The organism is Pelagibacterium sp. (assembly GCF_048264985.1).
Classification (GTDB): Bacteria; Pseudomonadota; Alphaproteobacteria; order Rhizobiales; family Devosiaceae; genus Pelagibacterium.
This window is the reverse complement of record NZ_JBLXCL010000008.1, coordinates 56,773-108,734: the sequence shown is the minus strand read 5'-3', so window position 1 is coordinate 108,734 and position 51,962 is coordinate 56,773. Positions and strand designations below refer to the sequence as shown.

Here is a 51,962-nt window from a genome sequence, read left to right as displayed (position 1 = left end):
ACCCGAACCAAACCCGCCCAAACGTTCGTTGCGCTTGCGTCCATAAAAGCGGGTTCGTGAGAGAGAGTATGGGGGCGATTTGGACCGCGGGGATAAGTTTATCAGCGCGCCTTATTGCCAAACTGGGCCGAGCGCTGTCAGTCTGGCTGTCGAGATTGACCAACAAGCGTTTCAGATGACCGACCGCAGCTACGCCTCCGCCCCCGGCGGACATCCGCCCCAGACCCAGCTCCTTACCGATCGTGCGGTGTTTACCGATGCCTATGCGGTAATCCCGCACGGGGTCATGCGCGATATCGTGACGAGCGCGCTCCCCTTTTGGGACAAGACACGGCTTTGGGTGATTTCGCGCCCGCTTTCCGGTTTTGCCGAAACTTTCTCGCAATACATAATGGAAGTGGCACCGGGCGGAGGCAGCGACAAACCTGAGCCCGATGAACTGGCTCAAGCCGTGCTGTTCGTCACCGCTGGCGAAATCTCGCTCTCGATCGCCGAGACCACTTACACTTTGGCGGCTGGGGGCTATGCCTACATTCCGCCAGCAACCGCATGGACATTGCGCAGCACCGGAACCGAACCGGCCCGCTTCCATTGGGTGCGCAAGACATACGACAAAGTAGAGGGCCTTGATACGCCGCCAGCCTTTGTTTCCTCCGATCAGCAGGTTGATCCTATTGCCATGCCCGGCACAGACGGCAAATGGGCAACGACGCGATTTGTCGATCCCACCGATCTGCGCCATGACATGCATGTGAATATTGTGACCTTGCAGCCTGGCGCGACAATCCCCTTTGCCGAAACTCACGTTATGGAACATGGACTTTACGTGCTTGAAGGCAAGGCAGTTTATCGCCTTAACCAGGACTGGGTAGAGGTTGAAGCCGGCGACTACATGTGGCTGCGCGCTTTCTGCCCGCAGGCCTGTTATGCAGGCGGCCCCGCCCCGTTCCGCTATCTGCTCTACAAGGACGTCAATCGGCACATGAAACTGGGCCGTCCATGATGAAAACGATCATCGCAGCGCCGCTGACCAAGGAGGCGTTCGCTCCGTTCGGGCAAGTTCTGAGCACAGTGGGCGCGCAGCACTATCCCATCAACAACGGCATGACCGAACGCTTCCACGACCTGGCAAATGTGGAAATCGGCGGTGAGAACGGGCGGACACTGATCTCAATTTTCCGCGGGCAACCCTATGAGGTGCCTTTAACCTTGCCCCTAGTCGAACGCCATCCGCTCGGCTCCCAAGCTTTTATGCCACTGCATCAGCGCCCGTTCCTGGTGATCGTCGCACCCGATGAGGATGGCGCACCAGGGACGCCGCTTGCGTTTCTCACCGAACCGGGGGTCGGCATCAATATCGGGCGCAATGTGTGGCACGGTGTTTTGACCACATTGGACGCGGAGGGCGATTTTCTGGTGGTGGACCGGGGCGGCGATGGAGACAATCTGCAAGAGCATGTCTTTGATATGCCTTTTACCGTCGCACTTTCCCAACCGTAACACAGCTCTCCAACGCACAGCTTTGCCCGACCTTTCCGGTATCGAGATGTGACGCAGTGCCTCCAACGCAAAGTCTGCAGGCCGCTGGATGGGCAAGCCAACGATGAGGAGCAGCGCCCCAAACGGCTCAGCCGACCGGCTTACACTTGGCACCTGGACCCGCGCAGCAACCAGCCCCCCAAGTCCGGGAACATCCGAAAATTCCCCGGAAAGCTCTAGATCCCAGCATACCAATCATAACCGTGATCGGCCCAATAGCTGCCCTTGCCGCGGTGCAATGTACTGAAATCATCGACCAGCTCGATACGACGTAGATACTTTGCCATCTTGTATCCAAGCTGGCGCTCGATCCGCACGCGCACTGGCGCACCATTGCGCACCGGCAAAGCTGCATCGTTCATGCCATAGGCGAGGATGGTTTGAGGATGGCGCGCATCGATCAGCGCAACACTTTCATAGTAAGGCGACGCGGACAGCCCGCCTCCATAATTGTCATAGCAATGAAAGACGCAATAGCGCGCATTGGCCGTTGGCACGACCTCATCGAGAATAAGCGAGAGCGGCACCCCGGTCCATTTCGCTATGCAGCTCCAACCCTCGACGCAATCGTGCCGTGTGACCTGTGTCCGAGATGGCATATTGCGCAATTGGTCGAGAGAATAAGACTGCGGGGTTTCGACCAGCCCGTCAACGACGAGCTGGTAGTCGGCAAACTCATTGTCCCGCAGCGCCACGTAATCCGGCTCTTGAGGGTCTGTCGTACCGTTTGGCCGCATCCCCTGGCGAATTTCGCTTTCGGAAAATTCCTTGGCCAGCACCTCATCACCCAAGAGCAGCCTTTGAGCGGCAAGTGTAAGGTCGTTGGCGGACGCGAGCGCATTGCGCACCGGGTGATTGGGCCGCAAAAGGGAGTCAAACTGATCGCAACCGGCCAGCGTCACCCCGGCCACGCCTGCCGCCGACGCCGTTAAGAACTTTCGCCGCTGCATTGAAAAGCGCTTCATTTTTCTACCTCCGTCTCGGCATCGATCCGGTACTTTCCGGTTATCATCGAGCGCATGGTATTGATTGGGCCGGCCGCCAGCACCATCACGATGTGAACGATGAAAAAGCCAATCAGCAACGCCATTGTAATGAAATGGATGGTCCGCGCCGTCTGACGCCCGCCAAACACTTCGATCAGCCATGGCCAAGCCGCGTTCATGCCGGGCGACATGGACAATCCCGTGAGAACGATGAGCGGAAACAGGATCAGCAGCACAACGCCATAGCTGAGTTTTTGCAGCACGTTGTAGTGCCGCGTATGATGAAACTTGAGCCGTGCATGCGCTGCCACGTCCGATGGAAGCGACTTGATATCCTTGCCGGTCGGGATGATGTCACGCCGCAAGTGCCCATTGACGAGGCTGGCGACAAACCAGACAAACATCGTAGCGACCAGTAACCAGCCAAAAAAGAAATGAACCACACGGCCGGTGCCCAGATCCTGATACGAGGGAATAGTTGCCCAGGCCGGAAATCCGCGCACGCGCTCTTGCCCCTCGGGACCGGAATACCCGAACACCCCGGTCGTATCGAACTGATGCCCGAAAATGGTCGTGATGCCTGAGATCGAACCATCGGGATTGCGGATGGCGCCCATCGAAAAGATCGAATTCGAAAATTCGAACCCCGATTGCTGCCCGATGTAAAGACTGGGGTGCGCGTTGAAGATCTGCAGTCCGGTAAACAACAGAAAGAACAGACAGATAACCCATACCCAGTGGGTGAGCCGTGTCCAGATCGACTGGCGCTTAATGACCTGGCTCGATGTCTTTTCCAGGTTTGGCGCTGAGGCCATGTCGCTCTCCCTTTTCGTACACGCTCCGCCCCATGGCACCAGCCGTTCGGGGCGAAGCAATATTAGAACAGTCTTATGGCTTGGGCGCCATAGCGTCGCCTTCCATACCGTCGCCTGCCATGGCGTCTCCAGCCATGGCGTCTCCAGCCATAGCGTCTCCAGCCATGGCATCCGACCCCATCTGACCGCCATTGTGGACAGTGTGACACGCGTGTTCAGCCGTCGCGGCGACTTCAGCAAAGCTGATGGCCTGGGCTTGCTCGATGCAGAGCGCAAGATCGTCATCGGACATCATCGCGTCGCTTGCCATGCTGTCGTCGGCCATCGCGTCGCTCGCCATCGTATCCTGGGCGTACCCCGCAGCGATTGGCAGAGCCAGTGTAAAAACGGCGGCTGCAAATATTGTCTTGTTCAACATTGTTGTTTCTCCAAAAGGGTTGCGACCGCAGCTTATTGATACGGTACGTGCTCACCATTCGAGTTGGGTTCAACTGAGGTTACGTCCTCACGAAATCGTGTATACAACTCGATTAATTCACATGCGCGCTGTAACGTTCGGCCAGCCGGGGACGAATAGGAGCCTGATGCATATGGATTCACTTGAAACGCGGCTCCGCGCGCTGGTTCTTTTGTCGCTCGATGGCGACCGGCCGGCCTATCGGCAGCTTCTCGTTGAATTGACCCATTATCTGCGCATCTATTTTGGCCGTCGGCTTGCGCCGTCCCAAAAAGCTCATGTCGAAGATTTAGTTCAGGAGACACTTTTGGCCGTGCACACTAAACGTCTGACCTATGACGTAGCCCGGCCGTTCACAGCCTGGTTACACGCCATTGCTCAATACAAGCTGATCGACCATTTACGTCGCCATGCCATACGTCCTACAGAGCCACTCGGCGACGATTTCGCCGACGGGACCAACCCGGGAAGTCTGATGGCGGCCCATGACCTTGACAAGGTTTTGGGCACACTGCCCGAACGCACCTCGACACTGATCCGCAAGGTTAAGGTCGAGGGATCTTCGATCGCAGAAGCGGCTTCCACCCAAGGCATGAGCGAAGGGGCAGCCAAGCTTGCCATCCATCGGGGCTTGAAATCCCTTATGGCGCGTTTTTCGGGAGACAAGCGATGAACTCTGATCTGATCGACAATCTTGTCGACGATCTGCGCCCAACCCGGCGCGGCGCATTGCGTTGGTTGCTTGTTGGCGCATTGGCCGTAGGCGTAATACTTGCGGCCATTCTCATGGTGCCTTCGATCGGCCTTCGTCCCGACATCGTCAATGCGCTGGCTAACGCCACATTCTGGATCAAGCTCGGCTACACCGTCGTGCTTGCCCTGCTGGGCCTTATCGCAGCGATAGCGCTTGCGCGCCCGGACACCGGCAAATGGCCCGGACTATGGGCAGTGGGCGGCGTGTTCCTGATCACCTTGGCCGGCGGGCTTTTGCAGTGGGCGAGTGCACCCGAAGCCGCAAAGCCCATCTTGATGTTCGGCGCAACGGCGTTGATCTGTCCCATCCTGATTATCGCTTTCTCGGCGCCGGTTATGGCGATCACCATGGCGGCGATGCGGCGAATGGCTCCGGCCAATCCTACCCTCGCCGGGTTGGCAGCTGGACTTGCGTCCGGTGGCGCCGGCGCTGCAGTCTATTCTCTTCACTGCGGGGAAGTTGGGCTGCTGTTTCTGGCGCTCTGGTATTCTGTGGGCGTGGGTGCGGTTGCCCTTTCGGGCGCGCTGATCGGCCGGGTAGTCCTGCGCTGGTAGGGATACTGTGACAAAGACGTCATAAATTGACCACCCGGTCAAATTTACGCTTTCCCTCCCAGAACAACTGTGTTTGACTTTGCTCCCAAGTGCATATTGGCGCTGCTGTAACACAGCCGTCGCAAATGCATGGAATAGAGGCGTCGCAAGCGTCTCGATGACAAAGGGAACAAGGGAACATGAAACATCTGTTGCTCGGCGCCACCGCGCTGGCGCTGACAGTGGGGCTAACTGGCCCTATCAGCGCGCAGGAAGGCGATTTCACGCTCAACATTCTGCACCTTAACGATTTCCATTCGCGTTTCGGCCCGATCACCAGTTCGGATTCGAACTGCGATGCGGAAACCGACGCCGCCGGTGAGTGCTTCGGTGGCATCGCCCGCGTCAAGACCGTGATCGACAACAAGCGCGCCGAACTCGAAGGCGAAAACGTCGTTCTTCTCGACGCCGGCGACTGGTTTCAGGGTTCGTTGTTCTACACCCAGTACCGCAGTGAGATCGTCGCAGAATTCTCCAACGGCCTCGGCATTGACCTGATGGCCGTGGGCAATCACGAATTCGACGACGGACCGGAAGAGTTGGCCGCGCTGCTCGACGCCATCGAGTACCCGCTGATCTCGGGCAACACCAATGTGGAAAACGAGCCGCTGCTCGAAGGCCGCCTGCCCGGCACCCATGTGCTTGAAATCGGCGGCGAACAGATCGGCTTTATTTCGGCCCTGGCCGAAGACACCGACGAAACCTCCTCACCGGGCGACAACGTCGAGTTCGAGGACGTTATCGACAGCCTCACCGCCCAGGCAGAAGCCCTGACGGCCGAAGGCATCAACAAGATCATCGCTCTGACTCATGTGGGCTTTGCGCAGGATCAGGAAATCGCATCCAACGTTCCTGGCGTTGACATCGTCGTGGGCGGCCACTCGCACACGCTGCTCTCCAACACCGAAGAAGGCGCCGCCGGCGGCTATCCGACGATGATCAATGGTGTAGACGGCAATGAAGTGCCCGTCGTTACCGCCTATTCCTACGGAAAATATGTCGGCGACCTCAAGGTCACCTTCGATGCCGAAGGCAATGTGATCTCGGCCGAGGGCGATCCGATCCTCATCGACGCCTCGATCGAGCCCTACGCGGAATATGTCACGCGCCTGGCAGAACTTGAAGAGCCTCTCCAGGAGCTGATGGCCGAAGTCATCGGCACGACCACGGCCCCAATCGACGGCAGCCGTGAAGTGTGTCGCCTCGAGGAATGCACGATGGGCAACCTCGTCGCCGACGCCATGCTCGATGCAACATCGGCTCAGGGCGTGACCATTGCCATCCAGAACGGCGGCGGTCTGCGTGCCTCGATCGACGAAGGCGAAATCACCATGGGCGAAGTGCTGACCGTGCTGCCCTTCTCCAACACGCTCGCCACCGTGCAGATCTCCGGCGCAGACGTGATCGACGCGCTCGAAAACGGCGTCTCCGACATCGAGAACGGCGCCGGCCGTTTCCCGCAGGTCGCCGGGCTTCAGTATGCCTACACGCTTGCCAACCCCGTTGGCGAACGCATCAGCGACGTGATGGTCGATGACGGCGGGGAATGGGTGCCGATCGACGAGGAAGGCACCTATATCATCGCGACCAACAATTACATGCGTGGCGGTGGAGACGGGTACGGCACCTTTGCCGAAGGCGACAACCCCTACGATTTTGGCCCGCCACTCGAGCAGGTCCTGGCCAATTACATCGCAGTGCAGGGTGGCGAATATACGCCCTACACCGATGGCCGTATCACAATCATCGAGTAGTCCCGGCCACGGCTGAAACTGAAAAGGGCGCGTCAGAGGACGCGCCCTTTTCACGTTTGGCAGCCCGATTGCTCAGCCGATAGCAATTTCCTGGCGCTTATCCTCTGACACAAACCCCAGATCGAGAACCTTTTGCATATCGGCAGCATAACGGAAGCTGGGATCGCCGTTCACGCCGGAATGCACAGCCTCCACGAAGCGGTGGTAGTTCGTGGGCACAGGCTCTACGGGCACGTCGCGCCAGTGAGCAATTTCCGCATCCTCGCCGGCACACATCTGCAGTGACGACCCGTCCATGCCATGCTGGACTTCGAGCCCCCCCTTTTCGCCGTAAGCCCGTAAACGCAACGTGTTGAGATAGCCCGAGGCCCAGCGGGTCGCATGCACGACACCGAGCGCGCCCGAACCGAATTCAAGGCTCATGGTAAAACTGTCATTGGTGTCAAGCACATAGTCCCCGATCCGTCCGCCCGATTCCTTGTCGAAAGCTTTCAGGCGGCAGAACATTGAGGCAATGGGGGCATTGATACCGAATGCCGCGAAATCAAGAATGTGTATGCCGATATCGCCCAGCGTGCCGTTCGAACCGTGCGCAGTCGAAAGCCGCCACAGCCAGGTCGGGTCGGTGCGCCAGTCACCCCAAGCTTTCGAGACCAGCCAGCTTTGCAGATAGCTTGCCTCAACATGCTTTATCTCACCGATGGTACCAGCCTCGACCAATTGCCGGAATTTCTGCAGCTCGGCGACATTGCGGTAGGTGAGGTTGACCATATTGACCAGTCCTGCCGCCTCGGCCGCATCGGCCATGGCTTGGGCATGGCCATATTGCGTGGCCAGGGGCTTTTCACAAAACACGTGTTTGCCCGCGGCGATCACCTTCATCGACGTCTCGAAGTGAAACCGGTCCGGGGTCACATTGGCTACCGAGTCGAACTCGCCCCAATCGAGGGCCTCATCGAGCGAAGCAAATGTGCGCGGAATATCGTAGCTCTGTGCAAAGCGCTGCGCGCGCTCGACATCCAGGTCGACGGCTCCTACGATGTCGACGCCCTCAATGGCGCCAAAATGCGCTGCATGGCTGGAGGCCATATTGCCTGTGCCAAGGATCACAAGACGCATACTGCGCTCCCGGGAATTGTTTAATGGATTGGAGTGGAGATCGAGGCCCTAACGGTACCCCGCCTCGCCAGCCTTGTGCAGTTTGCCACCGCGCTCCTCGATTGGCTCCAAAGCCTTTTCCACCGGAACATTGGGCGCATCGTGAACGTCGGTGTACCGCGCCTGAGGGTTATGAGCCCAATTGACGGCGTTGCGTAAAACCTTACCCACTGTTGCATCGTGATAGGTGGGATAGGTTTCGTGTCCAGGCCGGAAATAAAAGATGTTCCCAGCGCCGCGTCGATAGGTCAGTCCTGATCGGAACACTTCACCCCCCTGGAACCAGGAAATGAAAACCGTTTCAAGCGGCTCGGGAACCGAGAACGGTTCGCCATACATTTCCTCGTTCTCGAGTTCGAAATATTCGTCGAGACCTTCGGCAATCGGATGGCGCGGATTGACCACCCAAAGCCGTTCGCGCTCACCGGCTTCACGCCATTTCAACGCGCAGGGCGTCCCCATAAGGCGCTTGAAGATTTTCGAAAAATGCGCCGAGTGCAACAAGATCAGCCCCATCCCTTCCCAGACACGACGGGCGACGCGTTCGACGATTTCGTCCTCTACATCGCCATGCGCTGCGTGTCCCCACCACAACAGCACGTCGGTGTCGGCAAGCACTTGTTCGGTCAGCCCGTGCTCAGGATCCTGCAACACGACGGTATCGACCTCAATGCCTGCATCCTCTGCCAGCAACTTGGCAATCTGGGCGTGCATCCCTTCCGGATAGAGTTCGGCAACCACATCGCTCTTTTGCTCATGCACATTCTCGCCCCAGACGAGCGCCTTGATCGTCATTGTCCCTTACTCCTGTCGCGGCCCTGCATCGAGCCAAAACGTTTTGGAAATCCATGCGCGCCAGTACCGCGTCTCGGATACTTCTTGCGCCATTTCACTCAAAGTGTGCCGTGCAATTGCGTCCCGACACAACCCCAGTCTCGCTCTCGCTCTATCGTGTTTGCAGCCCGATTTGGAGAGGCTAAATGCAACAGGCGAATAAAAAAAGAGGCGGAAGGTTCCGCCTCTTTCCATTGGGTTCACATCGGCCTTCTATTCGATTGCGTCCGTAACGACAGTCGTGTACGCGCCTTCTGGTTCCGCGGTGATCGCCGGATTGTCCGGGGAAACGGCCGAAAGCAGCGTTGCGACAGTCTGCTCATAAGCATCGACATCGAGCGCCGGTGTGTCCCCCACCAGAGCAGCCGCCTCATCGACCTGATAGATTTGGCTTTCAAGCGTCAGGGCGCCGCTCATATCATTGTTGATGACGATCTCTGCCGCGGCTTCGGGATTTTCCTTGGCATAGGCCCAACCGGCCATCGAGGCTTCGACGAACGCCGCCATTGCATCAACGAACTCGGGGTCTTCAAGACGATCTTCCATGACATAGAGACCGTCTTCAAGCATCCCCACACCTTCGTCTGCGAAGTTGAACAGTGTCAGGCTATCCTCGGGAATGCCTGCATCGAGTACCTGCTTGTACTCGTTGTAGCGCATGACCGAAATGCAGTCCGCCTGGTTCTGGAGCAGCGGGTCTGCAGAGAAGGCCTGCCGCAAAACTTCCACACCCTCGTCACCGCCATCGGTGGCAAGCCCGAGCTGGGCCATCCACGCATAGAACGGATATTCATTGCCGAAGAACCAGACTCCAAGCGTCTTGCCTGGGAAGTCTTCGGTGGTTTGAACTCCACTTCCTTCCGAACAGACCATTTCCAGAGCCGTCGTGGCGAAGGGCTGTGCTATATTGACCAGCGGCACGCCGCGCTCGCGGGCTGCAAGACCAGCGGCCATCCACGTGGTAATGACATCTGCACCGCCACCGGCAATCACTTGCTCGGGAGCAATATCGGGGCCGCCAGGATTGATGGTAACGTCGAGCCCCGCGTCTTCGTAATATCCCATGTCCTTGGCCACCAGGTAGCCGGCGAACTGCCCCTGGTTGACCCATTTGAGCTGGAAGGTGAGCGGATACAAATCCTGAGCGAGCGCCGGACTGGCTGAAGCCAGAAGCACGCCAGCCAGGGTCGCGATTTTAACAGCTTTCATGATGTTCCCCTTGCGTTTGAATGGCTGCCCGGCGTTGTGCCGGACATAAACCCTCCGATAGTTACCCAGCCCCCGCGTTTGCCGCGCAGGGACGGGGATCGATCTCTACTGCCCCCGCTCCCCACGAACCGACGGGTGCCAGAAGGTGACGGCGCGTTCGATAAGCGCGATCACTCCGTAGAACAGCGAGCCGGCGAGCGCGGCAATTGCGATCTCGGCCCAGACCATATCGACTTGAAGCCGTCCGATGGCCGCGGATATTCGGAACCCCATCCCCACGACAGGAGTACCGAAAAATTCTGCGACGATGGCCCCGATCAGGGCCAGCGTCGAATTGATCTTGAGCGCATTGAAGATGAAGGGCCAGGCCATGGGCAAGCGCAATTTTGCGAGGGTCTGCCAATAGCTGGCCGCATAGGTGCGCATGAGATCCTTTTCGATCTGCCCGGTAGCGTTCAGACCCGCGACCGTATTCACCAACATGGGAAAGAACGTCATCACAACAACGACTGCGGCTTTCGACTGCCAATCGAACCCGAACCACATCACCATTATCGGGGCGATGCCGACCAAGGGCAGCGCCGAAACAAAATTGCCAACAGGCAAAAGTCCGCGCTTGAGAAAGGGCGAGCGGTCAATGGCCACAGCAACGATGAACGCCGACCCGCAGCCAATCGCGTAACCGATCAGAACCGATTTCAAGAAGGTCTGCTGAAAGTCCGGCCAGATCGGATTGGGGATCGAGGCAACAAGCCGCTCCCAGATGACCGAGGGCGGCGGCAGCAGCACTGCAGGAACGTTCAAGCCCCGCACTAGCCCTTCCCAAAAGACAAGCAGCACAATGCCAAAAATGACCGGCACCGCAATATTGATGGCACTAACGGCGACCCTGTCGCGCGTGGTGATCCTGACGAGAAACTCATTGATCCCCCAACCGGCAAGCCAGACCACAAGTGCCGTTACGATCCAGCCATTCATGCCGGCGCTCCCATCATTTTCGAAGTGAGCGACTGAATGGCGCCGATGGTAAAGATCAGCGCAGCAGAAAGCGCCGCGGCCATCAGAAGCGCTGCCCAGATCTGGGTTGTCTGACCGTAATAGGATCCAGCCAGGAGGCGCGAACCGAGCCCGCCCGCAGCCCCCGTCGGCAATTCGCCAACGATTGCCCCGACCAGCGAGGCGGCAACGCCGACCTTCATTGAGGTGAAGAGAAACGGTATGGCGGCCGGCCAGCGTAGTTTCCAGAAAACCTGGTTGCCCGACGCATTATAGGTACGCATCAGATCGAGATGGATCGCCTCGGGACTGCGGAAGCCTTTGACCATGCCCACGACAACCGGGAAGAACGAGAGATAAGTTGATATCAGAGCTTTGGGGATCAATCCCGTCAGCCCGACCGAATTGAGCACGACCACAACCATTGGCGCGATAGCCAGAATAGGAATGGTCTGGCTGGCGATGATCCAGGGCATCAGCGAGCGATCCATTGCACGGTTATGGACGATCAGCACCGCCAGCCCGATACCCAGCAGCGTGCCGAAGATGAAGCCCAGCCCGGTCGCCGAAAGCGTGATCCAAGCGTGGAAAATCAGGCTGCGCGGGGTGGAAGGGTTGGCATTGAAGACCGAATTGTAGAACTCCACAGCCACCTGATGCGGTGCTGGCAGCACTGGTCGCTGCTGAGAGTATATGTCGCTGAGAAACTGCAACAATCCCACCGTGGCACCATCACCGCGCGCATACACGCTTTGTTGCCATGGCAGGTTGAGCGCTATGGCACCGCCATACCAGATCACCACTATGGCCAAGACCACAACGGTGACCGGAATGACGCTGTCGCGCGCCCTACTCGTCATAGGAATGCCCCGCTCGCAGCCCTTCGCGCACTCGCGCCGCGATGGCCAGAAACTCAGGCGTCTCGCGGATATCGAGCGGGCGGTCTTTGGGGAGCGTCGATTCGATCACATCGGCAACCCGGCCCGGACGCGGGCTCATCACCACGATCTTGGTCGAAAGATAAACCGCCTCTGGGATCGAGTGGGTGACAAAACAGATGGTCTTGTTGGTCTTGGCCCAAAGCTCGAGAAGCTGTTCATTGAGATGATCGCGCACGATCTCGTCAAGCGCCCCGAACGGCTCGTCCATCAACAACAGGTCGGCATCAAAGGCCAGCGCGCGGGCTATCGAAGCGCGTTGCTGCATGCCGCCAGAAAGCTGCCAGGGAAATTTCTTTTCAAACCCGGAAAGATTGACCATCTCCATAGTGCGCGCAATGCGCTTTTGCTGCTCGGCGGCCGAATAGCCCATAATTTCGAGCGGCAGGCCGACATTGCGTTCGATGGTCCGCCACGGATAGAGCGCCGCGGCCTGGAAAACATAGCCATAGGAACGATCCCTGCGCGCCTGCTCGGGGCTGTGTCCGTTGACGGAGATCGTGCCCGATGTCGGCTGTTCGAGATCGGCTATGACACGAAGAAACGTCGTCTTGCCACATCCCGACGGACCGATGAACGATACGAACTCGCCCTTGGAAATCGTCAAATCGACATCCGAAAGGGCGTGTACCGGCCCATCCGCAGTCTCAAATGTCAGCCCAAGCCCTTTGGCTTCGACTACGCTTGCCCCATTCGCCAAACTCTAAATTCCCCTTGAATTTGCACCCGACTCCAAATTTGCCGTTTGGTATCAGACACCCGATGCCGGTATTCCGCTCCGTTCCACCTTGCGCGGCGCGGTAAGCTCTTTCCATGTCGAAAGTGCTTTGTTCACAGCCTGGAACGGCCCGCGCGGCACAAACTGACCGTGCCCCTCCTTGGGTTGGATCACACCGTCATCGACAGCGACCCGCCCGCGCGTCAGCGTATAGCGCGGAAGGCCCTTGACCTGCTTGCCCTCGAAAACGTTGTAATCGATGGCCGATTGCTGGGATTTGGCGGAAATGGTCTTTTCCTTTTCCGGGTCCCAGACGACGATATCGGCATCGGCGCCGACAAGAATGGCGCCCTTTTTCGGATAGACGTTCAGGATCTTGGCGATGTTGGTCGAAGTGACGGCGACGAACTCGTTCATGGTCAGCCGGCCCGTCGCCACGCCATAGGTCCACAGCATGGGCATGCGGTCTTCGAGCCCACCCGTGCCGTTGGGAATTTTGGTGAAATCACCGACACCCGTGCGCTTCTGCTCTGTGGTAAACGCGCAATGATCGGTGGCGACGACCTGCAGCGAGCCCGATTGCAGCCCGGCCCACAGCGAATCCTGATGAGCCTTGTTGCGAAACGGCGGGCTCATGACGCGGCGGGCGGCGTGGTCCCAGTCCTTGTCGAAATATTCGCTGTCATCGAGGGTGAGATGCTGGATCAGCGGTTCGCCATAGACCCGCTTGCCCTGCTGGCGGGCTCTTCGGATCGCCTCATGGCTTTCCTCGCAGCTCGTGTGGACGACATAAAGCGGCACCCCGGCCATATCGGCAATCATGATCGCCCGGTTGGTGGCTTCGCCTTCGACCTGCGGCGGACGCGAAAAGGCGTGGCCTTCGGGCCCGTTGTTGCCCTCGGCCAGCAGTCGGGCGGACAGATCGGCGACCACATCGCCGTTTTCGGCATGCACCAGCGGCATGGCCCCAAGCTCGGCACAGCGCTGGAACGAGGCATACATCTCGTCGTCCTGCACCATCAGCGCGCCTTTGTACGCCATGAAGTGCTTGAAGGTGTTGATGCCCTTTTCCTTAACGACGGTTTCCATCTCATCAAACACCTGCTCGCTCCACCAGGTGATCGCCATGTGGTAGGAATAATCGCAATGGGCGCGGCCCGACTTGTTGTCCCAGCGCTGCAGCGCTTCGAACAGCGACTGGCCGGGGCTGGGCAGGCAGAAATCGACAACCATCGTCGTCCCGCCCGCCAGCGCAGCGCGGGTGCCGGATTCGAAATCGTCGGACGAATAGGTGCCCATGAAGGGCATTTCCAGATGCACATGCGGATCGATGCCGCCTGGCATCACATAGCATCCGGCAGCATCGAGCACTGTGTCACCGGAAAGGTTCGGCCCGATTTCGACGATGGTTTCGCCTTCGATTTTTATATCGGCGGTGTAGGTCAGATCGGCGGTGACGATGGTGCCGTTCTTGATGACTGTGCTCATGATGATTCCCCTTATCTGATCGGCCAGTCGCGTGCATTTGCCGTGCGCGCGTTGGCTTTATTCTCTGGGCTAGGCCACGATCTCCGCAGTCTCCAGGACCGCATGCAGCAGCACGTCGGCGCCGGCGGTGGCCCATTCCTTTGAAATGTCCTCGGCCTCGTTGTGGCTCAGTCCATCCACGCACGGGCACATGACCATGGCGGTCGGATAGAGCTTGTTGATCCAGCACGCGTCGTGCCCCGCGCCCGAGATAATGTCGCGATGCGAATAACCCAAGCGTTCGGCGGCGTTGCGAACTGCGCTGACGCAGCCCTGGTCGAACGTTACGGGATCGAAATGACCGGCAATTTCGATCTCTATGCCAAGCCCCAGGTCCTCGGCAATTTTTGGCGCCTCGGTTTCGAACCGGGCCTTCATCGCATCAAGGACGTCCTGACGGGGCGTGCGAAAATCAATGGTGAACACCACCTTGCCGGGGATGACGTTGCGCGAATTGGGATAGACGTCGCAATGCCCGATTGCCCCAACCGCCTCGGGCTGGTGGCTCATTGCGATGTCGTGGACAAGTTCAGTCATCCGCGCCATGCCCAGCCCGGCGTTCTTGCGCATCGGCATCGGGGTCGAACCTGTATGGGCGTCCTTACCGGTCAGCGTGACCTGCAACCACCACAGCCCCTGCCCATGGGTGACCACGCCGATATCCTTGCCTTCGGCCTCAAGGATTGGCCCCTGTTCGATGTGAAGTTCGAAGAACGCCTTCATCTTGCGCGCGCCGACCTCTTCGTCTCCGACCCAACCGATGCGCTTGAGTTCGTCTCCAAATTTGAGCCCTTTGGCATCGATCCTGTCATAAGCCCAATCAAGCTCATGCACCCCCGCGAAAACCCCCGAGGCCAGCATGGCCGGGGCAAAGCGAGTGCCCTCCTCATTGGTCCAGTTGGTCACCACGATGGGATGCTTTGTTTTGATGTCCAGATCGTTGAGGGTGCGGATCAATTCGAGCCCGCCCAGCACACCCAGCACGCCATCATATTTTCCGCCGGTTGGCTGGGTATCGAGGTGGCTACCGACATAGACCGGCAGCGCGTCGGGGTCTGTGCCTTCGCGCCGGGCAAACATGGTACCCATAGTGTCGACGCCCATTTCGAGCCCCGCTTCATCGCACCAGCGCTGAAACAGTTCGCGCCCCTCCTTGTCGGCATCGGTCAAGGTCTGGCGATTGTTGCCGCCAGCCACGCCTGGGCCGATCTTGGCCATTTCCATAAGAGAGTCCCAGAGCCTGTCGCCGTTTATCTTGAGGTTGTCACCGAGTGTGGCCATGCTCTTTGCTCCCTTCTTTTGAAATGATCAGAGGGTTGGAAATGTAAATTGCGCGCCCGACTTGATGCCGGCTGGCCAGCGCGTCGTAACGGTCTTGAGCCGCGTGTAAAAATGCACGCCCTCAGGGCCGTAGATCGAATGATCGCCGAACAAGGACCGCTTCCAGCCACCGAACGAATGATAGGCGACGGGAACAGGAATGGGGACGTTGACGCCAACCATCCCCACCTCGATCCGATCTGCGAAATCGCGCGCCGCGTCACCGTCGCGGGTAAAAATCGCAACGCCGTTTCCGTATTCGTGATCGTTGATCATTTTGACAGCATCGCCATATTCGGCCGCACGGACGACGGAGAGGACCGGGCCGAAAATTTCCTCCTTGTAGATGGTCATTTCCGGCGTCACGCGGTCAAACAGCGTGCCGCCGACATAATAGCCGTCCTCATAGCCCTGTAGCTTGAACCCGCGACCATCGACCACCAGTTCGGCGCCTTCGGCGACCCCCTTATCGATATAGCCCACCACCTTGTCGCGATGCATCGCGGTCACCAGCGGGCCCATCTCGGCGTCCTTGTCAGTCGCAGGGCCGATCTTGAGGCTTTCCACGCGCGGTTTAAGCTTTTCGATCAGCGCGTCTGCTGTCTTTTCGCCGACCGGAACGGCAACCGATATCGCCATGCAGCGCTCCCCAGCGGATCCGTACCCGGCCCCCATCAGCGCATCGGCTGCCTGGTCCAGATCCGCATCGGGGAGGATCACCATGTGGTTCTTGGCTCCGCCAAGCGCCTGGACGCGCTTTCCGGCCTTTGTCCCACGTTGATAGACATATTCAGCAATCGGCGTCGAACCCACAAAACTCACCGCCTTGATGTCGGGATGGTCGAGAATGTGGTCGACGGCTTCCTTGTCGCCATGGACGACATTGAGCACGCCCTCGGGCAATCCTGCTTCCATGAACAGGCTCCAGGCCAGCATCGGGGCCGATGGATCACGCTCCGAGGGTTTGAGGATGAAAGTGTTGCCACAGGCAATGGCCGACGGATACATCCACATCGGCACCATGGCTGGGAAGTTGAAAGGGGTAATTCCCGCAACGACGCCGAGCGGCTGACGGTCGGCGTAGGCATCGATCGCCGGCCCGACATTGCGAGTGAACGTGCCTTTCAAAAGTTCAGGAATCCCACAGGCATATTCAACGCATTCGATGCCGCGCTGGACTTCGCCGAGCGCATCGTCATGGGTTTTGCCGTGCTCACGCGAAATTTCCCGCGCCAGGTCGGCCGCGTGCTTGTCCAGCAATTCCTTGAACCTGAACATAACGCGCGCGCGCTTGAGCGGCGGCGTTGCGCCCCAAGCTGGTTGCGCCGCCTTGGCCGACGCCACGGCCTGATCGATCTCTGCAGTGCTCGAAAGCGGCAATTGGGCGATTTGTTCGCCAGTTGCAGGGTTATAGACTGCCGCCTTGCGCGTGGACGACGAAACGACACGCGTGCCGCCAATGGCATTTTCAATAATCTGCATAATCAATCCACCTCCCCGAGGACCGTGCGAATGGTATCGACGATTTGGTCGATGTGCTGTTTTTCAACGATCAACGGAGGCGAAAGCGCAATAATGTCGCCCGTCGTGCGGATCAGGACGCCCGCCTCGAACGCTTTGACAAAAGCCGCGAAGGCCCGTTTGGTCGGTTCTCCGGCGATGGGCTCAAGCTCGACGGCGCCAACCAACCCGATATTGCGCACGTCGATCACGTGGGGCGCATCTTTGAGCGAATGCAGCGCATCTTCCCAATATGACCCCAGCTCAGCGCCTCGGGTCAGAAGGCCTTCCTGCTTGTAGGTTTCCAGCGTCGCCAGACCCGCTGCCGAGGCGATCGGGTTGCCCGAATAGGTGTATCCATGGAAAAATTCGATGAGGTGTTCGGGCCCAGTCATGAATGCGTCATGTATCTTGGCCGAGGTGAACACTGCACCCATGGGAACGACGCCATTGGTCAATCCCTTGGCAGTGACCATGATATCGGGGGTCACCCCGAAATAATCGGCGCCAAACGGGGCTCCGAGGCGCCCGTAACCGGTAATAACCTCATCAAAGATCAACAGAATGCCGTGTTTATCGCATATTTCGCGCAGGCGTTTGAGATAGCCCGGCGGCGGGATCAGAACCCCCGTAGACCCCGCCACCGGTTCGACGATCACCGCAGCGATCGTCGAGGCGTCATGGAGCGCAACGATACGCTCCAACTCGTCGGCCAACTCCAGCCCATGCTGCGGCTCTCCGCGCGAAAAGGCGTTTTTGGCCGGCAGATGTGTATGCGGCAGATGATCAACGCCGGTCAGCAATGTACCGAACATCTTGCGATTGGATACAATGCCACCCACCGAAATCCCGCCGAAGTTTACCCCGTGATACCCTCGCTCACGCCCGACAAGCCGGGTGCGTGACCCTTGACCGATGGCTTTCTGATAGGCCAGAGCAACTTTGAGCGCCGTCTCGACCGATTCAGAGCCCGAATTGGTGAACAGCACGTGGTCGAGCCCGTCTGGCGCCAAATCGACAAGACGATTGGCAAGCTCAAACGCCTTCGGGTGCCCCATCTGGAAGGCCGGCGCATAATCAAGCTCGGCGGCCTGGCGCGCTATGGCCTCGGTAATGAGGGGCCGACAGTGGCCTGCGTTAACACACCACAGGCCCGCGGTGCCATCGAGCACTTGCCGCCCGTCGGCAGTGGTATAATGCATATCCTTGGCGCCCACGAACATACGTGGGCTTTTCTTGAACTGCCTGTTGGCCGTGAATGGCATCCAGAAAGCATTGAGATCATTGGGGATGGACGGAGCGCCCTGCGACATGAATGTTCCCTCTCCGGCACTTCCGGATAAATCCGGTGGCCGGCTGTTGATTTCGGTCAGAATTTTTTTGACCGATTGGAAAAATTCTAGCACTCTCAATGCAAGGTTCAAGGGGTATAATTCGAATGCCCGTTCTGGGTCATGAAAATGATCCCGAGCAGGTCCAGGATTCCACGTTCCGGGGTTCTTCACGGGAGGCGACAGCCGAAATGACCACCGATGCAGAAACGCCGCGCCCCATCACCCGGATCCAGCGGGAAAAACAGGAAGTTATCCTCGAAGCGGCGCTCGATGTATTCTCCAAATTCGGCTTTCGCGGTTCCACGATCGATCAGATCGCCGAAGCTGCGGGCATGAGCAAACCCAATTTGCTCTACTATTTTAAGTCCAAGGAAGACATCCACGCACCACTTCTGGCGCGAATTCTCGACACCTGGCTCGAGCCGTTGCGGGAAATGGACCCCACCGGCGCACCTCTGCCCGAAATCCAGTCCTATATCCGCCGCAAGCTCGAGATGAGCCGCGACTTTCCTCGCGAAAGCCGTCTGTTCGCAAACGAAATGCTGCGAGGCGCGCCCGGCTTTTACGATATCCTGCACACCGACCTCAAAGACCTGGTCGATGAGAAGGTGAAGGTTATCAAGGGCTGGATGGCTGAAGGCAAGATTGCCAACGCCGATCCCTATCACCTGATTTTTGCGATTTGGGCGACGACCCAGCATTATGCCGATTTTGACATCCAGGTGCGCTCGGTGCTCGGGCGCGAACGCGGCGGTGAGGGGCGATTCGAGGATGCCGCCCGGTTCCTCGACCAGTTATTCCTGCACGGACTCACGCCATCTAAAAAGGGTTAGCCATCAAGCTCGGGATGGTGACGGAACGCCCCAACAGTACAAATCACAAGTCATGGACGTAAGACGCGCGAACGTGGCCATGCGTTCACGGGGTGCAAAAAGACCCTGTACGCGGCTTTGGCGCTCCGCATACAGGGTCAAGGGGCAGGCCTCACTCCTGCAGGAGCGTCTCTAGCCCATAAAAACATGACTGTAAAGATCATAATTATATTCCCGCAAAATATTCGCCGCATTGATCTCTTCCTGAGGGAAGCTAGTTGAGCTCGAGACCCAGCATTTCTATGCCGAGACGGGAGCGCATGGCGCGGCGCTTGTCTGTGAGATCGGCGATGGTGTAGGAGCGAAGCACAGCAAAAAAAGCCTCCAGCGCCTCGTGAAGCGCAGCATTGAGTTCGCATCCGCCAACAAGCGGGCAACTGGTCTCCCCGCCTTCGAAACACTCTGCCAAGGCAAAATTCTCTTCCGTCAGGGAAATGACGTCAAGCAGGGTAATGTCGGCAGCTGGGCGTGCGAGACGCACACCACCGTGTCGGCCACGCACAGTTTCGAGAATATTATTTTCAACAAGCGGCTTGATGAGCTTGAACAGGAACAGCTCGGAAATACCATAAGCCTTGGCGATATCGGCGACTCGCGACAGTTCGGGTGCGTTGATGGCGCAATACATTAGCGTACGGACGGCATAGCTCGACTGGCGTGTCAGTCTCATCGGTCAGGCCCTGCGTTGGGCGCGTATGCGCCAGGGAATCTTATATTGAGCGCACAATATCGCCTCACGCGCTGACGTCAAAGATTATAACAATTCTAAACTATGTCAACAAAAGCTGACTAAACATTTCATGTTTAATTGAGCCGCGCTGGCCCTTCCCTTTTCCCACGCCTTGACTAGGATCGCGCCGCAAACGACATGGAGGCTAACTTTGGCGCGCAAGATCATTATCGATACCGACCCCGGTCAGGACGATGCAGTCGCTATTCTTCTGGCTCTGGCCAGCCCTCAGGAAATCGAAACTCTCGGTATCGTGGCCGTGGCCGGCAATGTGGGGTTGGCCCAAAACGCAAAGAACGCACTCAAAGTCGTAGAGCTTTCCGGCCGTACCGACGTGCCGGTCTATGCCGGTTGCGCGCGCCCGATCATGCGCGAACTCGTTACCGCCGAGCACGTCCACGGAGAAACCGGTTTGGACGGCCCCGACCTTCCGGAACCCACGATCACTCTTGAACACCAGCACGGCGTCGACTTCATCATCGAGACGCTGCGCAACGAACCGGAAAAAACAGTTACGCTTTGCGCTCTCGGCCCGTTGACCAATCTCGCCATGGCGCTGATCAAGGCGCCAGACATCGCGGCTCGCATCGAGCAAATCGTCTTGATGGGCGGCGGCTATTTTGAAGGCGGCAACATCACTCCAACAGCCGAGTTCAATATCTTCGTCGACCCCGAAGCAGCACAGACCGTACTCAAATGCGGCGCACCAGTGGTGATGATGCCGCTCGACGTAACCCACCAGATGCTTGGCACGCCTCAGCGTATCGAAGCCTTCAGCGCCATCGGTAACCGGTCGGGCGATGCCGTCGCCGCTATGCTTGGTTTTTCAGAGCGCTTCGATCTCAAAAAGTACAATTGGCCGGGCGCGCCACTCCACGACCCTTGCGTGACTGCCTACATGATTGCTCCGGAAATCTTTGAAGGCCGCCTTTGCAACGTCGAGATCGAATGCGCCAGCCCCTTAACACGCGGCATGACAGTGGCCGACTATTGGCACGTCACCGATCGCCCGCGCAATGCAACGTTTATCCGTTCAGGCGATGCCGACGCGCTGTACGCGCTTCTTGTCGACCGCATAGCGCGCCTTCCGTAAGGAGAATTTGATGTCCCATTTCGTTTCCACCCAATGGCTCGCCGATCATCTCGATGACCCCAAGGTGCAAGTGATCGACGCGTCCTGGCACATGCCCAATGCCGGTCGCGATGCCCACACAGAATATCTCGCGGGCCATATTCCTGGTGCGATATTCTTCGATCTCGACACAAACGCCGACACGTCTTCAGGTCTGCCTCACATGCTGCCTGATCCGGCAGTTTTTTCAGCACTGGCAGGGGCATTGGGCATTTCTTCAGACACTGTGTTGGTGGTCTATGATGAAGCAGGATTGTTTTCGGCGCCCCGCGCATGGTGGACGTTCAAAGTGATGGGCGCGCATGGCGTCAAAATTCTTGAAGGTGGCGGACCCAAATGGCGGGCCGAGAGCCGCCAGCTTGATTCTGGCACATCCAAGGCGCCGCCGGCAAAGTTTGAGGCAAAGTTCGACAGTGATGCCGTTGTTGGCTTCCAGGAGGTTCTTGCTGCCAGCGAGTCGGGCCACCAGATTGTAGATGCCCGTGGCGCTGCCCGCTTCGCCGGCGATACCCCAGAGCCTCGCGCAGGCCTCAAATCGGGACACATTCCATCAAGCCGGAACCTGCCTTTCGACACGCTAATCGCTGACGGCGCGCTCAGGTCCGACACCGAACTGGCAGGCGCTATTGCCGCCGCAGGCATTGATGCCACAAAACCGGTCATCACATCGTGCGGCTCGGGCGTCACAGCCGCCGTCCTTGCGCTCGCTCTTGATACGATCAGTGCTAGCCAAGTCGCGCTCTACGATGGATCATGGACCGAGTGGGGCGGGCGCGACGACGCTCCAATCGAAACAGGCCCCGCGCGATAACGCGAGTGCTTGCTAAGCTGCCGACGACGTCGTCTGTGACACTCGATTGCGTCCCGAGCGCTTCGAAAGGTAAAGGGCGTTGTCGGCCTTACGGATCAGCGAATCCAGGCTTGTCTGGCCTTTTTCCGCCAGCGCGACGCCGGCACTGACGGTACAGCTGACCAGCTGGCCCTCTGCACTATGGGTCATGCGGCCCATAGTCCCCCTGATCCGCTCGGCCAACGCAATTGCCTCGGTGAGCGAGCTTTCGGGCAGCAAGAGAACAAACTCCTCTCCCCCCAGTCGTACTGCGATGTCTTCCTCGCGGCAGTTTTCTTCGATCATTGTTGCAAAGCTGCGCAAGACAGCGTCGCCGAAAGCGTGGCCATGCTCGTCGTTGAGCGACTTGAAGTTGTCGAGGTCCAAAACAATCAGCCCGCACCCTTGCGGCACTTGGCCTGATGGAAACCGCTCAAAGAGTGCTCGCCTGTTGTTCAACCCGGTCAGTGGATCACTCAGAGACGCGTCGCGGTGCCGGCGACTGATACGCTCCTGATGAACAGTCACGAACAATCCGCCGATGCCACTGAGCGCAATAACAGCGACCATGAGGTTAAGCCCTTCGGCCCAGGTGTCGAGCACGCGCTCTTCAAAATAGAGCGGTGCCTCTATGGCGAGCACGATTACGCAAAGCAGGAATGTAACGACCAGCATCCAGTGCAGCACAGCAATTGCGGTAATCGGCCCCGGAGATTCATAACGGACGGTCCAATAGTGATAACCGCAAAAAAACAGAACCAGTCCGCTCATCAGATTGGTCAAAAGATAGCTAAGCCCGTCGTAACCAAGCGCGTTGGTGACAATGATGGGCGCTGCAGTTCCAATGACAAGCAGCGCCACGGTCCGGAAAGCAAACCGTCCCGTACTAAACTGAGTAAATCCACCATAACTTATCGAGAAAGCCGACACGAGCAACACACCCGCAATCATCGCATACACCGACGCACTGGTAACATGAAGCGCAGCAAAGGCGATGACAGCAGCAACGATAACGGCGATGCATAGGGCCCATGTGAGCAGGAATGGCGAGGTGCGCTGCCGCAACCATGAACTCATCAAGGTAAAACACAGAGCCGCTCCAGCAGCGCCGGAAGCCATTAGAAGCGAATTGTAATCGAAACCCATGGTGCCAGCGAATCTGGTTACGTCGCCCGGACACTAGCACCGGCACTGATTTGAATGGAAATCAACTTCCCGAACTGGTGTCCAAACGGTTAGCGCAAATCCCGTGGTTTTTTACCGTTTGGTCGAAAAGCTTCATACAATTGTCGTTTTCGCTTTTGAATCGCGGCACTTTCTGGTTTCTTGGTTCCAGGACGACCCACCATCGGCAAAATGGTGGGATCGCAGCGGGCTCGGCAAACAAACAAGGGGCAAACCCGTACCGCATGACGCAAATTCTTGAGATCAAGGATCTCCACAAATCCTTCGGCAGCCTTGAAGTTCTCAAGGGCATCTCGCTTGGTGCCTCGGGCGGCGACGTGGTCTCGCTCATCGGGTCGTCAGGTTCGGGCAAATCCACGCTGTTGCGCTGCATCAACATGCTGGAGATTCCCAACCAGGGCGATGTAACCATAGACGGCGAGCATGTTTCGCTCTCTGCGGAAGGGTTCGACCGACACCCCACAGATCCCTCCCAACTTCGACGCATCCGTTCCAAGCTCGGCATGGTGTTCCAGTCGTTTAATCTCTGGTCGCATATGACGATCATGGAGAACGTCATGGAAGCCCCGATCCTGGTGCAGAAGCGCGACAAGGACGAAGTGCGCGAACAGGCACTCGCGCTGCTCGACAAGGTGGGAATCTCTGCGAAAGCCGATGCATTTCCCGCGCAGCTGTCGGGCGGACAGCAGCAGCGGGCAGCTATAGCGCGCGCGCTCTGCATCAACCCCAGGATCATGTTGTTCGACGAGCCCACATCGGCACTCGACCCCGAACTCGAGGTCGAAGTGCTGGGCGTCATAAAGATGCTGGCCGATGAGGGCCGCACGATGATCCTTGTTACTCACGACATGAAATTCGCACGAGAAGTCTCTGACAGGGTCGTCTTCCTCCATCTGGGAAAGATCGAGGAACAGGGGACCGTCGATGAGGTATTCGGCGCCACAAAATCCGACCGGTTGCGCCAGTTTCTGAGCGCCGCCGGCCACGCCTGACCGGGGCGGCCAACATCATGCAACAAGGGACCCGGTCGCTTCACCAACCAACATGAGGGAACTCAATAAATGAAAAAGGTGATACTCGCCGCTGTCGCTCTGGCAGCATTTTCGACAGCCGCCAATGCCCAGGAAACTCTGCGCATCGGCACTGAAGGCGCCTACGCGCCCTGGAATTTCGTCAACGACGCCGGTGAACTGGCCGGATTCGAAATTGATCTGGGCAATGCGATCTGCGAACACACCGGAATGACCTGCGAATTCGTGCAGAGCGAATGGGACCCTATCATTCCAAACCTGGTCGCCGGCAACTACGATGTCATCATGGCCGGCATGTCGATCACCGACGAGCGGCTCGCAACCATCAACTTCACTCAGGATTATTTCCCGCCCGATCCTTCCAACTACATCGCAGCAAGCGGGGCCGGACTGGATGTGGAAAGTCCCTCGGGCCTACGCATCGGCGTTCAGGGCAACACGATCCAGGCGGCTTATGCCGAAGAGAACTTTGCTGCTGACAACACGATCGTCTCGTTTGCAACCTTCGATCAATCGATCGCCGATCTGGCAGCAGGCAATGTCGATGTTGTGCTCGCTGACGGCTCCTCGCTTGACCCTGTCGTTGAAAACTCGGGCGGAGCGCTGGAAATGTTCGGCCCTGACGTCATGATTGGCGGCGGTGTCGGCGGCGGCGTTCGCAAAGAAGACACCGAACTGCTCGCAACACTCGATGAAGCCCTCACGGCCCTCAAGGCTGATGGCACTGTCGACGCTATGATCGCAGAGTGGTTCGACGGCGCCGGTCCGTTCTACACCGAATAATCGCAATCTCGTGCCCGGCGCGCGGCCATAGGGGGCACGCGCCGGGCACCGCACGCAAGGGGCACGAGCGTGGACGCTGACGCCTTCTGGCTGTTTGATCTGGTGGGCGAAGATATCGCCTATTGGCTCGGCTATCTTACAAACGGCAAGCACCTCAACTGGTACGCCAGTTTTCGCTTTACGATCCTGGCCGCCGTCTTTGGCGGGTGCCTTGCGCTTGTCTTCGGACTTCTCGGTGCCATGGCAAAAGCCTCGCGCTTTGCCGTCCTGCGGGCCGTTGGCACAATCTATATCAGCATGGTGCGCGGCATTCCCGATGTGCTTTTCTTTCTTTTCTTCCCCCTGGCGTTCGAGCAGGGAGTCGAATGGATATGGGCGATGCAAGTCTGCACTGTCGACTCCATTGCCGCTAGCCAGGCCAATTGGCCACCCTGCCGTGAAGCGAACTGGCTGCTTTCGACCTACGAGTACCTGATCCTGGCGTGCGTATCGCTGGGCATTATTTTTGGCGCGTTTACCGCCAACGTCATCCACGGCGCCATGCGGGCGGTGCCACGCGGCCAGCTCGAAGCAGCCCGGGCCTATGGCATGAGTGAACTGCAGGTTCTAACGCGTATCCAAATCCGCCAGATGTGGGTCTATGCCTTGCCGGGCCTTTCAAATGTCTGGCTGCTGCTCATCAAGGCCACATCGCTGCTTTCGCTGCTCCAGATCGCCGATATTGTCTGGTGGGCAGGACAATTGGGCTCGCCGAACTTCCTGCCCCAGGCGGGCTTGGTCCATGGCGATTGGCGCTGGGCCTATTTTCTTGCGCTCTTTGTCTTTTACATTCTCATCACGCTGCTTTCCGAAAAGGGCTTTTCCAGGCTCACCAATTGGGCGCGGCGTGGCATGCCGGTGGAGAGCTAGGCTATGGGCCTGATCGAAACGCTTCTCGCCGAAATCCCGCTCTATGCCCAACCGGCGCTGTTCAACATCTATTTTGCCGTTGCCTCGCTGCCCATCGGCTTTGTTTTTGCAGTGCTGCTTGCGCTCGGCAAGAACTCGAAGAACCCGATCGTCCAGCGCCTGTGCTCAGCCTATATTTATGCCTTTCGCGGCTCGCCGCTGTTCATCCAATTCTTCATGTTCTACTCCATCATGCTGGCGCTCAACCCGATCTGGTGGCGCCCATGGGGGATTTCTTGGCTGATGATGAACCCGCTGTTTATCGGCCCACTCGCGCTGGTGATGAACACCGCAGCCTACAGTGCCGAAATCATCTATGGTGCCCTGCGCACTGTACCGAAGGGCGAGCTCGAAGCTGCCCGAGCGTTTGGAATGACGCCCTTTCAGGTGTTCAGGACAGTCACATGGCCCAACACCATCCGTATTGCCTGGCCGGCCTATACCAACGAAGTTGTGTTCCTGTTTCACTCGACAGCGTTGGTCTATTTCACCCTGCCGGTCATCAACGCCCAGCGCGACATCCTCAACACAGCCCAGAACCTGTTTGAGCGCGACTTCAACGCTTTTCTGCATTTTTCTGTCGCGGGTCTGTGGTTCCTTTCGATTACCATGGTTATTTTCTTCGTCTTCGGGCGCGTTTATGAACGCATGATGCGCCACATCCCCAAGGAGCGCACCACTGCCCGCCCGCGTTTGCGCTTCGGTCCCAAGTATATTCGGTAGTTCCTCATGGCCTTTGATCGCATCACCCACACCATTGACGCCGACGCACCCGGCACGCAGAGCGCACTGACACTGTTCAAGGTCGGCCCCGTCGACGCCAAAACCAAAATCTACATGCAGGCCGCACTCCATGCCGACGAGCAGCCCGGCATCATGACGCTGCATCACCTGCTGCCACTGCTTCGGGCCGCCGACGAAAAAGGAGAACTCAGCGCACGCTTTACGATCTTCCCCATGGTCAACCCGCTTGGCATGGGCCAGCGCGTTTTCGAGGGCCATATTGGACGCTATGATTTCCGTTCAGGTACAAACTTCAATCGCCGCTGGCCCGATCTTTACGCAGCGATTGCGACAAGAGTGGCTCAGACGCTAACCGATGACGGCGATGAAAATGTTTCCATGATCCGCCAAGCCGTGCGCGAATGGCTCGATGCACAGCGTCCATCGTCTGCGATGCAGAAACTGCGCCATCTGATCATGACAGAAGCTTACGACGCCGACTATGTCCTTGATCTTCATTGCGACAATGAAGCGCTCGTCCATTTGTTCGTCACACCCGATTCTATGGAAGAACTGGGGCCGCTGGCCGACCATATGGGCTCGGTCGCACAACTGACCGCCGAAGATTCGGGCGGCGGGTCGTTCGACGAGGTCTGGCCCTCGCTTTGGACCCGACTGCGTCAGGCGCATCCCGGCAAGCCCATCCCGTTCTCCGCCAGAGCGGCGACGCTCGAATATCGCGGCCAAGCCGATGTCTTTGACGATATAGGACAAGATGATGCGGCGCGGCTCTATGCATTTTTTCAAGCCAAGGGATTTGCTTCAGGCACACCCCCGACGGCAGAAGCGGCGCCAGCCGCCCTACCCTTGAGCGCCACTGAAATGCTGCGCGTTGAGCAGGCAGGACTTCTGGCTTACCGCGTCGAGTTGGGACAGCAGGTTGAGAAGGGCCAGCCGATCGCCGATCTCATTGCGTTGGACGGCCCCGGTGCCTTCATTGAACGCACGCCAATCCTCGCAGGCACCTCGGGTCGGGTCATATCGCGCAATGTCTCCAAATTTGTAGTGCCGGGCAATTCGATTGCCAAGATCGTTGGCACCGAGTCATTGGCGAGCCGACAGGGTTACCTCTTGGAGGACTGATCGCGGACAGGCACGTAAACAAAGCGTGGCATCTCTATTTTGAAGATGATGGCCAACGCCCTGAGTGCAAACCCCACAATCATGGCCGCGATCGTCACCACATCCATCGGCAATCCGGCCTGTATGCCGAAAAAGAACACGCATGCCGTGATCGCCGATACCGTTGCATAAAGCTCCCCGGAGAACAGCAGCGGCACGTCATTGCACAGCACATCGCGCAAAACGCCACCTACACAGCCGGTTATCATGCCCGCAACGATGACGATCAACACCGGCTGCCCCATTTCCATGGCCACCATGCAGCCGGAAATTGTGAACACAACGAGCCCCACGGCATCTAGCATCAAAAAGATGAGCTTGAGGCGTTCCATGATGCGTGCCACTGCAATCGTGAACAGTGCCGCTGCCGTCGTGACCATCAGATAGGCAGGCTGGTCGACCCACAACAAAGGGTAGTGGCCCAAAAGCACGTCGCGCGTCGTACCCCCGCCCAATGCAGTCACGCAGCCCAGAACACAAACACCGAACCAGTCCATGTTTCGTCGGCCGGCTGCAAGTGCTGCAGACATCGCCTCGGCGGCCAGCGCAATAACGAAGATCGTGTGCAGCAGCATGGGGCCCTCCTTTTGCTTCAGTGCCGACCTTGCCTAGAGCATTGAGCCGAAAAGTGCGAAGCAGTTTTGCGATAAATCCGACACGCACGCAGAACTATTGAGCGCCCGCCCCGTTTGCCCTGGATCGTGCGATGGATTGCATTGCCGGTAAAGCGCGATTGCGGAAGCGCTCGCTTTACCGCTATCGTTGCGATGCGAGCGTGGGAACATACCAGGAGTTCTGCCTATGGCGATCAAGGCCGCGATCTATCACCTCACGCACTACAAGTACGACAGGCCCGTTACGCTCGGTCCCCAGATCATCCGGCTCCAACCCGCCCCACACTCGCGCACCAAGGTGCTCACCCATTCGCTAAAGGTCAATCCAACCAATCACTTCGTGAACATTCAGCAAGACCCGTACGGCAATTTCCAGGCGCGGTATGTGTTTCCAGAACCGGTGACCGAACTCAAGATCGAGGTCGATCTTGTTGCCGACATGACGGTTTACAACCCGTTCGATTTCTTTGTTGAACCCGAAGCCGACACCTGGCCGTTCAGCTATCCCGAGGCCATAGCGCCAGATCTGGAGATCTACAGGAAGCCTGACCCGAGCTTTGGGCCATTGTTCAGGGATTTGATTGCTTCGATTGACAGGACACCCAAGAACACTGTCAATTTTGTCGTCGACCTCAACGCTCGGTTGCAGCGCGAGATCGGCTATATCGTGCGGCTGGAACCAGGCGTGCAGACACCCGAGGAAACTCTGGAAAAAGCCAAGGGAAGCTGCCGCGACACCGGCTGGCTTCTCGTTAACACCTTGAGACACCTGGGGTTTGCGGCACGGTTCGTCTCGGGATATCTCATCCAGTTAAAACCAGACCTCAAAGCGCTCGATGGTCCATCGGGGACCGAAAAGGACTTCACCGACCTTCATGCCTGGTGTGAAGTGTATCTGCCGGGCGCCGGATGGGTGGGGCTCGACCCGACATCGGGGCTGCTGACCGGAGAGAGCCATATTCCGCTCGCTGCGACCCCACATTTCGCCAACGCGGCCCCGATTTCTGGCATGGCGAGCTTTGCCAATGTCGAATTCGATTTCGACATGACAGTCACTCGCGTTGCCGAACACCCGCGGATCACCAAACCATTTTCGGACAATTCTTGGGTGGACTTGAGCGTTCGGGGCCGCGAGATTGACGAAAAATTGGCCAAAATGGACGTTCGGTTGACGATGGGCGGCGAACCGACTTTCGTTTCCATCGACGACTTCGAATCCGGCGAGTGGAATGCCGATGCCGTCGGCCCCACCAAGCGCGAAAAAGCCGACATTCTGATCCGGCGTCTGCAGCAGCGTTTCGCACCCGGCGGGTTCCTCCATTACGGACAGGGCAAATGGTATCCAGGCGAAACCTTGCCGCGCTGGACCTTCTCGCTCTATTGGCGCAAGGACGGCGAGTCGGTCTGGAAAAATCCCGAACTGATCGCCCACGAGACGTCCGACAAGACCCCGAGTCCCGACGTGGCCAAGGCCTATCTCACCGAATTTGCGACGGCGCTGGGTCTGGATGGCTCAACCATCCAGCCCGCTTTTGAAGACCCCGCAGACTGGATCTTGAAGGAAGGCAATCTGCCCGAAAATGTCGACCCGACCAATTCCAAACTGAAAGACCCCGAAGAGCGGATGCGCATGACGCGTGTTTTCGAGCGGGGACTGAACGATCCCACCGGCTATGTATTACCGGTCCAGAAATGGAATGCACCAGCGCAGGCTTCACGCTGGTTGACCGAAGTGTGGAAGACGCGGCGCGGCAAGCTGTTTCTGGTGGCCGGAGATTCCCCCGTCGGCTATCGCCTGCCGCTCGGCACCCTGCCCCATATTCCCGAAAGCGATTATCCCCATGTCGTCGCCGAGGACCCCACGATCCCGCGTAAGGATTTACCACCGCGCGACGACTTACCGGTGGCGAGCCTCGTCGCAGACGAAGTCATCGCCCAGACGCAAGTCGAGCAGGAAATTACCGATATCGAAGGCAAGGTGCGCACTGCGCTTTCGGTCGAGCCGCGCGATGGGCGGCTGACGGTTTTCATGCCGCCCACCGAAAAACTCGAAGATTATCTCGAACTGATTGCTGCTGCAGAAACGGCTGCCGAAAAGCTGGGGCTACCGGTCCATATCGAGGGCTATTCGCCGCCATCTGACCCACGCCTCAATGTGATCCGGGTGGCGCCTGACCCTGGTGTCATCGAGGTCAATGTCCACCCGGCGACCAACTGGGACGAGTGCGTTTCGATTACCGAGGCGGTCTATGAGGAAGCGCGACTCTCCCGGCTGGGTGCCGACAAATTCATGATCGACGGCAAGCACACTGGTACCGGTGGCGGCAATCACGTCGTTGTCGGTGGTGCGACGCCCAATGACAGCCCCTTCCTGCGTCGCCCCGATCTGCTGAAATCGCTGATCCTGCATTGGCAGCGCCACCCGTCCCTATCCTATTTGTTTTCCGGCCTTTTCATTGGGCCGACCTCGCAGGCTCCGCGGTTTGATGAAGCCCGGCACGACAGCCTCTACGAGCTTGAAATCGCCATGGCGCAGGTGCCCGCACCTGGAGAAGGGGAAGAGCCTCGGCCCTGGTTGGTCGACCGGCTGTTCCGGAACCTACTTGTCGATGTGACTGGCAATACTCATCGTTCTGAAATCTGCATCGACAAGCTCTATTCCCCTGACGGACCGACCGGGCGCCTGGGCCTTGTCGAATTTCGCGGCTTCGAGATGCCCCCAAACGCCAGAATGAGCCTTGCCCAGCAATTGCTGGTGCGCGCACTGATCGCCCGGTTCTGGGAAGATCCGATCAAAGGCAAGCTTGTGCGCTGGGGCACCCGATTGCACGACAGATTCATGTTGCCCCATTTCGTATGGGCCGATTTCCTAGATGTGCTCGATGACCTGCGCGAACACGGTTACGATTTCAAACCCGAATGGTTCGAAGCCCAGCTTGAATTCCGCTTTCCCTTCTGCGGCGAAGTGACGGTGGCCGACCATACGCTCGAAATCCGTCAGGCACTTGAGCCATGGCATGTGATGGGAGAGACCGGTGCTATCGGTGGCACTGTGCGCTATGTGGATTCCTCGCTCGAACGGCTTCAGGTCAAGCTGACTGGCGCAGAACCTGAACGCTATACAGTGGCGTGCAACCGCCGGCCGCTCCCCTTGACCAAGACCGGTCTGTCCGGTGTTTCGGTTGCCGGAGTGCGCTACAAGGCTTGGCAACCGGCGTCGGGACTTCACCCCAATTTGCCGGTTAACACCCCGCTGGTGTTCGATGTCTACGACAATTGGACAGGGCGCGCTGTGGGTGGTTGCGTCTATCACGTTGCTCACCCGGCGGGTCGGAACTACGAGACCTTTCCTGTGAATGCCAACGAAGCCGAAGCAAGACGGCTTGCACGATTCATACCCAGTGGACATAGTGCCGGTACTTTTGATTTGCCGACCGAAGCGCCCACGCCCGAGTTTCCTCTGACGCTGGACCTGAGGCGACCTCACCAGTGGCTCTAGATGACTGCTTCGAACAAGCGCGCCAAGGCACCCAAAATGCCTGATCTGATCGGCGCTTACCGCCCGATTTCCGGGGTGCCCGACGAAATGGTTGCACCCGACGGCACTGTAAAGCCCGGCTGGCTAAAATTCATGTCGGCGCTGGATGCGCTGGGCAGCGAAGAGCTAACGAACCGGTTTCAGCACGCCGACCAGTATTTGCGCGATGCCGGCGTGTTTTACAGGATGTATGACGGGCTGGAGCAAGGCGAGCGCGACTGGCCCCTGGCACACATACCGCTGCTTATCGCCGACGACGAATGGCGTGGCATCGAAGCGGGGCTGGCCCAACGCGCCGACCTTCTCGAAACAGTGATCGCCGACATCTACGGACAAAACACATTGGTCGGCGAAGGCCTGCTGCCTCCCGAACTGATAGCCGCCAATCCTGAATTCTTGCGCTCAATGGTGGGCATCACGCCGATGAGCGGCCACCATCTGCATTTTTGCGCCTTCGAATTGGGGCGCGGCCCTGACGGCCGTTGGTGGGTGCTCGGCGACCGCACACAGGCCCCCTCGGGTGCCGGCTTCGCGCTGGAAAATCGCGTGGCAACAACACGGGCGCTGGCCGATGTCTATGCTGATCTCAACGTCCATCGGCTTGCCGGGTTTTTCCGCGACTTCCGAAACGCTTTGACAGATATGGGTGGGGACGGCGCCGGTCGGGTTGCCATTCTCACACCTGGACCACTCAACGAAACTTATTTCGAACATGCCTACATAGCGCGTTATCTCGGCTTCCTGCTGGTGCAGGGCGAAGATCTCGTTGTCGTCGATGGCAAGGTGATGGTGCGCACAGTCTCCGGTCTCAAGCCGATTTCGGTACTCTGGCGGCGGCTCGACGGCGATTTCACCGATCCTCTGGAATTGCGCCAGGAAAGCCAGATCGGCACGCCTGGTCTTGCCGAAGCTGTACGACGCGGCACGGTTGGGTTCGTCAATTCACTCGGCGCGGGCATCCTTGAAACCCGCGCGCTTGGCGCCTTCCTGCCCGCCATTGCCAAATCCCGGCTCGGGACAGATCTTGCCCTGCCCAACATAGCAACCTGGTGGTGTGGGGGCGAAGCGGCTCGCGCCTATGTTCGTGAAAATTTCGATTCCCTGCTCGTTGGCCCGGCGCTTTCCACGCTGCTCTCGATCGATGACGATGGCGGGACATCGGCAATCGGCGACCTTGACCCGAAGGCACGCGCGACGTTGCTGGCGAAAATAGAGGCCGATCCGAAGGCGTTTGCGGCACAAGAGGCCGTGAAACTTTCAACGGCGCCAGTGTATGTTGGCGGCGCTCTGGAACCACGTCCGATAACCCTTCGGGTCTATGCAGCGCGTACCGAAAATGGCTGGTCGATCATGCCCGGCGGCTTTGCCCGGGTCGGCTACGCGCTCGATACCGCTGCCATTGCCATGCAGCGTGGCGGACAGGCTGCGGACGTATGGGTTGTCAGCGAACAGCCCGTCGAACAGGTGACCCTGCTCGCCAGTTCCAATTCGAAGATCGAGCGCAACCCCTCTGGCAATCTGCCATCACGTGCCGGCGACAACCTGATCTGGCTGGGGCGATATGCCGAGCGGTGTGAAGCCAGCGTGCGCATCTTGCGGGCCTATCATCTTCGGCTTGCAGAACTGGGACGCGAAGACAACCCGCTGCTTGTCGCAACCCGCGACTACCTCGAACCTCTGGGAATTGACGCGACCGAAGCGGTGCCTGCCGGACTTCTAGCCATCATTGACGGCGCTATACGCTCGGCCAGCCAGATCCGCGACCGATTTTCACCCGATGGCTGGCTCGCATTGACCGACCTGCAAAAGACAGCAAAACGGTTTGAGCGCACCATTAAACCGGGCGACGACGCGACCCGCGCGATGACTGTGCTGTTGCGCAAGCTGGCCGGCTTTTCCGGACTTGTGCATGAAAACATGTACAGGTTTGCTGGATGGCGCTTTCTCGAGATCGGGCGCCGTCTCGAGCGCGGGATTCAGATCGCCGAAATCGCCACTTGGCTGTGCGCCACCGATGCACCCGATGGCGCCACCGAAATGCTGCTCGAAATCGGCGACAGCGTGATGACCCATCGCCGCCGCTATGGATATGGATACGGCAATCTGGGCGCCATCGAACTCTTGATTTCCGATCCACTCAATCCGCGTTCAGTGATGTTCCAATTGACCGAATTGCTCGAGCAGCTCAAGGAGCTGCCGGGCGGTCGTGCCGACGGACAGCTCTCTGCAGCGGCACGCGGAGCGCTCAAGCTGCAGACCGAACTGGCCGTCATCGAAATTGCCGACATCAACCCCGACGTCCTCATCGGCATCAGCAATGGGCTTGGCAATGTTTCCGACCTGATCTCGGGGACCTATTTCTGATGCGCAGTATTGGCCGTGCCAGACCAATGGCGGATTGAGCATGCTCTATGACATTCGTCTCAAGCTTGAATATGCATATGATGCGCCGGTCTCAGGCGGGCGGCACCTTGTGCGGGTTATCCCGGCCAATCTGCCGGGGGTGCAGCGGGTGATCGCGGCAAGTTTGAGCGTTTCCCCCCAGCCCGAGGAGCTGTCCGAGTTTACCGACTTCTTCGGCACGCGGGTGGCAACGCTTGCCTATCGCAGCACCCATGACGCGCTCGAAATTGCCATTTCGGCACGCGTCGAGGTCATGCGGGGCGCGCCCGGTATCGATTTATCCCCGACGCTCGACGCCCTTGAAGCCGAGATTTCTGCCAACTGGGACATGGGGGCGCTCTCACCGCACCATTTTCTGGGCGTCAGCCCCCGCATCGATGTTGAGCAGGGAATTACCGACTACGCAAAGGCAAGCGCAAAACCGGACATCTCGGTGCGCGGTTTGGCCCATGATCTGTGCCTGCGCATCCATGCTGATTTTGCCTATGACGGCGAGGCCACGCTTGTCGATACCCCGGTGGCCGACGCCTTTGCGCTCAAGCGCGGGGTCTGTCAGGATTTTGCCCATATCATGATCGCAGGCTTGCGCGGACTGGGCATTCCAGCGGGTTACGTTTCGGGCTTTTTGCGGACGTTGCCCCCCGAGGGCGAAGCCCGTCTTGAGGGCGCCGACGCGATGCACGCCTGGGTCAAGGTGTGGTGTGGCCGCGAAGCCGGCTGGATCGAATTCGACCCCACCAATGCAATGATGGCGGGCCAAGACCATATCGTCATCGGCTATGGACGCGATTATTCCGATGTCACCCCGATTATCGGCATGTTGCGCTCGGCCGGGGGGCAGGAAACCACCCAATCGGTCGATGTGCTCGAAGTGGCCTAGACAGTACCCATGCGTCGCGCCATGAATTTTTCCAACCAGACAAACCCGTCATAGATCAAGACCGCCAGTGCGCCGACGATAAGCCCGCCCTGCAGGACAAACGCAGTGTTGCCCGACACCAGCCCGGCGATGATCACTTCGCCCAGCGTTCGCGCCGCCACCGTCGAACCTATGGTGGCAGTCGACAATGAAATGACCGCAGAAAGCCTGATGCCGGCAAGAATGACCGGAAAGGCAAGTGGCAATTCAACACCGCTCAATCTTTGCCAGCCTGTCATCCCGGTGCCGCGCGATGCCTCACGCACAGAAGGCGCAAGCGATGTCAGTCCGGTCAAGGCATTCTCAAAAATCGGCAGCAGGCCATACAGAAACAGCGCAACAAGCGTCGGACCGGTGCCAAACCCGAGCATGGGCACCGCCAGGGCCAGAACGGCGACCGGCGGAAATGTCTGCCCGATATTGGCAATGGCACGCGAAAGGGGCAGGAACTCCTCACCGAATGGACGCGTGACCAAAATGGCGAGCCCAACCGCGAACAAGGTCGCAAACAGTGTCGCAATTCCAACAATCGCCAGATGGCTCAGCGTGAGCGAGAGGATCGTGGTCTGGGTATAGATCGGCGGCGTGCCCTCGCGCACCAGCGGTGCGAACAGTGGCGCAAAGGTCTGGGGCGTGACGATAAACGCCACGAGCAGCACAAGGACCACCAGCCTGATGATGACGCCGATCTTCATTGTGGACGGGCCGCACGTTTTTCGAGCGCCGCACGGGTGACGATGCCGACGGGCACGCCTTGTTTGGTCACCGGAAGGGCCGAACGCTGTGACCAGAGCATTTCCGAATACGCGTCACGCAGCGAAAGGTCGGTGCCGACCGGCTGGCCTTCGGCCTCGCCCGCTTCGACAACCGAGGCGACGGTGTCGAGAGTCAACAGCCGGAAAGCCTTGTCGCCCGAGCCCAGCATTGCCTCCACGAAATCATCAACAGGGTTGGCGATGATCTCAGCCGGCGGAGCGTATTGCAGAACCTTGCCCTCACTCATCACGGCGATACGGTCGCCCAGGCGAATCGCCTCATCCATGTCGTGAGTCACCAGCACCACGGTGGTCCCCAACCGCTGCTGTATCTCTACAAGATCGGCCTGCGCCTTGGCGCGGATGATGGGATCGAGCGCCCCGAACGGCTCATCCATGAGCAGCACTGAAGGTCCGGCAGCCAGCGCGCGGGCGACACCGACACGCTGTTTTTGTCCACCCGACAGCTCATGGGGCATACGCGCACGGTATTGGTCCGGTTCAAGCTGGAACATGTCCAGGAGCTCATCGACCCGAGCGGAAATTTTGGACTTCTCCCAGCCCAAAAGCCGCGGGACCGTACCGATATTGTGGGCAACGTCACGATGCGGAAAAAGCCCGTGCCCCTGAATTGCGTAGCCGATCTGGCGGCGCAGTTCGAAGGGCGGAAGGTCGTGCGTATCACGCCCGTCGATCCGGATGATGCCAGCGCTCGGCTCGACGAGGCGATTGATCATGCGCAACAGAGTGGTCTTGCCTGAACCCGACGTACCGACGATCGCCACGATCTGCTTACTGGGCACTGTGAGTGTCACGTCATCGACAACGGCGCGGCCATCATAGGTTTTTGTGAGGAGGTCGATTTCGATCATGGTCTGCCCTTCTGGCGGCCCTGGCTCAATTCCACACCAGCGTCGAGAACGATGGCCGCGGCGAACGCCATGGCCACCGCCGGTATGGCGCCGAGCAGCACCAACGGCATTGCGGTTTGTGAAATGCCCTGGAAGACGAAAGTGCCAAGCCCTCCGCCACCGATCAGCCCGGCGATGACTGCCAGGCCGATGTTTTGTACCAAGATGATGCGGATGCCGGTGAGAATGACGGGGAAAGCCAATGGCAATAACACACCTGTCATGCGCTGACCGTTGGTCATGCCCATACCGCGCGCCGCCTCATTGGCATCGCGCGGCACCCCATCCAGCCCGACGACGGTATTGGAAACGATGGGTAGCAGCGAATAGGCGAAAAGTGCGAGGAAGGCCGGTGCATATCCGATGCCGCCGATGCCGAGTTCGCGAGCGCCGGGCACGTTGGCGCCGACCCATGCCATAGGTGCGATCAACAGTCCGAACAGAGCAATCGAAGGCACCGTCTGAACGACATTGAGACCACCAAGAATGCCGGCCCGCACTCTGGGTATGCGGTAGCACATGATCCCCACCGGCACCCCGACAAGAACGGCAGCCGATACAGCGCCGAAGGCAAGCAGCAGATGGATCTGCAATTGAGTGAAAAACGCGTCCTGGCGGCTTTGATACTCGCGCATCACAGCCAGATCGTCCCACAGACCGGACGCAAGGATCATCCACAGAACACCGGCGACCGCGACAAGAATACCGACCCGGACGAAGGGTCCAAGCCGGAGCCGGGCTAGCGCATCGGTTGCCGCAAGCGCAAAGGCGAAGACCATGATCCAGACACCTGAGCCTGGCGAAACGCGGGCATAGGTATCGCCCTCTGGAATAAGGGCGCTGGCGCCCAGTCCCACTGCAAGAGCCAAAGCGACAAGTGCCAGGCTCGACACGGCCAGCCGAACCCCAAGCGGGGTCTTGAGCAGCAACACCAAGAGCGCAATGGCCAGACCGATGTAGAGCGTAACGCCGCCGGCCGCCATTGCGTCCCATGCAGGAACAGCCTCACCGGGCACGATCCGATTGGCCCGAAAGACAAGAAAGGATTGAAAGACCAGCGCAAACAGGCCCAGAGCGGCAACCACCACTCCGAGCTTATCAATACGCAATGAATATGTCCCGGCTCGGGTGAGTACCGCCAAAACGATTGGGGGCCGCAACGTCTAAGGCGCGGCCCCGTCTCCTCTAGAGGAAGCCGTTTTCGGTCAAGTAGGATTCCGCGACCGCCCCTGCGGGCTCGCCTCCCACCTGAACGCGACCGTTAAGCTCCTGAAGCACTTCGAGTGTCAGGCCCTCAAAGACCGGTGCAAGGATGTCTTCGATCTGCGGGTACTCTTCCAGAACCGCTTCACGGATAATCGGTGCAGGTGCATAAACCGGCTGCACGCCCATATCATCGTCCATGACCACGAGACCAGACGGCGCAATACCGCCATCTGTACCATAGACCATGGCTGCATTTGCACCCGAGGTCTGGTTGGCGGCTGCGGCGATCGTTGCGGCGGTATCGCCACCGGAAAGCTGGATCAACTGATCCGATGACAGCTCGAACCCATATGCTTCCTGGAAGGCGGGGAGCGCTGCCGGCGAGGTAACAAACTCGCTCGATGCGGCCAAAATCACCTCGCCGCCATCGGCGATGTAGGCACCGAAATCGGACATGGTGGCAAGAGCGTTTTCATCGGCGATATCCGAGCGCACAGCAATAGCCCAGGTATTGTTGGCCGGAGATGGCGTCAGCCAAACAACACCATTTTCCTCAAGGTCCATTTCGGCGACGCGATCGAAACCAGCTTGGGCATCGTTCCAGACATCCTCGTCCTCAAGGCCGAAAAAGAATGCGCCATTGCCGGTATATTCTGGATAGATATCGATCTGGCCCGCGGCAATCGCCTCGCGCACGATTGGTGTGGCGCCGAGCTGAATACGGTCTTGAGTCTCGATATCGTTCGCCTGCAGCATCTGCAGGATGATATTGCCGATGACGCCGCCTTCGGTATCGATCTTGGACGACACGACGACCTGCCCATAGGCAGTTGTGGTCAGCGCAGCGGTAACAGCCGCGCCAGCAATGATGGAAAGCAATTTCACGGATTTTCTCCCGGTCTGGCTCTGGTCATGTTTTCCGGCCTCTAGCCTACAGCCTGAAGCCGGGATGACCACCCCTGAGACCAGAAATAATCGTGAACGGAAATTGTTCCCTTTGTGATCCACAAAAATTGATGTGCGAGAATATCAGTCCGCAGTGTAGGGCAGATACCCGACAAATCCCGTAAGTTTCCAGGCACCCTCAATCTTGGCCAGCGTATAGACCGACTGCCAGTTCAGAACGTCAAACGTGTCGTCCTTCATCTGAACTTTGCCGTCAAATTTCTTGTGAGCAAGCGCCCGCTCACCGTTGATTTCGATCTCGCTCAGCCGCGTCGCGCCAAACACGCCGGCCCGCGCCAGATCGATATCAGCACGTGGAGCGAAACCGCGAGCGCCCGCCAGCCAGGAATCCTTGTAGGTCTCAAGAGTGGGAAAACTGATGCGCCAATTGTCGGGATTGTCCGAAGCCTTGCCATCAATTCCCATGAACCGGTCGGCGGCGAAATCGGGTTCGACCATCGACCAGTCGCAGGCCAGGAAGGCTTCAATGTCGCGCGCCACCAACATCTCCCAGATGGCGTGACGATCAGGATCTCCCGCAAAGGGATTGAGCGCAAAAAGGTCCATTTACCTGAGCATATCCTTGTAGATACCGGGTTTCGAATTGGGAATTTCCATAGCGTCCAGCTTTTTCTTGTAGAACGCAACCGGCCCTGGATCCCCTATCACCCCATAGGCGAACCCCCTGTCGCGAAGATCCTCAAGCGTTCGGAACAACAAAGCCTCACCAAGACCGCGCCCGCGCGCCGTCTCCAATACACCCGTTGGGCCGAAAAATCCGCGCGCAGTGACATCGCCGCAGGCAAACCCCAAAAGTCCGGTGGCGTCGGTCGCCAGCCAGACGTCTATGGGCTGATGGGAAAACGCCACTTCGACTTCGCTCCGCCAATGGCGGGAGAAATGAGTTTCGACCCAGTCGGCAACCATCCCGCGCTCGGGAGGGAGAGCCCGGCGCAGGGTGGTGCCTTGACCCGTGACGCGCGAATAGTCGTAACGGGGAAGATCGTAAAGACGAACGAGAAGGTCCATCAGGCAGCGTCCACGTCCTGAAAACGATGCCGCACGAAATGACCGGGTTCAACCTCAACCGGCAGGCCCGCAGCCTTGCGAGCAAGGTCTCGAACCGCTTCGACATTTTCAGCGAATGCCTTGCCCCCGTCGGCATCGGCCACGAACCGGACGTGAGGATCCGGAACCGCCGAAAGCAAAACCTTGGTATAGGCGTGCTGGGGATTGGATATCACGCTTTCCGAGGGCCCCCACTCGACCACCTGCCCGCCAAACATCACAGCTGTGTCTTCGGCGAGGTAATGGGCTGTAGCGATATCGTGCGTGATGTAGAGAAAGGTGATGCCGCGCTCCGCTTTCATGCGCTGCATCAGACCCAGAACCGATTTGCGGATCGATACGTCGAGCATTGAGGTGGGCTCGTCAGCAACGATCAGTTCGGCGCCGACAGCAAGCGCTCGCGCCAGATTGACCCGCTGGCGCTGGCCGCCGGACAGCTCGTGCGGATATTTCTCGAGCGTGACCGCAGGATCGAGTTCAACATCAGCCAAAACACCCTGCACAGCATTGGCCAGTTCGGCACCGCCGATTTTCTGGTGCAGCTTGAGCGGGCGTTCGAGATGATGTCGGATCGTGTGCGCAGGATTAAGGGCTGCAAACGGATCCTGAAACACCATCTGGACGGCCTGGGAATAGGCAAGCTCTTCACTCCGCCCCCTGATATCGGCGATATTGCGGCCCTTGAACCGCACTTCCCCTTCAGAGAGTTGGAACAACCGTGTAACGGCGCGCCCGATTGTGGATTTACCCGAGCCCGATTCCCCAACCACGGCCAGCGCCCGGCCCTTACGAACGGTCAATGACACGTTGCGCATCGCCACAACGTCCTTGGCGGCGCCGAACATAGGTTTGAGATGAAAGACTTTCGACGCATTGTCGATTTCGAGAAGCGGTGTATCGCTCATCAGCTTGCCTCCCTCACTGCAATGCGCGGCATCGCATCCCAGAGTTTCTGTGTGTATTCATGCTGTGGGTTGGAAACGATTTCGGCCGTTGCTGCATGCTCGACGATCCGGCCCTCCAGCATCACAGCGATCCTGTCGGCAAACTGGCTCATCAGCGCCAGATCATGGGTGATGAACAGGATCGAAAAACCGAACCTGGCCTTGAGCGCCATGATCTCCTGCAAGATCTCGCGCTGGACGACCACATCGAGCGCGGTTGTCGGCTCGTCCATGATGATCAGCTTGGGATTGAGCGCCAGCGCCATGGCCAGCACCACCCGCTGGCGCATGCCGCCCGAAAGCTGGTGCGGGTAGTCATCGAGCCGTTCCGGTGAGATGCCCACCAGCGATACCAGCTCTTCTGCCCGCGCGCGGATTTCCGCTCTGCTCAGGGCCGTGTGACGGGCCAGCATGTCTCGGAATTGTTCAAAGAGCGTCAGCACCGGATTGAGCGAATTCATGGCACTCTGGAACACCATTGAAACCGACGACCAACGCCATTTTTCGAGTTTGGCAGCGGGCATGGCCAGGACATCGTCACCATCAATCAGGATCGTACCCTTGGAAATGATGGCGGGCGGGCGATGCAGGCGCATAAGTGAAAAGGCGATTGTGGACTTTCCGCACCCGGACTCCCCGGCAAGTCCCATGACCTCGCCTTGCCCAATGTCGAAATCGACGCCTTTGACGGCTGTGAACAGCCCCTTGCCGGTGAGATAATCAACCTGCAAGCCGCGAACCGAGACCAGAGCGCTCATTGTGCTGCCTCCAGCTTGCCGGCAGCACGCTGGCGGTCGAGCTTCTCCTGGGCCTTGGCCGCGGCGGCAATTGTGCCGAGCGTGCGAAGGCGCGGGTTGGAGATTTCATCAACCCCGAAATTGAGCAGGGAAAGGCCGACACCGATTCCAGCCACGGCGAGCGCCGGCGCCAGAACTTCCCACCACGCCCCAACTGTGATCGCCGAGGAATTTTGCGCGTGATAGAGCATGGTGCCCCAAGAAACCGACATGGGATTGCCAAGGCCGAGAAATTCGAGCGTCGCCTGGGTGATGATTGTATAGGTCACCGAACCTATAAAGTTGAACCCGATGATCGAGAGCAGATTGGGCAGCAACTCAACAAAGATCATCCGGTGGGCCGGCTCGCCGATCAATTCGGACGCCTGAATGTATTCGCGCTGTCGCAACGTCATGGTCTGGGCCCGCGTCACCCGCGCGCCCCATGCCCACGAAGTGACCCCGATGATGATGGCGATAACAAAGGGCGAGGTTTGGCCGACAAACGCCGCGATCACCAGCAAAAGCGGCAACTGGGGAATCACGAGAACGACATTGGTCGAGAAGTTGATGATTTCATCGATGACGCCACCAAAATAGCCGGCGGCAATGCCGAGCACTGTACCGATCAGGACCACAAGTAAGCCCGCGAAGAAACCGACGGCAAGCGATGTGCGCGTGCCGTAGATCAACTGGGCGAAAACGTCCCGACCCATCCGGGTGGTACCCATCAGCGCTTCGGGATCGGGCGGGGTATGGGGGCGGCCAACCCGATCCATGGGATCAAGAGCAAGGATCATCGGACCCAGAACGGCGACAAGGACATAGGCAAGCACGATGACGAGACCGAAAGCGGCCTTGCGATTGCGCAGAAAGACTTTGAGCGTTTCGAGCATCTTTATGCCTTCCGCAAGCGAGGATCGAGCATGACGTAGGCCAGGTCGACGATCAGGTTGGCTGTCAGGATCGCCAGCGTCATGATGAGCAGCTGGCCCTGGATGAGCGGATAATCACGGGTGACGATGCCGATGTAGAGCATCTGGCCAAGCCCGGGATAATTGAACACAACTTCGGTGACCAGCGAGCCGCCCAGGATGGCGCCAAGCGTCAGGCCAAGAGATGTGACAGAGGGCAATAGCGCATTGCGGGCAGCGTAATTGAACTTGACCCGACGTTCCGACAGCCCCTTGGCCAACCCCATGATGACATGGTCTTCACCCAGCTGGCCGATCATGTTGTTGCGCATGGTGACGAGGTAGCCGCCCACGAACACGATCATCAGCGAGAACACCGGCATGATGGCGTGGTAGAGCACGCTGCCGATATAGGTGAGATTGAACCCCGGATCGAGACTGGGATTATAGGCGTAGCCGGTGGGCAGCCACCGCAACATCACCCCGAAGCCAAACAGCGCGACAATCGCGATAACGACCGGCGGAATGGCCTGCAGCGCCAGGGAGGCCGGCGTTATGACGGCATCGAACCCGCCACCGCGCTTCCAGGCTGCAAACACGCCCATGAGCGAACCGAAGGCAAAGGCCATGATTGTCGCTGTCCCTGCCAGCAACAGCGTCCAGGGCAGCGCATAGGCGAGGCGCTCATTGACGGTCTGGGGATAGTAACGGATCGAATATCCCAGATCGCCAGTGAAAACCGACTTGAGATAGGAAAAATACTGCTCGTGCAGAGGGCCGGTGGCGAATCCGAAGGTTTCGACAAGAGCAGCCCTTGCTTCAGGCGGGATAGTCGTGCTCGCCTGGGCGAACATGATGTCGATCGGGTTGCCTGGCATCAGCCTGGGCAGAATGAAATTTATGGTCGCGGCAATGAAGAACGCCACTATGTAAAAGCCAAGTCGGCGCAGAACGAACGACATCACAGGTCTCCTCGGCGATGGCGGATTTGAACGTCCGCCAGAGCACTCTAAGATTGATCCCGGGCAGCGGAAAACCGCCTGGGCACGCGCGGAAAAGCTGAGCTTGAATCAGGAGGACCGCGCGGGGTCAGGTAAACCACCCTCTACGGGCCTTGCGCGCCGCAAATGGGCTGGCGGGGCGCCGGGCCGGAGCCGCTATCAAGCGGTTCGGTTCCGGCGCCCCTTTCAGACACTACTCTGCGACAGGGCGCAGATTGAGCAGGTGCAGCAAGCGCTCAGGCACACCCGAGTACACCACAGGGCGTGCGACCGGATTGTCGGCATTGAAAAAGCCGGTGAAGCGCTTGGTGTTGTACTCGTACCATAGCGGATTGTTGAAGACGTTGATCAAGGGCATTTCCTGAGCAATCTTCATCTGGATTTCGTTCATGATCTCAGTCTGCTCGGCAGAATCCACTGTCATGTTGAACGAATCCAGCAACGCATCGAGCTCGGGATTCGCGTAGCGGGCCGACTGGTAACGGCTTTGCCCGATATGGCGCGAATGCAGGGCCTGATCCATGAAGTAGTGAGGCGAAACGCCGGTCACCACAGAGTTGATGGCAGCATCATAATCGCCAGAGATCAGTGCGTCGGTCCAGGCCGGGCTTTCCGGGGTCTGCATCGTCGCGTTGATGCCGAGCTCATTGAGCCCTTCGACAGCGAGCTGCACCGTGTTGACCCAATCGGTCCAGCCGTTCGGCACGATGATGTCGAAGCTGATCGGGGCACCGCTCGGGGTGTCGATGAACCCGTCACCATCGGCATCTGCATAACCGGCAGCTTCGAGTTCGGCTGCAGCAGCTTCAATGTCGAATGTCGTGAACTGGCCGTACTCGGCCTCGACTTCAGGGTTATTCCAGGAGTGATAAGCGCGGCCCAGGCCCGAGGGGTAGTCGTTGACTGTCGGATAGCCATAGCCAGCGATGTCCACCATTGCCTGACGATCCATTGCCATGGAGAAGGCATTGCGGAAGGCAACGTCGTTGAACGCTTCGTTCAGGCCAGCGTCTTCATGCTCGAGGTTGAGCGAGAAAAACACTGGCGAGCCGGCGGGGAACCAGTAGCCGTGATTATCCGGGTCGTTGCCCACATAGGTACGTTCGATATCGGGCAGGAACGAGCCGAACCAGTCCAGTTCGCCATTGGCGGCGGCTGTGAGCACCTGGTCGTTATTGGCCAATTGCGGCAAGCGCATGCAATCGACATGCAGGTTCTCGGCGTCCCAATAGTTAGGGTTGCGGCACTGGATGTATTCCTGCGGCGTGAAGCGGTCGATTTCTGTAAGTGGCCCCGAGCCCACGGGCGAGGGATTGGTGAAGGTCACGGGATCTTCGACGTCTGCCCAGACATGTTCGGGAACGATGTAGACCTGAACGAGCTGATAGATCAGGCCGGCATCGACTTCCTTGAAGTGCAGAGTGAACGTGCGGTCGTCGACGAGTTCGACACTTTCCAGCTTGGGCCATGCAGCGCGCTGATCGAGAGCCGGGAATTCCTTGATCAACTCAAAGGAAAACACAGCGTCCTCTGCCGTCAGAGGCTCGCCATCGGACCATTTGAGCCCCTCACGCAGCGTGAAGGAGAGCGAGAGCATGTCATCGGAATACTCATAGGATTCGGCGAGACGATAATGAGGCTCACCGCCCTGCATCATGTTGAACACGACAAGCGGCTCATACATGAAGTCCTGCACAGTGGGCAGAATTGTCGTGTTGTTGTACGGGTTGTAGTTTTCAATCCACGTGGTGAGCTGCTGCGGAACGGCAGTCAGAATGGCGCGATCGTCCTGCGCCAGAGCTGCGCCGGCAGGCAGAACAAGAACGCTTGCGAGCAGCGCGCCCTTTAAGAATTTGGTGGTCATGAGTGTTGAACTCCCTCCAGTTGAACCGCGACCCCTTCGCCGCGGCTGACAGATGTTCCCTCCCCGGCATCGCATGCACCGGGATACGCCGAAAAGCGCGGGGGCCATTGTGGAGGGAATAGACAGGGGGCTGTCACGAGTGCTTTTCCGTCAATTGCGCACCCAAAACCGGCAAAACCGTCAAAATCGACGTAAATGGGGGTCACCGGCTTTAAGTATTCTACCATGGCCATATGAATAGACGATGTCATAGGCTGGAGCGAGGGGCTCCACCTTGGCCCAGAGTTCGATCTGGTCCGACCGGACCCGAGCCGAGCTCTGAATTTGTCATGTCGTGCGGTCGAGCCGGAACAGTCTGCGACTTTCCCCTCACCACACTCCGGGAGGAACGAACAATGGGCGCGATTGGGCTGGCACCGAAGGGGTTTCGCGGCCGCCTGTTTGCGATTCTGATCGCCATCACCACGATTCCCCTGGTGCTGACGGCAAGCGTATTTTTCTCGATCCTCAATTCAAACGTCGAGGACGAGACATTTGCACGCCTGGCCTTCGTGCGAGACGCCAAGCGCTCCGAACTCGATCAGTACCTGACCTTTGCGTTCCGACAGGCCGACTCGCTGACCAAGTCGAACGCGGTTCGCTATTCCATCGGTGACTTCTACGGCTTTTCCTACGCCTTCCGCCAGATCGATCCTGACCCCCAGGTGGGCCGCGATGTGCTGCACCGGATTTTTGGCATCAACGGCCAGGCGCCTGCCAGCGATGGAGAATTTTCTCCCGATACCGATGCGATGGTCTCCAACGCGCTTGAGTACGCCAACGCGCACCAGCGCTTCCACGAAGAATACTCAAGTTTCATTCGCTCGGCAGAGTTCGACAATCTCTATCTGGTCAACACCGACGGGCGCGTCGTCTATTCAGTCGACAAAGATCCTTACCTCGGCGGCGATCTGAACGGCGAAATGGCCGACACCGCGCTCGGCAAGCTTGCCGCCGCCACACTTGCCGGCACAGAGCCGGTGAGAATCGCAGATTTTGCGCTCGATCCCGAAACCGGCGCTTTCGGCGCCTACCTTGCAGTACGGGTGGAGTTTTACCAACGGCCGCGCGGCGTTGCGATCTTTCGACTTCCCGCGGGCGGCGTCAGCGCCATAGTGCAGTCCCAGGAAGAAGAGACCGGCAATTTCTACATGATTGCAGGCAATAACCGCCTGGTGTCCGCGCCTGACGATTATGGCCTGCCGATCGGCGAAGCTGTCCCTGTCCCCGACGAAGCCCGCCCCCCCACCTCGACTGCTCTTATTGGCGAGGGTTTGTCGGGCGGCGCGGCCCTGGCCGCATGGGGCCAAGTCGGCTTCGGGGATGGCGAATGGACCCTGGTTGCCGAAGTCCCGGCGCGTAGCGCATTTGCCAATTCCGAAGAACTCACGCGCGTCGTTCTGATGATAGCGGGCGTCGCCTTGCCCATTCTGTTCTGGGTGGCTTACCTGCTTTCGCGCACAATGACAGCGCCGCTGCAAAAGCTGACAGAGGTTGCAGAATCGATTGCCGCAGGCGACCTCGAACGAACAATGCCCAGCGTCGAGCGGCCCACCGAACTGGGCCGACTTGCAGAAAGCTTCAAGCGCATGCGCGACGCCATCCGCTCACAGCTTTCCCTGATCGGGCAGAAAAATGTCGAGCTTGAACGACACGTCAAACTGATCGAGGAAAAGAACGCTGCGCTCGAGGAAGCCGACAGGCTCAAGGACACGTTCGTTGCCAATACCAGCCATGAATTGCGGACCCCGCTCAATGGCATAATCGGCATTTCCGAGACGCTTTCGGCGGGGGCCGTCGGCGAACTGACCCAATCCCAGCGCAGCCAGCTCGACCTCATAAGCTTTTCCGCCCGCCGCCTGTCACGGCTGGTCGACGACCTCATCGACATCTACCGCATCCGTCAGGGCCGCATGCGCCTCGACATCCATCCTGTCCATGTGGCGACCTCTATCCGCAACGTCATGCAGCTTGCCGAACCGCTGTTGCGCGGCGAACCAGTGACCCTGGACGTCGATATTCCAGAAACCATCCCTTATGTGATGGCCGATCCTGTCCGCTTCGAGCAGGTGCTTTACAACCTGCTTGGCAACGCCATCAAATACACCGACCAGGGATCGATCTCGATAACAGCCTGGCGGGCTGGCGACGCGGTGGCCGTGGCCGTGACCGACACAGGCGTTGGAATTGCGCCGGACAGCCTCGAACGCATTTTCCAGCCGCTTGAGCGCGGCGAGAGCCCTGAAATGATCGCCAAGCCGGGCGGTGCAGGACTGGGCCTGACCATTGCGCGGCAACTGGCGAGCGCCATGCACGGAAAGCTTGCTGCCCAGTCCGACCTGGGCAAGGGCTCCCGCTTCATCCTCGAAGTCCCCGTCGCCGAAACCGAAGCCACTGAAGCGGAAATCCTGACCTATGGCGAACGCAGCGATGGCCTGCGCGAAACCATGGGTATGCTGTTGGCTGACAGCGCCGAGATGAATGCGGCCAACGCCAACGAAGCGCCGGTGATCCTGGTTGTCGATGACGAGCCGATCAACATTCAGGTGCTGCGCAACGTTCTGGCACCGCAAGGCTATGTCGTGCGCGCCGCCGAAAACGGCATGGACGCTCTCGCCGCCATTGAGAGCCACAAGCCAGATCTCGTGGTGCTCGACGTGATGATGCCGCAAATGGGCGGCCTGGAAGTCGCCAAGCGCCTGCGTGATCGGCATGGCCTGCTCGACCTGCCCATCATCATGGTCACCGCCCGCTCGCGAACCCGCGACGTGATTGCCGGGTTTGAGCATGGCGCCAATGATTACGTGGTCAAACCCTTCGTCAAGGACGAGCTCTTGGCGCGGATCGCAACGCTTCTCGAGGCCGGCCGCGCAAGAGGCACGGCGCGCGAGAACATCGAGCTGAAATCCGAGATCGAGCGACGCGTACAGGTCGAGGACGCCCTGCGTCTGTCCCAGCAACGCATGGCCCGTCTGCTCGATACGCTTGAGGCAGGCTTGATCGGGGTGAGCGAAACCGGACGCATCACTTATGCCAACCAGGCTGCTTCAGTGCTTGCCGGGCGCGTTATCGATCCAGGCAAGACACTCTTGAGCGACCTCTTGACCCCCACCATGGTCGACGCCATGACCCGCACCATTGCCGATGAAGGCCGGGTTGCGCTTGATGACGTCCCGATGGGACGGACCGGCAATCCGGTGCTGCTCAACGCTTTCGAGATCGAAGCCGACGCAGGGGGCGGATTTGCGCTGGTCATCACACCCGACACCGCGCAAACCCGCCAGCAGACAGACCATCTGGTGCGCTCGGTTCAAGGCGTTCTCGACACAGTGGGTCCAGTCCTGATCGAACAGCAGGCGACACATCCTCTGGTCGCCACGATCGACCCGGTGATCCCGCAGGGCAAGGAAGCCTATCGGGAAACGATAGTGACCGTGATGACCCAATCGATTGCCCTGTGGCGGCGTGCAAGGGGCGGATCAAAGATCGATTTTGCAGAAAAGAGCGGCGTCTGGCGCGTCAATCTTGATCGCTCATCGCTGCAGGCGAGAACGCTCGATAAATATCTGTTGATCGAAACCCTACCCGCCAACCCACGCTGGCGCGATGTCATCCAGACCGCCGAATTCGTGTTGACCGACGTCGAAGCCCAGATCGGGCAGAGCGCAGAACTCAACGCCCAATACGAACAATTGCGCATCCTCGCCCAGACCCTGCGCGACCTGGTGCGCGAACATATTCTCCCCAAACCTCGGGGGGAATCCGAACCGGCAGGCACCCAGGACGCCTGACTGCACCACCCCAACTCCCCCAATTTTATAAAGGCCCCATCTATGCCCACGCCCTCATTCCGCCTCGAAGCGGACTGGAACCCGGAAATCGCGACCCCCGGCCAGCTCAAAATCACCCTGATCAACACCGCAGATGAGCCGGTCGAGGGGTTCAAGCTCGGCGTTACATCGCTGTTCCGTATCAAGCCCGACAGCCCAATTGAAGGCGCACGCCTTATCGAGCAATTGTCCAATTACCATGTGCTTGCGCCCGAGGATGGATTCGTGCTCGCACCAGGCGCGCGTTGGGAGATTGTGGCAAAAGAGATTTCCCACACGCTGCGCCATTATACATACGGCCCCAAATCCGCAGCGATTACGCTTGCCGATGGCACAATGGTTCTACCAGAAATCGCTCCGATGACCCTCAAAGGCGAAGCCGGAATACCCACTATAGTCCATCCGGCACGGCGGCCCCTGGGCAAAGCCGAAACGACGATCAGCGTCATCCCCTTTCCCGCCGCCGTCGAAGTCACTGGAAGTGATCTGCCCGCGATGATCGGCTTCGGCGAGGGACCGGAAATTGCCTACAATGCCTATGAAGCGGTGGCAGATCTGGCCGGTCGCCTGTTCCCCGGCGAAACTCTGTTCGGCGATGGATTGCCCATCCAGTGCCTGACCGAGCAGGGGCTGGCCGAAGGCGCATACGAGATCGTCTTCGGGGAAGCCGTAACATTGAGCGCAGGCGACGCCGATGGCTTCCAGCATGGTTTCATCACCCTCGCCCAGATGCTGCGCGGAGCGCAAAAACACCCCGAAGATTTCATCTTCCCCACCTCCGGGACCATATCGGACGCCCCGCGCTTTGGCTGGCGCGGCAGTCATCTCGATGTGGCACGGCAGGTTTATACCGTCGATGAAATCAAGGCGTTTCTCGATACGATGGCCTGGAACAAGCTCAACCGCTTCCATATCCATCTCAACGATGATGAAGCCTGGCGGCTGGACGTGCCGGGCTATCCCGAACTTGCAGAAAAGGCAGCGTGGCGCGGACCCGGCGAAATCCTGCCCCCGTTGCTTGGCTCGCCATTCGAGCGGCACGGGCTTGTCTATCGCGCGGAAGATGTAACCGCCATGGTCGACCATGGGCTGAGCCTTGGCATCCAGACAATCCCCGAAATCGATATCCCGGGCCATTGCTATTGCGTACTCAGGGCCCTGCCCCATCTTGCCGATCCCGACGAGACCGGTATTTACCGTTCGGTGCAGTATTTCCCCAACAATGCGCTCAATCCCGCACTTGAGGAGACCTATAAATTCCTTGAGGCCGTCATCAAGACGCTTGTCGACCTGTTTCCTGCAAAATGGATCCATATCGGTGGCGACGAAGTGGCCGATGAAGCCTGGTCCGGTTCGCCACAGGCCAAGCTGTTGCAGGGCCCAAATGGGTGGCAGGGCACGTTCGAACTCCAGTCCCATTTCCTCAAGCAAATCCAGTCGCTGCTGAAAAAATACGGCAAGGACACCGGTGCCTGGGAAGAGGCGGCGTTGGGCGGCGGCGTGGACCCCGATCGCTCCTACCTTGTGGCATGGAAGAAGTCGGAAAGCGGACGCGATCTTGCGATTGAGGGCTATGACGTTGTTCTCGCGCCAGCAGAACACGCCTATTTCGACATGGCCCAATCGACACAATGGTGGGAGCCGGGCGCAAGCTGGGCCGGCACGGTCTCGGTTGAAACCTGCTACGCGTTCGACCCGGCCCATGATTGGCCGGCGGAGGTGCACGACAAGCTGATCGGCGTGCAGTCATGTCTGTGGAGCGAAAATCTCGCCAACCGCGAACTGTTCGATCACCTGACCTATCCGCGTCTGTCGGCCATCGCGGAAACCGGGTGGAGCCAACGCGAGGCAAAAGATTTTGCTCGGTTTATGGCAATCCAGACCCTGATGCCCAGGGCCAATCTAGGCCAGGGCGAGTAACCCGGCGCACACGCCTGCGCCCAACAGGAAGGGCACAACCTGCCCTTCCTTGCTCGCCGGCAATTCCTGCTTGAGAATGTTGAGGATCATACCACCAGCCAGAAGCGCAAAGGCAAGGCCCGAAACGGTCGCTGGAAACTGCACAAGAGCACCAAGCGCCCACCCCACCAAAACGCTGGCCGCCATGACCCAACGTCCGATCCGATCATAGAGCGCCTGATGCCGGCGTCGAAAAACCGTATCGAGCACCAGAATGTGCAGGCCGAGGACAAGAAAGTAGAACAGTTCCTGTTCGGCCCCCTTGTCACCGCGATGTTGGAGAAAATAGCCGATCAGCGCGAAATAGAGCGAGAACCCGGCCATATGCGCAGCGAACCCTGTAGTGCCGCGCATACGCTTGGAATGGCTGAGATAGGTTTCAAGGGCATAATATATGCAGGTGCCAGCAAGAAGCACCGGATAGAGCAG

Annotated in this window: 46 protein-coding genes (1 of these 46 running past the window's edge); 18 read left to right on the top strand and 28 right to left on the bottom strand. The window is 58.8% G+C overall.

Annotation, left to right across the window (positions count from 1 at the left end; translation table 11 throughout):
* Positions 1-175: 175 nt before the first annotated feature.
* Together ACN0TA_RS16175 and ACN0TA_RS16170 are read left to right on the top strand one after the other, a co-directional pair.
* Positions 176-1,003, top strand: coding sequence for a bifunctional allantoicase/(S)-ureidoglycine aminohydrolase (locus ACN0TA_RS16175; RefSeq protein WP_417584815.1), 828 nt, complete (start codon positions 176-178; stop codon positions 1,001-1,003).
* Positions 1,003-1,500, top strand: coding sequence for an ureidoglycolate lyase (locus ACN0TA_RS16170; RefSeq protein ID WP_417584825.1), 498 nt, complete (start codon positions 1,003-1,005; stop codon positions 1,498-1,500). The genes ACN0TA_RS16175 and ACN0TA_RS16170 overlap by 1 nt, the downstream gene beginning before the upstream one ends.
* 215 nt (positions 1,501-1,715) lie before the next feature.
* On the opposite strand, the gene ACN0TA_RS16165 is transcribed toward ACN0TA_RS16170, so the two are convergent.
* The 3 genes from ACN0TA_RS16165 to ACN0TA_RS16155 form a co-directional block, all read right to left on the bottom strand.
* A complete protein-coding gene (locus tag ACN0TA_RS16165; RefSeq protein ID WP_417584813.1) occupies positions 1,716-2,504 on the bottom strand; it encodes a molybdopterin-dependent oxidoreductase in 789 nt (262 codons plus the stop codon).
* Positions 2,501-3,340: a cytochrome b/b6 domain-containing protein gene (locus ACN0TA_RS16160; RefSeq protein WP_417584811.1), complete on the bottom strand. Its 840-nt coding sequence runs from the start codon at positions 3,338-3,340 to the stop codon at positions 2,501-2,503. Before ACN0TA_RS16160 ends, ACN0TA_RS16165 begins: the two co-directional genes overlap by 4 nt.
* 73 nt (positions 3,341-3,413) lie before the next feature.
* Positions 3,414-3,758, bottom strand: coding sequence for a hypothetical protein (locus tag ACN0TA_RS16155; RefSeq protein WP_417584809.1), 345 nt, complete (start codon positions 3,756-3,758; stop codon positions 3,414-3,416).
* 172 nt (positions 3,759-3,930) lie between these two features.
* Here ACN0TA_RS16155 and ACN0TA_RS16150 point away from each other — a divergent pair, with 172 nt between their 5' ends.
* The 3 genes from ACN0TA_RS16150 (at position 3,931) to ACN0TA_RS16140 (ending at position 6,898) form a co-directional block, all read left to right on the top strand.
* The gene (locus ACN0TA_RS16150) at positions 3,931-4,470 is read left to right on the top strand and encodes a sigma-70 family RNA polymerase sigma factor (RefSeq protein ID WP_417584807.1); all 540 of its coding nucleotides are present in this window, start codon (positions 3,931-3,933) and stop codon (positions 4,468-4,470) included.
* The gene (locus tag ACN0TA_RS16145; RefSeq protein WP_417584805.1) at positions 4,467-5,105 is read left to right on the top strand and encodes an NrsF family protein; all 639 of its coding nucleotides are present in this window, start codon (positions 4,467-4,469) and stop codon (positions 5,103-5,105) included. Before ACN0TA_RS16150 ends, ACN0TA_RS16145 begins: the two co-directional genes overlap by 4 nt.
* Before the next feature lie 179 nt (positions 5,106-5,284).
* Positions 5,285-6,898 carry a bifunctional metallophosphatase/5'-nucleotidase gene (locus tag ACN0TA_RS16140; protein ID WP_417584803.1) on the top strand — a complete coding sequence of 538 codons (1,614 nt, stop codon included), beginning with the start codon at positions 5,285-5,287 and terminating at the stop codon, positions 6,896-6,898.
* 72 nt (positions 6,899-6,970) lie between these two features.
* Here ACN0TA_RS16140 and ACN0TA_RS16135 read toward each other — a convergent pair whose 3' ends face one another.
* The 10 genes from ACN0TA_RS16135 to ACN0TA_RS16090 all read right to left on the bottom strand — a co-directional run bounded on the left by ACN0TA_RS16135 (position 6,971) and on the right by ACN0TA_RS16090 (position 18,411).
* Positions 6,971-8,017: a Gfo/Idh/MocA family protein gene (locus ACN0TA_RS16135; RefSeq protein WP_417584801.1), complete on the bottom strand. Its 1,047-nt coding sequence runs from the start codon at positions 8,015-8,017 to the stop codon at positions 6,971-6,973.
* 48 nt (positions 8,018-8,065) lie between these two features.
* The gene (locus ACN0TA_RS16130; RefSeq protein WP_417584799.1) at positions 8,066-8,851 is read right to left on the bottom strand and encodes a ThuA domain-containing protein; all 786 of its coding nucleotides are present in this window, start codon (positions 8,849-8,851) and stop codon (positions 8,066-8,068) included.
* Between the two features lie 252 nt (positions 8,852-9,103).
* Positions 9,104-10,099 (bottom strand): ABC transporter substrate-binding protein, encoded by a 996-nt coding sequence (locus ACN0TA_RS16125; protein WP_417584797.1) that lies wholly within the window; start codon positions 10,097-10,099, stop codon positions 9,104-9,106.
* A gap of 105 nt (positions 10,100-10,204) precedes the next feature.
* Entirely contained in the window at positions 10,205-11,077 is an 873-nt protein-coding gene (locus ACN0TA_RS16120; protein ID WP_417584795.1) for an ABC transporter permease, read from the bottom strand.
* Positions 11,074-11,955: an ABC transporter permease gene (locus ACN0TA_RS16115; protein WP_417584793.1), complete on the bottom strand. Its 882-nt coding sequence runs from the start codon at positions 11,953-11,955 to the stop codon at positions 11,074-11,076. The genes ACN0TA_RS16120 and ACN0TA_RS16115 overlap by 4 nt, the downstream gene beginning before the upstream one ends.
* Positions 11,945-12,733 carry an ABC transporter ATP-binding protein gene (locus tag ACN0TA_RS16110; RefSeq protein WP_417584791.1) on the bottom strand — a complete coding sequence of 263 codons (789 nt, stop codon included), beginning with the start codon at positions 12,731-12,733 and terminating at the stop codon, positions 11,945-11,947. Before ACN0TA_RS16110 ends, ACN0TA_RS16115 begins: the two co-directional genes overlap by 11 nt.
* A gap of 51 nt (positions 12,734-12,784) precedes the next feature.
* Entirely contained in the window at positions 12,785-14,239 is a 1,455-nt protein-coding gene (gene hydA / locus ACN0TA_RS16105; protein ID WP_417584789.1) for a dihydropyrimidinase, read from the bottom strand.
* A 69-nt stretch (positions 14,240-14,308) separates the two neighbouring features.
* Positions 14,309-15,559: a Zn-dependent hydrolase gene (locus ACN0TA_RS16100; RefSeq protein WP_417584787.1), complete on the bottom strand. Its 1,251-nt coding sequence runs from the start codon at positions 15,557-15,559 to the stop codon at positions 14,309-14,311.
* Between the two features lie 27 nt (positions 15,560-15,586).
* The gene (locus ACN0TA_RS16095) at positions 15,587-17,080 is read right to left on the bottom strand and encodes a CoA-acylating methylmalonate-semialdehyde dehydrogenase (RefSeq protein ID WP_417584785.1); all 1,494 of its coding nucleotides are present in this window, start codon (positions 17,078-17,080) and stop codon (positions 15,587-15,589) included.
* A 2-nt stretch (positions 17,081-17,082) separates the two neighbouring features.
* Entirely contained in the window at positions 17,083-18,411 is a 1,329-nt protein-coding gene (locus ACN0TA_RS16090; RefSeq protein WP_417584783.1) for an aspartate aminotransferase family protein, read from the bottom strand.
* A 209-nt stretch (positions 18,412-18,620) separates the two neighbouring features.
* Here ACN0TA_RS16090 and ACN0TA_RS16085 point away from each other — a divergent pair, with 209 nt between their 5' ends.
* The gene (locus ACN0TA_RS16085) at positions 18,621-19,265 is read left to right on the top strand and encodes a TetR family transcriptional regulator C-terminal domain-containing protein (RefSeq protein ID WP_417584823.1); all 645 of its coding nucleotides are present in this window, start codon (positions 18,621-18,623) and stop codon (positions 19,263-19,265) included.
* A 253-nt stretch (positions 19,266-19,518) separates the two neighbouring features.
* Here ACN0TA_RS16085 and rirA read toward each other — a convergent pair whose 3' ends face one another.
* A complete protein-coding gene (gene rirA, locus ACN0TA_RS16080) occupies positions 19,519-19,974 on the bottom strand; it encodes an iron-responsive transcriptional regulator RirA (RefSeq protein ID WP_417584781.1) in 456 nt (151 codons plus the stop codon).
* Positions 19,975-20,185: 211 nt separating this feature from the next.
* Here rirA and ACN0TA_RS16075 point away from each other — a divergent pair, with 211 nt between their 5' ends.
* Complete coding sequence (locus ACN0TA_RS16075; protein WP_417584779.1) at positions 20,186-21,127, top strand: nucleoside hydrolase; 942 nt, start codon at positions 20,186-20,188, stop codon at positions 21,125-21,127.
* Between the two features lie 10 nt (positions 21,128-21,137).
* Positions 21,138-21,977 carry a 3-mercaptopyruvate sulfurtransferase gene (gene sseA, locus ACN0TA_RS16070; RefSeq protein ID WP_417584777.1) on the top strand — a complete coding sequence of 280 codons (840 nt, stop codon included), beginning with the start codon at positions 21,138-21,140 and terminating at the stop codon, positions 21,975-21,977.
* 12 nt (positions 21,978-21,989) lie between these two features.
* Here sseA and ACN0TA_RS16065 read toward each other — a convergent pair whose 3' ends face one another.
* Positions 21,990-23,141 (bottom strand): GGDEF domain-containing protein, encoded by a 1,152-nt coding sequence (locus ACN0TA_RS16065; RefSeq protein WP_417584775.1) that lies wholly within the window; start codon positions 23,139-23,141, stop codon positions 21,990-21,992.
* A gap of 263 nt (positions 23,142-23,404) precedes the next feature.
* On the opposite strand from ACN0TA_RS16065, the gene ACN0TA_RS16060 reads away from it, so the two are divergent.
* From ACN0TA_RS16060 to ACN0TA_RS16040, 5 genes are all read left to right on the top strand, one after another.
* The gene (locus ACN0TA_RS16060) at positions 23,405-24,172 is read left to right on the top strand and encodes an ABC transporter ATP-binding protein (protein ID WP_417584773.1); all 768 of its coding nucleotides are present in this window, start codon (positions 23,405-23,407) and stop codon (positions 24,170-24,172) included.
* A gap of 69 nt (positions 24,173-24,241) precedes the next feature.
* A complete protein-coding gene (locus ACN0TA_RS16055; RefSeq protein WP_417584771.1) occupies positions 24,242-24,994 on the top strand; it encodes a transporter substrate-binding domain-containing protein in 753 nt (250 codons plus the stop codon).
* Between the two features lie 69 nt (positions 24,995-25,063).
* A complete protein-coding gene (locus ACN0TA_RS16050; RefSeq protein ID WP_417584769.1) occupies positions 25,064-25,903 on the top strand; it encodes an ABC transporter permease in 840 nt (279 codons plus the stop codon).
* Between the two features lie 3 nt (positions 25,904-25,906).
* The gene (locus tag ACN0TA_RS16045) at positions 25,907-26,665 is read left to right on the top strand and encodes an ABC transporter permease (RefSeq protein ID WP_417584767.1); all 759 of its coding nucleotides are present in this window, start codon (positions 25,907-25,909) and stop codon (positions 26,663-26,665) included.
* 6 nt (positions 26,666-26,671) lie between these two features.
* Positions 26,672-27,808, top strand: coding sequence for a succinylglutamate desuccinylase/aspartoacylase domain-containing protein (locus ACN0TA_RS16040; protein WP_417584765.1), 1,137 nt, complete (start codon positions 26,672-26,674; stop codon positions 27,806-27,808).
* On the opposite strand, the gene ACN0TA_RS16035 is transcribed toward ACN0TA_RS16040, so the two are convergent.
* A complete protein-coding gene (locus ACN0TA_RS16035; protein WP_417584763.1) occupies positions 27,790-28,422 on the bottom strand; it encodes a trimeric intracellular cation channel family protein in 633 nt (210 codons plus the stop codon). The two genes, ACN0TA_RS16040 and ACN0TA_RS16035, sit on opposite strands and share 19 nt — an antisense overlap.
* A gap of 226 nt (positions 28,423-28,648) precedes the next feature.
* Here ACN0TA_RS16035 and ACN0TA_RS16030 point away from each other — a divergent pair, with 226 nt between their 5' ends.
* Genes ACN0TA_RS16030 through ACN0TA_RS16020 form a run of 3 tightly spaced genes read left to right on the top strand, consistent with a single transcriptional unit; the run spans position 28,649 to position 35,282 of the window.
* Entirely contained in the window at positions 28,649-31,960 is a 3,312-nt protein-coding gene (locus ACN0TA_RS16030) for a DUF2126 domain-containing protein (RefSeq protein WP_417584761.1), read from the top strand.
* Positions 31,961-34,363 (top strand): circularly permuted type 2 ATP-grasp protein, encoded by a 2,403-nt coding sequence (locus tag ACN0TA_RS16025; protein ID WP_417584759.1) that lies wholly within the window; start codon positions 31,961-31,963, stop codon positions 34,361-34,363.
* 40 nt (positions 34,364-34,403) lie between these two features.
* Entirely contained in the window at positions 34,404-35,282 is an 879-nt protein-coding gene (locus tag ACN0TA_RS16020; protein WP_417584757.1) for a transglutaminase family protein, read from the top strand.
* Here the strand turns inward: ACN0TA_RS16020 and ACN0TA_RS16015 are convergent.
* The 11 genes from ACN0TA_RS16015 to ACN0TA_RS15965 all read right to left on the bottom strand — a co-directional run bounded on the left by ACN0TA_RS16015 (position 35,279) and on the right by ACN0TA_RS15965 (position 45,705).
* Positions 35,279-36,016 (bottom strand): ABC transporter permease, encoded by a 738-nt coding sequence (locus ACN0TA_RS16015; RefSeq protein WP_417584755.1) that lies wholly within the window; start codon positions 36,014-36,016, stop codon positions 35,279-35,281. The genes ACN0TA_RS16020 and ACN0TA_RS16015 overlap by 4 nt on opposite strands.
* Entirely contained in the window at positions 36,013-36,948 is a 936-nt protein-coding gene (locus tag ACN0TA_RS16010) for an ABC transporter ATP-binding protein (protein WP_417584753.1), read from the bottom strand. The genes ACN0TA_RS16015 and ACN0TA_RS16010 overlap by 4 nt, the downstream gene beginning before the upstream one ends.
* Positions 36,945-38,096 carry an ABC transporter permease gene (locus ACN0TA_RS16005; RefSeq protein ID WP_417584751.1) on the bottom strand — a complete coding sequence of 384 codons (1,152 nt, stop codon included), beginning with the start codon at positions 38,094-38,096 and terminating at the stop codon, positions 36,945-36,947. Before ACN0TA_RS16005 ends, ACN0TA_RS16010 begins: the two co-directional genes overlap by 4 nt.
* 76 nt (positions 38,097-38,172) lie before the next feature.
* Positions 38,173-39,078: an ABC transporter substrate-binding protein gene (locus tag ACN0TA_RS16000; RefSeq protein WP_417584749.1), complete on the bottom strand. Its 906-nt coding sequence runs from the start codon at positions 39,076-39,078 to the stop codon at positions 38,173-38,175.
* A 144-nt stretch (positions 39,079-39,222) separates the two neighbouring features.
* Complete coding sequence (locus ACN0TA_RS15995; protein WP_417584747.1) at positions 39,223-39,705, bottom strand: hypothetical protein; 483 nt, start codon at positions 39,703-39,705, stop codon at positions 39,223-39,225.
* Positions 39,706-40,167 (bottom strand): GNAT family N-acetyltransferase, encoded by a 462-nt coding sequence (locus tag ACN0TA_RS15990; protein ID WP_417584745.1) that lies wholly within the window; start codon positions 40,165-40,167, stop codon positions 39,706-39,708.
* A complete protein-coding gene (locus ACN0TA_RS15985; protein ID WP_417584743.1) occupies positions 40,167-41,111 on the bottom strand; it encodes an ABC transporter ATP-binding protein in 945 nt (314 codons plus the stop codon). The genes ACN0TA_RS15990 and ACN0TA_RS15985 overlap by 1 nt, the downstream gene beginning before the upstream one ends.
* The gene (locus ACN0TA_RS15980; RefSeq protein ID WP_417584741.1) at positions 41,111-41,908 is read right to left on the bottom strand and encodes an ABC transporter ATP-binding protein; all 798 of its coding nucleotides are present in this window, start codon (positions 41,906-41,908) and stop codon (positions 41,111-41,113) included. The genes ACN0TA_RS15985 and ACN0TA_RS15980 overlap by 1 nt, the downstream gene beginning before the upstream one ends.
* Positions 41,905-42,822: an ABC transporter permease gene (locus ACN0TA_RS15975; RefSeq protein ID WP_417584739.1), complete on the bottom strand. Its 918-nt coding sequence runs from the start codon at positions 42,820-42,822 to the stop codon at positions 41,905-41,907. Before ACN0TA_RS15975 ends, ACN0TA_RS15980 begins: the two co-directional genes overlap by 4 nt.
* Before the next feature lie 2 nt (positions 42,823-42,824).
* On the bottom strand, positions 42,825-43,802 hold the full coding sequence (locus tag ACN0TA_RS15970; protein ID WP_417584737.1) for an ABC transporter permease: 978 nt from the start codon (positions 43,800-43,802) through the stop codon (positions 42,825-42,827).
* A 232-nt stretch (positions 43,803-44,034) separates the two neighbouring features.
* The gene (locus tag ACN0TA_RS15965; RefSeq protein WP_417584735.1) at positions 44,035-45,705 is read right to left on the bottom strand and encodes an ABC transporter substrate-binding protein; all 1,671 of its coding nucleotides are present in this window, start codon (positions 45,703-45,705) and stop codon (positions 44,035-44,037) included.
* A 395-nt stretch (positions 45,706-46,100) separates the two neighbouring features.
* On the opposite strand from ACN0TA_RS15965, the gene ACN0TA_RS15960 reads away from it, so the two are divergent.
* Both ACN0TA_RS15960 and ACN0TA_RS15955 read left to right on the top strand, forming a co-directional pair.
* Complete coding sequence (locus tag ACN0TA_RS15960; RefSeq protein ID WP_417584733.1) at positions 46,101-49,535, top strand: response regulator; 3,435 nt, start codon at positions 46,101-46,103, stop codon at positions 49,533-49,535.
* Between the two features lie 42 nt (positions 49,536-49,577).
* The gene (locus ACN0TA_RS15955) at positions 49,578-51,494 is read left to right on the top strand and encodes a beta-N-acetylhexosaminidase (protein WP_417584731.1); all 1,917 of its coding nucleotides are present in this window, start codon (positions 49,578-49,580) and stop codon (positions 51,492-51,494) included.
* Here ACN0TA_RS15955 and ACN0TA_RS15950 read toward each other — a convergent pair.
* On the bottom strand, positions 51,477-51,962 hold the 3' portion of the coding sequence (locus ACN0TA_RS15950; protein WP_417584729.1) for a hypothetical protein. Its footprint extends 210 nt past the window's final position; only the last 486 of its 696 coding nucleotides appear in the window; the start codon falls outside the window, past its right edge; its stop codon occupies positions 51,477-51,479. The genes ACN0TA_RS15955 and ACN0TA_RS15950 overlap by 18 nt on opposite strands.

Coding starts and splice junctions, on each gene's coding strand:
- ACN0TA_RS16175 (WP_417584815.1), top strand. CDS start 176: ATGACCGACCGCAGCTACGCCTCCGCCCCCGGCGGACATCCGCCCCAG.
- ACN0TA_RS16170 (WP_417584825.1), top strand. CDS start 1,003: ATGAAAACGATCATCGCAGCGCCGCTGACCAAGGAGGCGTTCGCTCCG.
- ACN0TA_RS16165 (WP_417584813.1), bottom strand. CDS start 2,504: ATGAAGCGCTTTTCAATGCAGCGGCGAAAGTTCTTAACGGCGTCGGCG.
- ACN0TA_RS16160 (WP_417584811.1), bottom strand. CDS start 3,340: ATGGCCTCAGCGCCAAACCTGGAAAAGACATCGAGCCAGGTCATTAAG.
- ACN0TA_RS16155 (WP_417584809.1), bottom strand. CDS start 3,758: ATGTTGAACAAGACAATATTTGCAGCCGCCGTTTTTACACTGGCTCTG.
- ACN0TA_RS16150 (WP_417584807.1), top strand. CDS start 3,931: ATGGATTCACTTGAAACGCGGCTCCGCGCGCTGGTTCTTTTGTCGCTC.
- ACN0TA_RS16145 (WP_417584805.1), top strand. CDS start 4,467: ATGAACTCTGATCTGATCGACAATCTTGTCGACGATCTGCGCCCAACC.
- ACN0TA_RS16140 (WP_417584803.1), top strand. CDS start 5,285: ATGAAACATCTGTTGCTCGGCGCCACCGCGCTGGCGCTGACAGTGGGG.
- ACN0TA_RS16135 (WP_417584801.1), bottom strand. CDS start 8,017: ATGCGTCTTGTGATCCTTGGCACAGGCAATATGGCCTCCAGCCATGCA.
- ACN0TA_RS16130 (WP_417584799.1), bottom strand. CDS start 8,851: ATGACGATCAAGGCGCTCGTCTGGGGCGAGAATGTGCATGAGCAAAAG.
- ACN0TA_RS16125 (WP_417584797.1), bottom strand. CDS start 10,099: ATGAAAGCTGTTAAAATCGCGACCCTGGCTGGCGTGCTTCTGGCTTCA.
- ACN0TA_RS16120 (WP_417584795.1), bottom strand. CDS start 11,077: ATGAATGGCTGGATCGTAACGGCACTTGTGGTCTGGCTTGCCGGTTGG.
- ACN0TA_RS16115 (WP_417584793.1), bottom strand. CDS start 11,955: ATGACGAGTAGGGCGCGCGACAGCGTCATTCCGGTCACCGTTGTGGTC.
- hydA (WP_417584789.1), bottom strand. CDS start 14,239: ATGAGCACAGTCATCAAGAACGGCACCATCGTCACCGCCGATCTGACC.
- ACN0TA_RS16100 (WP_417584787.1), bottom strand. CDS start 15,559: ATGGCCACACTCGGTGACAACCTCAAGATAAACGGCGACAGGCTCTGG.
- ACN0TA_RS16095 (WP_417584785.1), bottom strand. CDS start 17,080: ATGCAGATTATTGAAAATGCCATTGGCGGCACGCGTGTCGTTTCGTCG.
- ACN0TA_RS16090 (WP_417584783.1), bottom strand. CDS start 18,411: ATGTCGCAGGGCGCTCCGTCCATCCCCAATGATCTCAATGCTTTCTGG.
- ACN0TA_RS16085 (WP_417584823.1), top strand. CDS start 18,621: ATGACCACCGATGCAGAAACGCCGCGCCCCATCACCCGGATCCAGCGG.
- rirA (WP_417584781.1), bottom strand. CDS start 19,974: ATGAGACTGACACGCCAGTCGAGCTATGCCGTCCGTACGCTAATGTAT.
- sseA (WP_417584777.1), top strand. CDS start 21,138: ATGTCCCATTTCGTTTCCACCCAATGGCTCGCCGATCATCTCGATGAC.
- ACN0TA_RS16065 (WP_417584775.1), bottom strand. CDS start 23,141: ATGGGTTTCGATTACAATTCGCTTCTAATGGCTTCCGGCGCTGCTGGA.
- ACN0TA_RS16060 (WP_417584773.1), top strand. CDS start 23,405: ATGACGCAAATTCTTGAGATCAAGGATCTCCACAAATCCTTCGGCAGC.
- ACN0TA_RS16055 (WP_417584771.1), top strand. CDS start 24,242: ATGAAAAAGGTGATACTCGCCGCTGTCGCTCTGGCAGCATTTTCGACA.
- ACN0TA_RS16045 (WP_417584767.1), top strand. CDS start 25,907: ATGGGCCTGATCGAAACGCTTCTCGCCGAAATCCCGCTCTATGCCCAA.
- ACN0TA_RS16040 (WP_417584765.1), top strand. CDS start 26,672: ATGGCCTTTGATCGCATCACCCACACCATTGACGCCGACGCACCCGGC.
- ACN0TA_RS16035 (WP_417584763.1), bottom strand. CDS start 28,422: ATGCTGCTGCACACGATCTTCGTTATTGCGCTGGCCGCCGAGGCGATG.
- ACN0TA_RS16030 (WP_417584761.1), top strand. CDS start 28,649: ATGGCGATCAAGGCCGCGATCTATCACCTCACGCACTACAAGTACGAC.
- ACN0TA_RS16025 (WP_417584759.1), top strand. CDS start 31,961: ATGACTGCTTCGAACAAGCGCGCCAAGGCACCCAAAATGCCTGATCTG.
- ACN0TA_RS16020 (WP_417584757.1), top strand. CDS start 34,404: ATGCTCTATGACATTCGTCTCAAGCTTGAATATGCATATGATGCGCCG.
- ACN0TA_RS16015 (WP_417584755.1), bottom strand. CDS start 36,016: ATGAAGATCGGCGTCATCATCAGGCTGGTGGTCCTTGTGCTGCTCGTG.
- ACN0TA_RS16010 (WP_417584753.1), bottom strand. CDS start 36,948: ATGATCGAAATCGACCTCCTCACAAAAACCTATGATGGCCGCGCCGTT.
- ACN0TA_RS15995 (WP_417584747.1), bottom strand. CDS start 39,705: ATGGACCTTTTTGCGCTCAATCCCTTTGCGGGAGATCCTGATCGTCAC.
- ACN0TA_RS15990 (WP_417584745.1), bottom strand. CDS start 40,167: ATGGACCTTCTCGTTCGTCTTTACGATCTTCCCCGTTACGACTATTCG.
- ACN0TA_RS15985 (WP_417584743.1), bottom strand. CDS start 41,111: ATGAGCGATACACCGCTTCTCGAAATCGACAATGCGTCGAAAGTCTTT.
- ACN0TA_RS15980 (WP_417584741.1), bottom strand. CDS start 41,908: ATGAGCGCTCTGGTCTCGGTTCGCGGCTTGCAGGTTGATTATCTCACC.
- ACN0TA_RS15975 (WP_417584739.1), bottom strand. CDS start 42,822: ATGCTCGAAACGCTCAAAGTCTTTCTGCGCAATCGCAAGGCCGCTTTC.
- ACN0TA_RS15970 (WP_417584737.1), bottom strand. CDS start 43,802: ATGTCGTTCGTTCTGCGCCGACTTGGCTTTTACATAGTGGCGTTCTTC.
- ACN0TA_RS15965 (WP_417584735.1), bottom strand. CDS start 45,705: ATGACCACCAAATTCTTAAAGGGCGCGCTGCTCGCAAGCGTTCTTGTT.
- ACN0TA_RS15960 (WP_417584733.1), top strand. CDS start 46,101: ATGGGCGCGATTGGGCTGGCACCGAAGGGGTTTCGCGGCCGCCTGTTT.
- ACN0TA_RS15955 (WP_417584731.1), top strand. CDS start 49,578: ATGCCCACGCCCTCATTCCGCCTCGAAGCGGACTGGAACCCGGAAATC.